The following is a 57671-nucleotide window of genomic DNA, read 5'->3' as shown; positions in this document are numbered from 1 at the left end:
GAAAAAAGTACCGCACGTCACAACGCAGGCAACGGGAGACAGCAGACTTAGTCAGCTGCTGTCTCGTCGCCTTGGCGGTCGGGTGCTGGGCGCCCTTGCCACTCCTCGTAGAACGTGTCGATGTCCGGGTCGAACGGTTTGATAACCGGGTAGCCGACCGGCACAGCGTCTACGTCGATGAGTTTGTAGCACTCCGGGCAGTACCACTCTCGGAGTTCGAACGCCCAGTCCGGGTCGACGTGCATGTACTCTTCGTAGAGTTCCTCGAACTCCTCGGCATCCTCGCGAACGTGGACCTCACAGGAGCGCTTCCAGTTATCGTCTACGTCGCAGAGATCTTCGCCGCATTCAGTCCTGACGACGCGGCCGTCGTCAGTCCCGACTACGTAGAGGTGATCGTTCAGAGGGACGAGGATTGGATCGTCCCAGTCGACGCGATCTTGAAGGACCTCCCGAGTTTTCTGGAATCGATCTGGGTCCTTTGGATCCGGAAGCACCTCGTTGCGCATCTCGTTCCAAGACAGTTCACCTTCGATCAGCGATTGAACGCGGTTTTTGTCTAAGTCAGTCATTGGTATCACCTAGGGGGAGTAGTCCTCGTCGAGGTTCCAGAACTCTCGGAACTCTTCGGCCCACTGTTCGCTTTGCTCAAACACGCCCTCGTACATGTACTGGACACCGTCGTTCCAGTCACTGTCTTCGACGCGCTCTCGCTCTTCGTCGAAGAACTCGTCGAAGGACTGGGTCCGCTGGGCGCGCTCTTCGATGATCTCCTCACGCCGCTGTTCAGTCGCCTCTTCATCGATGGTGAACTCGCGGTCGTCCTCGTCGTAATCACCCACGACGCCGTACACTTGCTCGACGATGTCCGGCGTGAAGATGTCTTCCTCAATGTCTTCTTTGAGTTTCTGCGGTGGCCGCTCCAATGGGTCGCCCCAGCCAGGCCCCCCGCTGGTCTGGTAGCGGAGGAGGTCGTTGTTCTCAAACTCCTCCGGGAAGAACATCCCGTCATGATCTCGGATGACCTCCTCGCCTTCGATCTGGTCTTCGAGTGAGCCGACTGGCTGGTCGTCGAGCGGGTACGGCTCGTCAGCAGCGGCCCGCTCAGCGAGGTCAGTGTCGTGTACACGCACGGAGTAACTGGTTCCGCCGGGGTATCCGCCGGACATTCCAGACGATGACCACGTCACTGTCGGAATGCTGAACGCGTACATCGAGACGTCCTCACTGCCCATGATGGTGTGGAGTCCTTCCCAGCCAGAGCCACCGCGGTACTTGCCGTGGCCGGCGGTATTGGGCTTGACCCGTCGGCTGAGCTGCAGCAGACCCCACTGGGTTTGCTCCCACTCTTCGACGTCGCCGAGGTCTGCCTCGGGGTTGAACATTGCGTACCCGTAGTCCAGTCCGTCGCGACATGCCGAGGCACCAAGCCCCTGGCACGAGAAGTCGAACGGACCAACGGGCCAGTAGTCACCCAGCGCGTCTGGGATGGCGTCAGCTACCGAGTCCTTCAGTTTCCCGCCACCTTGAAGCGCGTCACCAGGCTCTCCGTAGCCAGTAATCACTTCTTCACGGAATCCTCGTGAGAAGAACCCGTTGGAGAGACACTGCGACACCGCGAGGTATGTCGAGAAGATTGTCGCCCACGGAGTGTGGTAGGAGCGATCCGGATCTTGCGGGTTCACCACGCTCCCCTCTGGATATTTGGTGTTGACCGCGAGGTTAGCCCCGTCGTTTACTTTCCCGTCATGGAGAAGTGATTGAGTGAGGTACACCCACAGCGCACCTTCCATCGATCCCTTTGCGCAGTTGAACGGGTGGGGGCCCGGTGGCGTGGCACCCTCTAAGTCTAATTCCATCTCGCCGTCGCCGTCAATCGTCATCTCGACGGGGAGGTGGTTCATCATGTTCTGCTGGGCACCGGGCTGCCAGGCTTTATCCTCCCACTGAATCGGGTGGAAACCGGTCTCGCGGTACGTCCCGGGGAACATTCGTTCTTTGACCCGGGACTCCATGATTTGGCGACCTTCTTCGACGGCTTCGTAGAGGAACTGTTTGAACGTATCCACACCGACTTCGTCGATCATCTCGTGGATCGCCTCACGGATCATGTGGCACCCCGCAAGCCGGCACTTTTCGTCGAGGTCCCAGTACATCGGGGTCCGCACGCCGCGTTGACCGCGGTCCCGCCAGTCTTGATACAGTTTGTCGTCCTCTCCGATTTTCTCACATGTCGCGTACAACCCGTCTTCGTGCCGGTTGGTCGACGCGATCTGGTCGTGACCGCGGGTCATTCCGCCGATGTCGATTTCGTGCGTGACGCCGTCGGCCCATGCGACGAGTTCGTCCTCATAGAAGATGGGGACGAACGTGTGGACGTCCGTGGTGTGGACGTTACCGAGGTCGTTGTCGTTGTTACAGAACACGTCTCCCGGCTGAATGCCACGGTCGTGTTCGTAGTCCTCTTCGATCATGTACTTGATCGCGAGGGAACCGGTGTGGACGTGGACGATGATGCCCGTCGAGACTGCAACCGAATCACCCTCTGGGGTGTAGATCTGGAAGCAGAGCTCCCCGATCTCGCGGACGATCGGTGAGGCGCTCACGTGGAGTGCCGTCTCACGAGCAGAGACGAGCGCACCGCGGAGCCGCGAGTACATTTGTTCGTATTTGAACGGATCCTGTTCTTTGAATTCGAGTTCGTCCAGGCCGTGGTAGTTGCCGGACTCTTCCAGGAGTTGTTCACTCTCGTCGAGCATCTCCTGCAGCGTCTGACCGTCCCAGCCAATCGGCGGCTCTACGTCGTCGAACTCGCGTTCGCGAGTTGTGGTCTCTGGATCGTGGAGTTCGGATTCTGGTTTACTCATTGGTCTGTGTGAGGTGGTAAATGCGGTTGTTATCAAGCGATGCCTCGAAGCCCGGTGGGACCAGCATCGTCGTCGCCGGAGCCTCCGTGACTGCTGGTCCTTCAATGACGTTACCTGCTTGGATGTGGTCCATGTCCCAGATGTCGGCGTCGTGCCAGTCGCCCTCCCAGTAAATAGCACGTTCGCTTTTGTGGGCTTGTTCTGGGGGCGTATCGGTCGAAACAGGGTCCTCGTTGGGGAGCGTGGGCTTCGTCGAGGGCGCGACACCGGTGCCGATTGCGACGGTGAACTGATAGCCGTTCTCGGGTGAACGGGCCGCACGCTGGAACACACGGCCAAACTCTTCTTCGAACTTCTCGACGACCTTTTTGATGTCCTCACCGTTCAGCTCGCCGTCCCAGAACTCCTCGATCTCGACTTCCAGATCGTCGAGCATACCGGTGTACTGGGCGCGAACAGCCGGTTGGAATTCCATCTTGTCGGTGTCGATGCCGTCACGGGCGAAGGCATCGGCGGCCTTTTCACGCACTTTGTGGAACACACCGGTCAGGATGTCCGCAACCTCATCAGCGTTACTGAAGTCAGGCTGGAGAATAACGTCGACGGACTGATCGTACCGGTACGCCGAGTCCGCACAGGCCGTGCCGAATGCGGAGAACGCTGCTGCCCAGTCCGGCACGATGACGTCTTTGAAGTTCAGTGGCTTGGTGTACCCGGCTGCGTGGAGCGGTCCACCGCCACCGTAACTGATGAGATTGTAGTTCTCTGGGGCATAGCCCAACCCGTGGACCATCGACCGAAGTTCGTTCGCCATGTCGCGCTCGACGATGTCGAGCACACCGCGCGCCGTCTCAACAGGGTCTTCGCCGAGGTTGCTGGCAAGTTGGTCATCGATTGCTTCCCGTGCGGCATCCACATCGATTGGGATGTCGCCGCCGAGGAAGAAGTCAGGATTGATGTACCCCAGTAATGCCGTACAATCGGTTACTGTCGGGGTCTCGACATCGGCATTTTCGTTCGAGACGCCGACGAGGTAGCCCGCCGAGTCTGGACCAACCTCTATGCGATTCGAGGCACGGTCGACACGGAGGTACGACCCAGTCCCCGACCCGATTGAATCCAGCGCAGTCATCGGAATGTTAGTCGGGATTTGCGCCAACGTCTGATCCCAACGCGTCGGGTAGTGACCTTCTGTTATGAGCGCCACGTCGAAGCTAGTGCCACCGACGTCCGAGCAAACGAGGTTATCGATGCCGAGCTTATCCGTGAGGAACTCACCCCCGAACACGCCACCAATTGGTCCCGACAGCATCGTTTCAGCCAGCCAGTCGTGGTCCGGTGCGATAGTTCCGCCGGAGGACGTTAGCACTCGAAACGGCGAGTCCAAGCCCTCATCCTGTAGCTTGTCCTCGATGCTGTACAGTTGTTCCCGCGACGGCTCCACGGCGTATGCTTCGAGAATGAGTGTGTTCAACCGTGGCGTTTCCCCACGGACTGGGTTCTGTTCGCTTGAGAGCCACACCGGCGTATCATCGTCCCGCTCTGCTTTGACTTCCTCGGCGATTTCCTTGACCTTCTGTTCGTGCTCCGGGTTCGCATACGAGAAAATCATGCAGACAGCGATAACTCGGACATCCCTGTCGAGGAGGTCGTGTACTGCCTCCCGGATCTCGTCCTCGTAAATGCTGACGACCGGAGCACCGAGCATGTTAACGCGCTCGCGGACGCCCTTGATGTTCTCTCGGGGAACGATCGGATCAGGATGCTCGTGTTCTCGGGCATGGAGTCGGCCCGAATACGACAGGTCGGCCCAACTCGCGATTCCGCGTCCCATCCGGTGGTGATCTTCAAAACCGGCCGTCGTGATGACGCCGATGTTTCCTTCACCCTCGCGTTCGAGCAGCCGGTTGAGCATGGCCGTCCCGGCGTAGACGACGCTGTCGAGAGAGGCTGCACTCTCGCTGAACGAGGTCCCCCAGTATCCCAGTCCGTTGTCGAATGAATTCTTTACGCCAACGGATTCGTCGTCTGGCGTTGTCTGTGCTTTTCCAACCGTGTAGTTCGCCTCCTCGTCCACGATGAACGAGTCTGTCATGGTCCCACCCGTGTCGAGGGCAAGGAGACGAGGTTCGTGTTCTGATTGATCTTCCGTACTCATCGGTAACTTACCTCCACGGGAATCGTCGACACTCCCCCGTGACATTCACACACACAAAACCGACTGATAAAAATCTTACTGTGGTTTGATGATCAATTCTGCCAGCTATGATTCGAGAGTAAATCATGAATCCTCAACCGCAGCACTCATCAACAGAATCCTGGATTGACGCATTTTCGTGACGACCGAGGGTCCAGGCGTTGTACTTGAGAGGGAGACGAGTACGATGAAAGTGGAAGCGGCTACACCTCAACTACAGGCAGTGGTTGCTCTATATTTTGATTCAGATTCATCGAACGAAATGCAGTCACGCACAGCGTTTCAGCCCTCATCTTCAGATGTACCGTCTTTGATCCCCTCCGGCCATTCTCCTTGCTTGGCATCAAGCCAATCCTGTCGATGGCGTTCGCTGCAGAAGGCGACCTTCCGGATCCCAGGTTTCGCTAAAGGTGTCATCGCGGGCGTGAACGGGCCCGGGAGCGTGACACATTTTGGCTCATCTGGAAGATCAGTTCCACAGACAGCGCACGAATCCGGGTTTTCGATGCGCACCATAGGCAATTACACATGTCGGGTCAAAAAAAGGATTACGGCGGTTGCTTACCCTCTCGTTCCACGGTCTTTCTAAGGGAGTTACAAAAGCCTCGGGCCACCGCGTCCGGGTTGTTTACATTGGATATTTCCGTATTAGCCATGCTGTTCAACGTACCTGTCCGCGAGATCGGCCGCAGCCGTCGTTATCACGTCTGGGAGGTCTTCCTCGAAGTATCGGTCGTCAATTTGATTCGATGTACCGGATACGCTGATAGCACCAAGCACTTTGCCATCGTGATGGACTGGTGCTGCTACGGATTGGGCGCCCAACGCAACCTCGTGTTTGCTGGTGGCATACCCTTGTCGTCGAATTGTCGATAGTTCTTCGCGGAGGTCTTCTTCATTAGAGATAGTGTATTCTGTGCGTGCAGGAAGTCCATAGTTATCGACGATAGCGTTGACCATTTCATCGGGGAGATGAGCCAGAATTGCTTTCCCGGCGGCAGGGCCGTGAAGGTCAGTTCGTTTGCTGATGCGTCCGTATGCTTGTGCAACCTCGTTACCGCCCGCTCGGTCAAGATAGACTGCTCGTCCGTGTTCCTCAACGACGAGCCAAGCTACTAAGGAGGTTTCGTCGGCCAAAGCAGAGAGTATCTCGGCGGCTTGGCCGGATATTGGTACGGAGTTGCGTGCGGCGGTCCCGTGATAGAGAAACTTAAGACTCAACTGGTACCTCCCTCCATCGTTCACGAGGTATTCGAGCGACTCAAGTGTCGAAATGTATCCGTGGAGGGTACTCTTCGCAAGGTCAAATTCATCGGTTAATTCATCTAGGTCTGCTCCACCATGGTCGTGGATGTACTCGATGATCTCAAACGCGGTTCGGGCCGATTTAACCATCCGACCGGGTTCAGATAGTGCCATGACAACACATTACGGGGAACCAAGCATTAGTATTTTTGTATGGTTACGTTTTAAACTCGCTTCGTCTTCCCGATTGAGTCCGAATATATCGAATCACCCCAAAATACGCGGGTCACTCAAATATGAAAAATATCGATCGATAAAGACCAGATCTCCTTTGCGGACGGATTCTATTCAACTAGCTAACTTATAGAATAGAGCGTGGGTTCCTTTCCAAAGAATAATTACTGAGGATATTCTCTCTTGAATTCTTTTTGTGGGTAAAAATTGGCGGATAATGATTAAAAGACAACAGTACGGCCTATTGAGATTCCATTAATAGAATATTCTGTAATTGTGAATATTATCGACATTATTTAAGTTTGAGGCTCGCTCTTGATTCGAGCAGTGTGAATAATAGTCGTGGCATAAATGTCTCCGAGGTTATATTTATTCGATAAAATTGAACAATACACTCTCAATTTACCGTGTCTACCTCGACACAGTTCAGATAACTTGACTCCGTATTTTAGTCCTTCATGAGAGGAGTACCGCGGCTTTCAGTAATTCTTAGTTGATTGTAAATAACAAAAACTAGTTTCAAAATCGGAGACGGTGGGATGTTCCTCTGAACATTCCAATCAAATAACCAGACGAGTTCGTTGCTGCCGACCTATGACTTGACCACGAGGGTGTTATAGAACGATCATTATGTGAAAAAGCAGGATGAGCCCTCAACCGAATGAATTCAGTGATCCTGCAAAACCATCATCGATAAACTGTCATCCGATTCTATTGCGGTTGTGGATGCTATTTTTGAGACCTGAAGAGAAATAGATCCCCACTCTGCGTAGGCTGTCGATTCTAGTCGCGCTCACTTCCAGTACGGGACTAAACAGATGATGTGAAAGAATTGGGGTTGCCAGACGTCACAAAAAAATCCGATTTGCAGTGAGGAAGCCGCCGGTGCGTCCACGATTTCGGGCCCAGCACATCGAATACAAACCATGTCTTCGCTGCCCATCACAAAAAACCGCTCTTCGTGTCCGACCGGAGTGAAGGTCGAAATAACAACGTAATGTCTGTTAGCGAATTCTGTTCAAATGTCGGTGATGCGGGTGTATTCTGCTGATAACGCCTGTGCATCCTCCGGTAGCAGCGCAACGATGAGATACTCTGTGTAGTCCTCAAGGTACGAAATGAGGGTCGCGATTCGCTCAGAGTCGATTGCCTCAAGCGAGTCTAATAGCATGAACGGGACGGTCCCGTGGACCTCGTGGGCGAGATAGCCCGCCAGTGCAAATATCAGCCCTGTTACTTCCCGCTCACTTTCCGAGAGGTTCTCGACCGTGTCCTCATAGGTCGCCCCCGACTCCGTCCGCCGGACAATGTGCAACTCGAAGACGCCCTTTGTTTGTTTGCGACGGTCATCCCGAGCCTCCGTTTCAGTCCGCTCCAACCAGATACGTGCTATGTTCTCGTATTCGAGGACATCGAGCATCGTGTCCATGTGTTCGTTGAACTCCTCGATCGCTTGCTTTTCGATGCGCTCGATTTTGGTCCGTAATCCTTCGATTTGACCTGAAATATCCTCCCGCTGAGTCTCTAACTCGGATTCCTCGTCGAGTCGGTTCTCAATCGTTGCAATATTTTCTTCGACTCGTTCGAGGTCGTTTTCGAGGGTCCCGAGGTCGTACTCCATTTGGTTGGCTTCTTTGTGGAGACGAAGAATCTCCTCGTAAGCATCGTTCTCAGAATTTTCGACCTCTGCTTCGATAGCCTCGATCTCTTCGCGGAGTTCCGCACGGCGCTCCGTTAGCGTCTCGATTTTGGCTTCCGTATTCTCGATTTCGCCGTCCAGTTCGCGCTGTCGGCGTTCAAGTTGTTCGCGTTGACGCTGCTCGGTTTGGAGTTCCCGCTGTTCGGACTTCGCCTCCTCAAGTTCGTTCTCAAGTTCGTTGATTTCACCAACTGTGTCCTGACTGAGCTCTTGGAGGTTTTCAATCGTCGCTTCGATCTGCTCGGCTTCAACCTCAGTCCCGCACGTCCAACATGTGATTGTCTTCTCCGCTAAGAGTTCGTCTGTAATGGCACCATCGTCGTCGTCCTGACCGTCCACCGCCGTCAGAAACTCCTCAGTGCCCTCTTCTAGCCGGTCTTGATTGAACCGAATCACGCTCTGAAGTTCATTCAGATCTGACTCTAACTCCTGTTTGTTATTTCGAAGCCGCCTGATACGCGATTCTAATTCTTCAATGTCCCCCGCAGGCGTGTCAGACAACTCCTCGTAGTCGCGTTCAACTTCGCGTTTTTCGGCACGGAGTGATTCGAGACTGTCCTGTTCTGTTTCCAGTTCGTACCGGACATCTTCGAGATCTGAGCGCTTCTTGCGGAGTTTTCCGAGTGTCTCTTCTAACTGTGCCTGTTCCTCGCGGCTCTGTTCGACATCGGCGTCAGTCGCTTCAATCTCCGCTTCAAGTTCTTCAAGTTCAGTTCTTTTGGCTGTGATTTGATTTTCAAGTCGTGTGCGCTCTTCTTCGAGAGACGGCAGCCGATTTTTGAGGTTGTCGAGTTCCTCAAGTTCCTCGTCGATTCGTTGGCGCTCTTCGACGAGACGGTCGATTTCCGCCTGAATTTCGTCAGTATCAACCGGACGCATGATTAGTTCTCTCAGATCGCCGTCAGTCACGACTGCCCGCCGGGCGTCGTTCGATTCGAGTAGAAACGAAAATAGATCGGCGACTGTTGGATCGTCGAGATACGGGTTGCCGCTGGTACTGATAGCCCCGTTATTGTGTTTGAGCGTGTTCGAGTAGGTGGTTCCGTCCAGCGTTAATTCGACGTGAGCCTCGTCGGCATCAGCCTTCACCGACACGTTATTGCTCCCAACAGCGGCCATCACCGCCTGCAACAGTGATGTCCTGTTCGTGGCGTTCCTGCCAACTAAGATCGTCACACCGGGCTCGAATGCAACTGCCGTTTCGTCAATCCCACCGACCTTCTGAACTCTTAGTTCTGCCGTTGAGTCCACTTTTTCTACACTCATGAACGAAGCCAACAGACGGATTATAATCAAAGCTTTGAAGACTCGGCAATTGAATAACGCTGTTATGGCTGTTATTCAATTTTTGTCCCCACAGTGGCAACCGCCTCGATCAAGTAGCTCCAACACGTCAAACTGGGCATTACAGTCTTCACAGACGATACGAATATCAGCAAGAGTCTGAAACTCACCAAGCGTCAACTCGTCGCTGTCGCGAAGTTGCTCGATGTTCCCCTGAATAACGGAGACCATTCGCCCGCGGAGCTTCTGGACGTTCGTTTCTTCGCGTTCGAGCGGATCTTGTTTTGACTGTGTGTATTCTGCGCCACGGTGATCTTTCAGGTAATTCCGGATCGCCTGATAGGTGACAAAATCACTTTTGAGTTCGCCTACATCGATCCCTTCCCGTTCGAGACGACGCTGTACCCGGGTGGTCTCCGCGGTGCTAACATCATCGTCTGTTAATAGCCGATACGTATTTTCTACTTCGCCGTCCAGCGACTGGACGTTCGCGTCTGTGAGCGCCTGGCTGAGAAGTTGTTGATTGAAGTATGTCGTCAACTCACGAAGACTCCGTCGGTCTTCCTCTGCTGTCCATAGCTGTTCGAGTTCCTCTCCCAGTCCCGGGAGGTTGTACTCCTCGATGAGGCGGGCTACTTTACTCCGACGCCCCCTGTTTGATGCTGGCGAATCGTCTGTTTGATCCATGATTACTGGTACAACCCTCTGTTGATTGTATCTTTTGCTCTCTCGAACAATAGGAAGAATTGTTGCTCAGAATAGAAGGCCAATTTCAGCGGTTTTCAATTGAGTATAAAACATACAGAATCCAACATATGAATATAAGTATAACTTATAATATAGTTCGTCAACGCTCCGTTTTCTTTCAGACATAGTTAACGTTAGAGGCTTACTCGATCGGGCGGAATCTGAATATCGGTTGGATTGTCGACAAAATATGTACTATCTTTGATCCTGACCCTGTTTGTGAACTATTATTGTAATTTAATCTTGTGATTTTTTTAAACTGTATGTAAAATAGATATAATATTAGCATACTTATTAGCAGCTGAGCAGGACAAGTACTAGCTATTTTGTGTGAATTGCTCTGTATCAAATATTATCTGATTTAGAACTTGGCTATTTATTTACTGTTGATCCTCCTTGTATACCGTTGCAGATAGCCATCTGAAAAACTGAATTCGGCGAAATAGGCCACAAAAAGCCACAAAGGCGACGAAGACGCGAGTCTACGAGGAAGTAAGATTAGGGACAAGTAAGATTATACCACAAAACATATTGTTTTGTTTCAACCGACTCTAGTTCTGTCAGGAGTTTGTTGACAGAGTAGTTATATAAAGGTTTCATTGAATATATTCACTCTCAATATTGCTGTATTTGAGGACTCTACTCCGCAATATCGCTAAATCCTGGTGTTTCTTGGCTTCTTTCCCTGACCACCCCTTCCCGTCATCTCCCCGATTTCATCTCGCACACGGGGTGTGGGGGTTCGATTTCGTAGGAATTTTATTAACCAACATAACCACTCAGTACAGCCCCAGTGTTGGTTAATTATTATCCGTGTTCGCGAACGCCGTCAACTCCGGCACCTGCATCTCCCCGTGTTCCCAACGAACCTTCGAGTGATCCAGCACATCGTCGACACGCCGCCATCTCTGAACATCCTCACCGACAACGTCCACGTCGCGACCGGCAACGTCGTCATCCCCGTCATTCCCAAGAAGCTCAACGTCAACAGCCTCCAGATCTCGCAAAGCAGCTGAACCCCCTTGAACAGGCGTATGGTGACATCAATTAGCTCGCGATTGTCTGAAACCGTGTCGAGCAGAACGCCAAACACCGCGACAGAATAACATTACTCACACCTTTTATAAACCCAATATCACTTCATAAAAATCGAATAATTTGAGACTGTGTCCCTACGTGTTCGACTGACCGCCGTCCACAATGAGCGATTCGCCGTTCACGTATCCAGCAAGTTCGTCGGAGGCAAGATAAAGCGCCGCACCTGCGACGTCGTCAGGTTGGCCGAGCCTGTTGAGCGGTGTCGCTTCTGCACTTTTTTGTGTTGCGAGAGGCACGTCGTCGGTCGTCATTGCCGTCTCAATAACGCCAGGGTGAATCGCGTTGACGCGGATTCCTTCTGGCCCCAACTCGTCTGCCAGCGAGTATGTCAGCAGACGCACTGCACCCTTTGAGGCGTGGTAGACCGAGAACGTGGCGGTCCCGATAATTCCCGCGACGCTCGACATATTAATGATGCTCTCGCTGTCTCCGCTCTCAAGCATCTTTTTTGCTGCGGCCTGTGCACCAAAGAATACTCCCTTCACATTGATGTCGATAAGCTGTTCGTATTCTTGTTCCGTGACCTCAAGGAATTCTTTCTGTCGGAAGATTCCAGCATTGTTCACCATGATATCGACACCGCCGAACTCGTCCGCTGCCTCTACTGCCTTAACGAGTGAGTCGGTGTCTGTCACGTCGCACTCGACGTAGGTCGCATCGACGCCGTACTCCTCTGTAACGAGTTCATGTGTCGGTATACCACCCTCTCGTGGTTCCTCCTGAACGTCTGCGACGACGACATCTGCACCTTCTTCGGCGTAAGTCTTGACAATTGCGCGTCCGTTTCCACTTGCCCCGCCTGTTACGACTGCCGTCTTTTTTTTGAGTAGTTTATCTAGCATATGTTAATTAAGTAATTAACAGGCAAGTCCCTCCTCAGGGTAGTTGGCTTGCCGTATGCCCAGTCGCCAACGACCAGGTTGATATTTTTTGCTCCTTTTCGGGGTTGTACAACGGTATCCTACCCTCATCGATCAACCAAACCGTGAGTAATTCAAGCACCTCATTCCCGATCTGTTGAAACTTGTGTTTGATGCACTCTAGTCAAAATATTGCTATAGACTCTGTCATTAACCTCTGTCTGTAAGAGTCGTGATATCAACTGTACGTCAAAATAAAATCCTACTAATTAGCATTAGCTTAGTCAGAACGTCGTTCATTGATAGATCTCATCAACAAACGCAACCAGCTCATCATTGAATCGCTCAGCCTCTTCAAGAAACGGGACGTGAGCGCTGTCCTCAAACGGCACATAACGACCGTTAGAACATACGTCTCGTGCGATCGTCTTGGCGTCGGAAACTGACGATGATCGATCGTTCTCTCCGTAGAACACAGCCGCAGGAGCATCCAAATCGGTCAGTCCATCGTGTAGCCGCTCGTGGTCAGGATCGACATAGATCTGGAGCATCTTGATTGCAACACGCATCGGGGTCTGCATGGCGATATTCCACAGCCAATTACGTGTCCACTCGTCGGGACTCTCGTTGAACATTCTACTGACGAATCGTTCCATTCCACTCGGCCTGTTGTATCGTTGATTATCGAGCATGCGATCGATCGGGAGGTCAGTATCTGTGTCCTCATTTCGTGCTACTGCTCCAATCCGGGCGAATATCGCACTCGAAACGAGTACGAGTCCGTCCAGTGATTCACCGTACGCGTCGACAAATGCACTTGCAATCGTTGAGCCAAGCGACCACCCCAATAGCGTGAATTGGTTGATATCGAGTTGATCAACCATGACCGCGAGATCCTCTGCATACATGTCTGCGGAGTATGAGCTGACTGGCTTATCAGAGTCGCCGTGACCACGGAGATCCGGGGTCACGACCCGATACCCAGCCTCAAGAAGCGCATGTACTTGTGATTCCCAGACACGATGGCTCATACACCCACCATGTACCAGTACGACGGGCGGACCACTGCCTAAATCCTGACAGTACAGATTGGTGTCATCGCCCACCTGAACGTGTGTCATATCTTCAAATCACATCTTTTGAGTATAAATCATTGGCCACATCTAGAACTCCAACTTCAAACTGGTCGCCACGGAACTCGGAATGCTGTCAAACATATCTGTTAATATATGGGTAGTTAGAAGTATTTAGTTTCAATTGTTTTCGTCGTGTCGGATCAAGAACAGCTGAAAAGGTCTCAAAACGTCGAATTCTGACGCAAAGCCAAATTTAACACTACCTATCCAGAAAAGAGACTTAATTCTCTCTCTCACGTAGATACAGATAATTTTCTCAGTTAATATGAAATAATAATTAATAATGGGTCAATAGTGTTTATTCATGTAACTATATGGGTATAACCGAATACATCAAATAAATTGTTGAAGTGGCTGTTTTATTTGTATTACATTAACATATACGAAGTATATGCATATATTTATTTTGATAGGTTGGTGCAAATGTACTCGAAATCTCAATTTATGTCCGTGCGTAGAAGGCCAATATACACCAGGTACCGAAATTAACACTATTAACCTGAAGTTCGGTGGTCCAGAACCGCTGTCACTCTGACTGCTGGCGACGCTGTGGCCAAGACAATGACGTTTCGAGAGCTTGTGGAACGTGCCCACCGTACTGCTGTCCGCGCTCAACGTAGTTGCAAAGTTTGTCCCGGAAGGAGGGGTGTGCAACAGAGATGAGTTCGTCTGCCTTCTCGCGGGGTGACCTTCCCCGGAGGTCGGCGACGCCCTGTTCAGTTACGACCACATCGATATCATGCTCCGTATGATCGACGTGGGGAACCATCGGTACAACACGGGAAATGTCCCCGTCTCGGGCACTTGATGGCAGCGCTGCGACAGTTACTAGAGCATTTCGATTGAAATCTCCGCTCCCGCCGACACCGTTGATGACGTGCGTGCCATCGATGTGTGTCGAATTAATGTGGCCATAGATATCAACTTCGAGAGCGCTGTTAACCGCAATGACGCCGAATCGCTCGATCAACTCAGCACCGTTGGAAATCAAGGACGGTCGCAACACGACATCGTCACTGTACTCTTCAATGTTCGCAATGAATCTGTCCTGTCCCTCCTGTGTGAGTGCGAGTGAAGTCGCACTGGCGCCCGCGAGTCGACCCTCATCGAGCAGATCTAAGATGCCGTCTTGGATGACTTCGCCGTAATAAACAAGTTCGCTGTCTCCGATGTCGATGTCAGCCAACGTCCCCGAAAGCGCATTCCCCAGACTACCGACGCCGAACTGGATTCTGACTGACTCTGCCAGTGCTGGGTTCCGATCAGTCTCGTCGCTGAGAAACGCTCCCAAATTTGCTGCGATTGTCCTGTCTGTTTCGGTTGGGTCGCGAAAATTGTAGGTGGAGTCCCGTCGATCAGTTTCGACAACAGCCGTTAGCTTGTCAGGGTCAAAAGAGATGTGTTCTTTGCCGATCCGTCCGATCGGACTGTCGAGTGGGATCGGCTCTCGGTGTGGCGGCAGCGACGGACAGTAGATGTCATGGATCAATCGGAGATCGATGGGCTGTGATCGGTTGACTTCGACGATTAACTCATCCGCCGCTTCGACGTAACCCGGCGTTTGGCCAAGACAGGGGCCGGGGATGAGCCAGTCTTCGCCCACGGCGACTGCTTCTACGAGTGCCACGTCGATGGATCCAAATTGGCCGCTCCGTACCTCGTCGGCCAACTGCGAGATGTTCCGATCGTGGAATTCGATCTCGCCCGCATTCGCGGCGTCGCGGGCTGTCTGTGTCCCGAGGTACGGAAACCGCCGTGTCATATCTCCCGACTCGATAAGTTTGGTGTCGATTTCCTCCCCAACGCTCCCGCCCGTAATCACTGTTAATGAGCGCTGCTTGTCACTGTCTGCGATTGCGAGTGGGACTGCTTTCGGGTAGCCGACGCTCCCAAACCCGCTAGTCACGACGGTCGCGTCGTCCGGAATTTGTTCGGCGGCCGCTTCGGCGGACATCTCGGGTAGAGACCCCTCGAACCGGCTTCTCTCGTTCATTCGACATCTCCTGGCTGTGTGCCAATGTTCTCCGGCCAGCCCGTGGGCTGTTCAGCACTCGGCTCCGCGTACTCTCGTTTCAGGACCATCGGTGTTCGTTCGAGTGAGAGTACGAGTTCGTCATTCTGGTTGTACGCCCGAAGCTCTGTTGTGACGATCCCGACGTGCTCGCGGGAGTCACTTTCTCGTTTTTCGAGTACTTCACTCTCGGCGAAGATTGTATCGCCGTGGAAGACCGGACCGTGATGACGGACCTTATCGTACCCGAGGTTAGCCGTCGCGTTCGCCGAGATATCGATGACGCTCATCCCGACCGCTAGTGCGAATACGAAGGTACCGTCGACGAGGCGCTCCCCGAATTCGGTCTCCGCGGCGTAGGGCTCGTTGAAGTGCATCGGATTGAGATTCATCGTCAAATTCGTGAACCAGACGTTATCCGTCTCCGTTACGGTCCGGCCGTATGGGTGTTTGTAGATGTCTCCGACCTCGAAATCTTCGTAATAGCGTCCCTCCCACCCCGCTACCAGGTTTCGATCAGTCGCGGTCGAATCCGCTGGGTTCACGAGTCTTTTTGGGTCCTTGCTCATATGTCTCGTTTGTGCGGATTATGTAAAGAATTTATTTTAGAGACTCAACATAAAAGTGGAAATTGCAGATTAATCGTCAGCCGATGCGCCCGGAATATCGACACCGACCGTTTCGGGAGACATCTCCGTGGGAACTTCCACGTCCTCCCCTTTGATCTCTTCAAGCACTGGTTTCAGGTAGTTCAGGAAGAGATCTGGATTCTCACACATCGGGAAGTGCCCAATATTTTTCATCTCGATAGCCGTCGCTTGGTCGCCGATTCCGTCGGCGACTTCGCGAGCGTCGTCCGGATCGGTCGCAAAGTCGTACTCACCGTTCATCACGTAGACGGGACACTCGGGGTTGACCTGATCGAGTTTTTCCCTGTAATCGTGGTCGACGGAGTAGTAGAAGAGATCTCCACGGAACAACCCGGTCGATCCTTGTTCGTAGAGGTGCATTGTTTCCCGCCGAGTCTCTTCCGGCCCATGTGGAGCCATTAGCCCCCAGCACGAATACGCGCTGATCTCAGCGATGTTGACCGAGGGATGGTGGAACCAGTCGAGGTAATAACCCGGACTCCGGACACCGCATTCGAGGCCGATGAGCGCCCGGAACCGGTCTGGATGCCAGTCTCCGAGCTGCAAGATGACGTTGCCACCGATGCTCGACCCCATATAGACCGGATCTTCGAGATCGAGTGCATCTGCGATGCTCACGATGGTCTCTGCGAATTTCTCTTCGGTGAGGGTGTAATCTTCCGCCCACCAGTCCTGAGTTGTCGGTGGGAGCGACTTCCCGTGGTGGGGCAGGTCGTAGGAGATGACCCGGAAGTCCTCCGTAATTTCGTCGTCGGCCAAGATGTGACGCCACTCCTGACCGTGGTTGCCTGCCGTGTGCTGACAGATAAGAGGAATGCCGTCTTCCGGCCCACGTTCCTCGTAGTATACGCGGTGATCGACGCCGTCAATTTCGACGCCAATATAATGTCCAGTGACTGATTCTTCTTCGCCGTGTTGAGGTGGTTTGATACTCATTGTTTGTCAGGATTGCTGTGTTTCACGCATCAAATCAAGCGCGCGCTGGAACGGGCGGAAATTCTGCCAAATTTTCTTGTTGTTGCCTTTCAGTTCGAGATGGCCATCTTCTCCTTTTACCGCGGTTCTGTAGTCAGATGCGATAATCTCGTTGTTATGTGCCGGTGGATATTCCTGCACGAACTCCTCCCAAGCCTCTCGGCTTCCCTCGACACCGAACGACCAGACATCATTGACTCCCGGTTCTGGTACGACGTTTTCCACCTCACCACCATGCATCTCGATTAGGAACATGTCGTCGCCGATCTCGACATAAAAATTCTCATCGAAGGTATCGTGTCCCCGAACCTTCATTTCTTGATCATGGTTGACTGTATCGCGATACTCCTCCCACCATTCGTGGCTAGCAAATTCTACTGCTGACATACTCTAACCCGCCTTGTTACCAAGGCACGTGTAATTTTATGGTAAGGAATTATAAATCTAGGGGACATTCGGTTGTACTGTCTAAAGTCATCTGGTCAGTGCCAGGCCACCGGCAACAGCTATTAGTAAAAACAGAAAAATCGCCAATATATGGGCCAACAGTCTTCGCAGACACCAGAAACCAGGCTTGCCACGTTCGTCGCCGAAACGAACTACGGTGATATTCCAACTGAAGCAGTCCGTGCTGCAGAGTGTGCCTTTGTCGATACTGTCGGCGTGACCATGGCGGGCAGCGATGGCGACGCTGGCGCACGAGCGATGCGGATTGCAGCACACGAAAAGGGAGAGACGACGCTGCTCGGCGGGGCAAACACATCGAGTCTACTGGCCGCTGTTTTCGCGAACGCGACGGCGGGACACGCGCTCGATTTTGACGACACGGCGCTGTCTGCAACGGACGGCCACCCGAGTGTTCCGATGGTCGCGCCGCTGCTCGCGATCGGCGAGCGCAACGCAGCGGCCGGCCGAGAACTGCTGACCGCCTACGTGATCGGCTTCGAGACACAAGCGTATCTCGCCGCGCCGATCAGTCCGGAACATTACGAGCGAGGTTGGCATGCAACGGCAACCATCGGCGTCTTCGGCGCGACTGCTGCCACCGCGTCGCTTCTTGACCTCTCCCAGTCCGAGATTCGACACGCACTCAATATCGCTGCATCAATGCCAGCCGGCCTCAAACGGAATTTCGGTTCGATGACTAAGCCTGTTCACGCCGGGCAGGCCGCTAGGTCAGGTGTCAGTTCCGCGCGGTTAGCCGCCGAAGGAGTGGATGCCGACCCAACCGCGATCAGCGGTGAGCGAGGATTTTTCGACCTGTATCGCGGTCAAGAACCACCCGACCTCACCGCTGCTCACGACCTCGGCGAACAGTGGCAGCTACTTACTGACGGAATCGATGTCAAAAAGTACGCCTGCTGTTACTACACTCACGCAGCGATCTACGGCGCAGTCCAACTCCTTGCCGAGTACAGTATTGGTGCTGACGACATCGAATCGATACGCATCGAGGCCTCACAGGGAGCTATCGATGCTGTCGAATATGACGATCCCGAGACCCCAACGCAAGCCAAGTTTTCCATGCCGTATCTCATCGCGTACGCGGTTGTCAACGGAACAGTTGACATTGATGCGTTCAATCAGCAGTCAATTTCTGACCCAGAAGTTGAAGAGATTCGCAAGCGGGTCTCTTTCGCTCTTGATGAGAATCGACCGTACGACGATTACGGTGCATCAGTCACAGTCGAAATGACAGACGGATCCGTCCACGAGCGAACGCAAGAGCAACCCCCCGGAACGGCTGATAATCCGCTGACTGACGCCGAACTACGGGAAAAATTTGAGATGTGCTGCCAGGTCATCCGATCCGAAGACTCCGCCGAGACAGCCTACCGTCGCCTGGATTCGCTGCGGAATGTCGAGGATATCTCTACGGTCACCGGACTTCTGTAGCAGCCCCACTCAACCAAGTTTGAACGGATCGGACACTTCGCCGGAAAGGTCCTTGTAGACGCTTTTTGTCTGTAGATACTCCTCGAGTCCTTCGGTTCCGTTCTCGCGACCGAGGCCGCTGTCCTTGTAGCCGCCGAACGGGGAGTTGTAGGCGAGCGTTCGGTACTCGTTGATCCAGATTGTTCCGGCCTCGAGTTCGCTTGCCAGCCTGTGGGCACGCCGCATGTCTTCGGTCCAGATGCCGGCTGCAAGCCCAAATTGTGAGCCGTTTGCCTGAGAGATTACCTCGTCCTCGCTGGAAAAGGTCAGGACGCTCGCCACTGGGCCGAAAATTTCCTCCTGTGCGACGGTCATCCCGTTCTCGACGTCTGTTAGAATTGTCGGTTCGAGGAAACACTCGCCGGGCAAGTCTTCAGGCTGTCTCCCACCGAACTGCAGCGTCGCGCCCTCTTCCTGCGCGAGTTCGATGTACTCCATATCGGTCTCCCATTGATCTTTGAACGCGACCGGACCCATCTCCGTCTCTGGATCCATCGGATCACCGAGTTCGACAGCTGCAGCCCGTTCAGTGAATTTGTCCACGAACTCCTCGGAGATATCGTCGTGGACGAACACCCGCGAGCCAGCCAGACAGGTCTGTCCCGTCGCTGCGAAAATGCCCTTGATGACTCCATTGATTGCGTTGTTGAGGTTTGCGTCCGGGAACACAATGTTTGGACTCTTTCCGCCGAGTTCCAGGGAGGCCGGAATCAGACTCTCGCCCGCTTGCTTCCCAATTTCACGCCCAACCTGCGTGCTTCCTGTGAACGCAACTTTGTCGATATCCTCGTGGCTCACCAGACTACTGCCCGTGGGCCTCCCCTCTCCGGTCACGACGTTATAGACTCCGGCTGGGAGACCTGCCTCCTCGTGAAGCAACTCAGCGAACCTGAGAGCACTGACCGGCGTGTACATGCTCGGCTTGTGGACAAATGTACAGCCGGCCGCGAGAGCGGGAGCGAGTTTGAACGTTGTCAGAAGCAATGGGGAATTCCAGGGCGTAACAGCGCCGACCACCCCTCGAGGCTCTTGGACGACGTAGTTGAACATCTCTCCATTTTTGTTCTCGACCGGAACGACTTTGTCCTCCATCGTCCGGCACTGCGCGCCGTAATACCTGTACCAATCGCCAAGTGCCTGCATCTGCCCACGCATCTCCCTGATGAGTTTCCCGTTCTGTCGGGTCTCCATCTCCGCGAGTTCGCCGGCGTGCTTGTCGATAACATCACCGATGTTCTCTAGCAGATCAGCCCGCTCGCTCGGTAGAAGATCACCCCACTCCTCGCTCTCGAACGCGTTTCGGGATGCCTCGACCGCGCTGTCGACATCTCCCGTAGTTCCGAGCGGGACCGATGCCCAGACCTCGTCATTGTACGGATACGATACCTCACCGCGATCATCGCTTTCCGAGTCAACGTATTGGCCGTCGATAAAGTGCGAGTATGTCTCTAGTTCACCCATATACTGTGTGTGACTACGTATCACATTAATTCTTTTCGTGGGTTGGGCGGTACGCAAGATGGGTCAGTACGACTGCGGAAGATCAAGCGCTTTGGTTCCCAGATAGTTCAGCGCGAGTTCCTGCGTGATTGGTACCAGTCGCGTCAACCGAGCCTCTCTGAAATACCGTTCGATATCGTACTCTCTGGCGACGCCAAAACCACCGTGGGTCTGGACTGCGACATCGGCCGCCTCGAATGCAGCCTCAGCCGCGAGATACTTCGCCATGTTCGCTTGGATACCTGCGTCGGTCCGCGAGATATCATGGATTCGGTCAGCCGCGTTGTAAACAACTTGTTTTGCAGCCTGGAGATCAGCGAAGGCCTCTGCCAGTGGATGCTGGATAGCCTGATTCTTCCCGATTTTCCGGCCGAAGACCTCCCGTTCGCTGGCGTACTCGGCACCAGTGACCAGTGCGGACCGTCCCAGCCCGATGCACTCAGCGGCGATGACAAGACGCTCCTCGTTGAGGCCGTCAAGTAACTGGTAGAATCCCTTGCCCTCCTCGCCGATGAGATGATCTTCCGGGATCCGAAGATCCTGAAACCAGAGTTCGTATGAGTGGACACATCTCGCGGCAGTTTTTGGTATCGACTTCATGTCGAAACTGTCACTGTCACGCACTCGATTCACATCGAGAAGGAACATCGAGATTCCTTCCGTACTTTTCTCGACCTCAGACTTCGGGGTTGTCCGAGCCATCAAAATCAGATAATCGGTATGATCCACCCGGGAGATCCAGATTTTTTGCCCGTTAATGATGTACTCGTCGCCCTCCCGCTCAGCGACAGTTTCAATCGATGTAGAATCTGACCCTGCATTCGGTTCTGTGAGTCCGAGCGACTGGATGGCCGTCTCGCCGGCGGCTATTTTGGGCAACAGTTCTGATTTCATCTCTTCGCTGCCGTAGTTAACGATGGGCGGAATATTGTAGATGCCACCGTGGATCGACTGGGCTGCAGCGAAGCCTCCTGTCGCGCCGATTTCTTCCATAATAACGACAATTTCGCTCGTCGACATCCCCGGGCCATCGTACTCTTCGGGAACGAGCGCACCTATCCACCCTTCATTCGCCAGTGTTTCGACAAACTCAGTCGGGTATTCCGCGTTTTTATCCCTCTCACGCCAATACTCGTCGCCGAAATTATCACAGATCTCACGAATATTCCGCCGAATCAATCGCTGCTCTTCGGACAGTTCTACCATTTCCATGGCTGACTGTAACGAACTCATTCTGTACACGTTTTGGTGGCTACAAAATAAATCTATGGCTGAACTACGCTGAAAACCATACTGGTGTGCTGCTCGTAGACGATTAGGTGGAAAGCGCGCTGCTGTATAATCATCCTCAACCCTCTCTTTTCGGCATTAGTGAACAGACAAGGCTCAAACTTACTCATGAGAGACCTCTATCTGGTGCCTTGATCTTATTAAAAGACGAAACCGCCCACAGTCCCTCAATTTAAATCAATATTATCCCTTTTAGAGAAGAATTTGTTCCTATTCACGATACCCGAACAACTCAAATTCGGGTATAATGCCGTTGTATACGATTGAACGCTGCAAACTCTCTTTCGCTGGAAATTGTATTGTACGGCGATACCGAATCAAACTACAGAACCCACTGTGTTCGACAGCGACCCCAGAGTAGATGTGTGAGGTATAGTAACACATAATGCGTATTGTTCGATAATCCCGAATCTTTAATACTGTCTGTGAGTAGTCTCCACATATGGAATCTAACAGTAGTGATAACCGATCTGTGAAATCAGTCCACCGAGCAATGGAGATCGTGGAACAGATCAGGGAAACTGGCGGTGCAACAGTCACTGAACTTGCCGAAGAGAGTGAGTTAGCAAAGAGTACAGTCCATGGATATCTTTCTACGATGTACGATGAGGGATATCTAACCAAAGACGGAAGCGTCTATCACGTGGGCACGAAATTTCTCCGACTCGGAGAACATTCTCGCACGCGCCGGCAAGAATATTCGATGATCGCCGAGAAAGTATCAGACTTAGCAGAACGGACTGATGAACGCGCACAGTTCGTCATTGAGGAACATGGGCAAGGTGTGTTTCTCTACCGTAAAACCGGCGAACATGCCGTCGAGACAAACTCCGGGACAGGGAAACGAATGTATCTCCACTCTACATCGGCTGGCAAATCCATTCTCGCTCATTTCCCCCAGGAGAAAGTAGAGACAATCATCGAGGAATGGGGGCTGCCGGTTCTTACAAAAAATACCATCTCTGATCGGGAGGCCTTGTTGAGCGAACTGGAGGATATCCGAGACCGTGGATACGCGTTCAATCACGGAGAGAATATTGAAGGGCTTCACGCTGTCGGCGCACCGCTCGTTCTCGAAGAACAGGGAGTCATCGGTGCACTCTCAATTTCGGGCCCGACACATCGAATGAAAGGGGAATGGTTCAACCAAGAGCTTCCTGATCTCCTCCTGGGAATAATAAACGAACTTGAACTCAATATTGCATATCAATAATATGCACCTTCTCGCTACTAAGCAGTGCAAATATCTCATAACGTGCACTCAGAACATTTAGAATAACACCATTATGTTTGTTAGTGAAACCTGTTCAGATTTCAGTGAGTCGTGCGTACTCTTCAGGAAGCGCACTTGCGTCCTCTGGTAGCAGCGCGACGATGAGATACTCTGTGTAGTCTTCGAGGTAAGAAATGAGGATTGCAATCCGTTCAGAGTCAATTGCCTCAAGCGAGTCCAACAACATGAATGGGACTTTTTCGTGGACATCGTGGGCGAGATATCCCGCTAAAGCAAATACCAGTCCGGTTACCTCGCGTTCACTTTCTGAGAGGTTATGGACCGTGTCTTCGTAGGTTACCCCTGACTCCGTCTGGCGGATGATGTGCAAATCAAAAACACTCTTGTCTCGCTTGTGGCGGCCATCGGACACCTCCGTCTCAGTTCGTTCTAGCCAGATCCGCGAGATATTCTTGTATTCGAGGACATCGAGCATCGTGTCCATGTGATCGTTGAACTCCTCGATTGCCTGCGTTTCGATTCGTTCGATCTTCGTCCGTAGCCCTTCAATTTCATCCGCGACATCTTGCCGCCGAGCCTCCAGTTCGGATTCCTCATCGAGTTGATTCTCAATCGTCACAATATTCTCTTCGACTCGTTCAAGATCGTTTTCGAGTGTCCCAAGATCGTACTCCAATTGGTTCGCCTCCTTATGAAGAGAGAGTATCTCTTCGTACGCGTTGTTCTCAGAATCCTCGACCTCTGCCTCGATTGTCTCAATCTCTTCGCGTAGCTCCTCACGGCGTTCCGATAAGGTCTCGATTCTGCGTTCCGTATTCTCGAGTTCATCTTTCAGTTCGCGCTGGCGGCGTTTGAGCTGCTCCCGTTGGCGTTGTTGGTCTTGTAGTTCGCGTTTTTCCGCCTTCACTTCCTCCAGTTCCGTATCGATATCATTGATTTCACTGACAGTCTTTTGACTATGATCTTGCAGGGTTTCGATCGTGGCTTCAATCTGATTAGACTCAACTTCGGTGCCGCACGTCCAGCAGGTGACTGTCTTCTCTGGCAGGAGTTCATCAGTAATCGCTGCACTGTCGTTGTTTTGATTGTCTACCGCTGGCATGAACTCGTCAGTATCCTCTTTGAGTCGCTCTTGATTAAACCTGATGACGCTCTGGAGTTCGTTCAACTCTGACTCTAATTCCTGTTTATTATTACGAAGCCGCTTGATCCGCGAGTCTAATTCCTTTAGCTCGCCCGCCGGAGTTTCAGAGAGTTCCTCGTAGTCGGTCTCGACCTCACGTTTCTCAGCCCGGAGAGATTCGATACTGTTTTGTTCGGTCTCTAGCTCATACCGTACGTCTTCGAGGTCTGAGCGCTTTTGTCGGAGGTTTTCGAGTTTTTCTTCTAGTTCCGCCTTTTCCTCGCGACTCTGTTCAACGTCGGCATCTGTCACATCGATTTCCGCTTCGAGTTCCTCGAGTTCGGTTTTTTTATCTTCAATCTGACTCTCAAGTCGTTTCCGCTCTTCCTCAAGAGAGGGCAGCCGACTTTTGAGGTCATCGAGTTCATCAAGTTCATCGTCGATCTGTTGTCGCTCCTCGACCAGACGGTTGATTTCTGCTTGAATTTCGTCGGTATCGACCGGCCGCATAATAATCTCTCTTAGATCACCGTCGGTAACTACTGCCCGTCTGGCGTCGTTAGATTCCAATAGAAACGCAAAGAGATCAGCGACAGTCGGATCCGCTAGATATGGGTCACCACTAGTGGAGATGGTTCCACTGCGACTTTCAAGCGTGTGCGTATAGGTGTTCCCGTCAAGCACCAATGTAACGTGACCCTCGTCAGCATCAGCCTTCACTGAAACATCATCGCTCCCGATAGCAGCCATCACCGCTTTCAAAAACGAAGTCCTGTTAGTAGCATTCCGACCCGCCAACACCGTCACACCTGGTTCGATTGCGACAGATGTTTCGTCGATCCCACCGAGTTTCTCCACGGTGAATTTTGCCTTTGAGCCGACTTGTTCCATACTCATATAAAGACACTACTGATCCACTACTATCAAAGCTTTGGAAAATACGCAATTGAATAACAATCTTATGTCTGTTATTCATTCTACTGTCTCACAGTTGCAACCCCCCTTGATCAAGTAACTCCAGAATATCGAACTGAGAATTACAGTCCTCACAGACGATGCGACTATCAGCTAAAGTCTGAAACTCTCCGAGTGTTAGCTGGTTGTTGTCCCGAAGCTGCTCAATACCTCGTTGCCATGTGAGTCGGCCGTTTCCACTCGATTTGATAGGGAAATTAATCCAGTCCAATTCGCTTAGTCCGTCGGTTCGAATACCAATCCGAAATTCATCACTCTACTCGTACTCGGATATAGCATCTGGTAATACCGGTTGGGATATATTCCACTTCAGAGTAATCCTTGGACTCTCTCAAAATACAGTAAAAGTCGCCTTAGACGTTTTTGTAGCCTAAATCGATATAATATCGAAATAATGTAACACTCCAGACTCTTTCACATATTCCCCAGAGCGGTGCAGAAAAGAACTATTTCATAGCTATTCGCCGGCGGATTTCTCAATTGGTAATACCGGACGATTTGTTGGTCTTTGGTACATGTACACATACACCACACACAGCAGTTTCGAATCAGACCAACAGAAATTGGTGGTAAAGTTGAGAATTATTATGCTATATACTCCCAAAACAGGAAGATTGTCGGTAACTCAGTCTGTTTGGTAATGCCGGAAACTTTTCAAGGTGCGGCATACATGTTCATGTATGTCGCAAGATCTACCGATCAATTCCCTGTGGACATCGTTTGAAATAATCGAGATAATCGCAGAGCGAGGCGGAGCGGGGATTTCCGAGTTAACTGCGGAGTTGGATCGACCGAAGAGTACCGTGTATGACCACGTGGTCACTCTGTACGAACTTGGGTATCTGGTACAGCGAGGTCAGACGTATCACATCAGTTCAGATTTCCTCCGGATCGGAGATATCAACCGTCGTAACATGGAGATCTATCAGGCTGCTAGCGACGAGCTTGAACAGTTGGCGGCGGAAACCGGAGAACACGCGAGTCTCACAGTTCAGGAACACGGAAAGGCAGTAATCATCGCCACTGAAGAGGGAACTGAAGCTATCCCGGTCAATATATACAATGGTATTGTCATGCATATGCATACCGCGGCACCAGGAAAAGCAATTCTCGCGTATCTCGATGAAGACCGGGTGTCCGACATTATCGATCAGCACGGGTTGGTTGAACGAACGAAGAACACAATCACCGACCGAGATGAGTTGGACGACGAATTAGCTTGGATTCGTGAAAATAATTATGCGCTCGACGACGAGGAGCGATTGACTGGCATGCGCTCGATAGCGACGCCTGTTATCGACCGAGACGATCGAATCCGGGGGTCGCTGACAATCTACGGACCGACGAATCGCATTGACGACGAGCGATTCCACGAAGAGTTCCCGGAGTTGCTTATGCGGTCGGGCAACATCGTCGAAGTACTGATGAACTACGATTGATCACTCCCGACGATTTCGGCCCAACCCTCGTCATACTCTGCAAAGTAGTTGAAGTCAGCAATAACCTCTGCGAATCGCCACTCCCCATCGACTAGTTTGTACTCGTCGTCATAGACGCCCTGAATCCATCCCGCAGAGCCCTCCGCAAAGGTACAAGGGACCTCGAAGTACCACTTCCCAGTTGCCGCCGTCCCATCAATATTGATTATCGGGTTGTGGACCATATGGGCAAGAAACGGATGTTCCTCCCCAACGATATTCTCGGCGAAGTCCCGAACTGCATCCCGTCCATCGAAGGATCCGATTGGGCCGAAATCAAGATGTGCGTCTTCGGTGAATAGGGCTGCATATCTGTCCCAGTTTCGCGAGTCGATCTGGTAACAGTACTCTGCTCGCAGTTCGGTGATCGCCTCTCGGTGCTCCAGTCGTGTGATTCGGTCTTCTAAGCTCATAGTCGTGGCATTCCTCGGATCGCAGTTTCAATGTCCGATGCGTCAGGGACGACGGCCTCGGTTAGCGGCGGTGAGAACGGAATCGGCGTATCGTCGACGCCGATAACCTCAACCGGTGCTTCGAGGTGGTAAAATGCCTCCTCTTCGATGCGTTGGGCGATATAAGACGCTGGTCCATTCTGGATGACGGACTCGTCAGCGACGACGACGCGACCAGTCTTTTTGGCGCTCTCGACGAGCGTCTCGACGTCCAGCGGTTTCAGCGTCCGAGGGTTGATGACCTCGACGCTGATTTCGTCGGAGATCGACGACGCCACGTCAAGCGCATGGTGAAACATCTTTTGTGTGGCGACGACTGTCACATCCGCACCCTCACGTTCGACCACTGCTTCACCGAGCGGTAGTGTGTAGGACTTCTCGGGAACTTCTCCTTCGCGGTTATACAGTTCCATATGTTCAAAGAAGATGACTGGATCATCACACCGAATCGCGCTTTTGAGCAGCCCTTTAGCGTCGTACGCTGTGTTCGCGAGAACAACCCTGACCCCCGGCATGTGCATGAACAGCCCGTGCAAGCTCTTCGAATGCTGAGCGGCAGCATTCGATCCAGGCCCACCGTTGACGGTTCGAATTGTTATTGGGACGGTCACGTCGCCGCCGAACATGTACTTAAATAGACCAGCTTGATTCATCACCTGATCAACTGCCAGACCCATGAAATCAGCATACATGATCTCCGCAATTGGGCGAGAGCCGGTCAACCCTGCGCCCGCGCTACTCCCGACGATTGCCGCTTCGCTAATTGGGGTGTCGATGACCCGATCACCGCCGAACTCGTCGTAGAGCCCTCTAGTGACGGCGAAACTACCCCCTGGCTTCCCGATGTCCTCGCCAATGAGATATGCCGAGTCGTCGCGGGAAAGTTCCTCTGACAGTGCATCGTTGATCGTGTTTCGCATTGATTTCTCTGGCATCGTCAGATCTCCTCTGTGTAGACACCCTCAAAAGCCGCTTGCTCGTCGGGATAGTCGCTGTCTCGGGCGAACTCGACTGCTTCGTCGATTCGCTCGCTCGCAACTGCGCGTATCTCCTCTACATCGCTTTCATCGAGATTATTGCTCTCGACAAGGGATTTCTCGAGGGTTGTAATTGGGTCACGTTCGCGCCACTGCTCTACCTCCTCCTCGGTGCGATAGGTCATTGGATCACCCTCGTAGTGGCCGTGATATCGGTACGTCTCACAGATGATCAGAGAAGGGCCGCCTCCATTCCGGGCGCGTTCAACCGCCTCAGCAGTCGCCTCGTAGACCTCATGGACAGACATACCGTCGATTGTCTCGGCAGGCATGCCATAAGCTTCACCTCGGGCCTCAAACCCATCGACGTTATGCTGATCTTCTGCAGGTGTCATCTCCCCGTACTGGTTGTTCTCGCAGATGAATACAACCGGGAGGTCTCGGACGCCCGCAAGGTTCATCGACTCGTGGACGACGCCCTCCGCCATCGCGCCTTCGCCGAAAAACGACAAGCAAACACGATCGTCGTCTGATTGATCAATGGACAGCCCCGCCCCAGCAGCCAGCGAGGGACCCGCACCGACGATGCCGTTGGCGCCGAGCATTCCCTGGTCGACATCAGCAATATGCATACTTCCGCTCTTCCCGCCGCAGTATCCGGTTTCTTTGCCGAAAAGCTCTGCCATCATCCGGTCTGGTTCCAGACCCTTGGCAATCGAGTGACCGTGACCGCGATGCGTACTCGTGATGAAATCATCGTCGTCAATCGCCCAGCAGGCTCCGGTTGCGACCGCCTCTTGCCCGAGACAGAGATGGACGAACCCGGGAAGTTCGTTGTCCTCAAACAGCGAACTTACCCGCGTCTCGAACTCCCGTATTAGTATCATTTCCCGAAGTTGGTCGATTAACTGTTCCGTATACTCAGCTACCACATCTGGCATGAACTGATATCGTGAACCGGGACACAAAAAACTATGTGCCGGCGTCAGCGGATTGTCATGCTATTTGCCGAACGAAGGGTCGCGTTTCTCGACAAACGCGCTCAGTCCTTCTTCTTTGTCCTCGGTCTCGAATAGCAGCCCAGCCAATGCCGCCTCTAGCTCCAATCCAGACTCCAGCTGAGCTCTGGTCTCATTAATGGACTTCTTGGCGAACCACTGAGCAACCGGTGGCCCGTCAGCAAGTTCAGTCGCTAACTCGTCGATATGTGTGTCGAACTCATCGTCATCGACAACCTCGTTGGCGAGTCCGATTTCAACGGCTTCGCTCGCCGAAATGTGCTTCCCGGTCAGTATCAACTCCTTGGCCTTCAAATAGCCCACAAGGTGCGCGAGACGCTGCGTCCCACCTGCACCTGGAATAATTCCGAGACCAATCTCCGGCAGGCCGAATATAGCGCTTTCAGTTGCGACAATGAGATCACACATGAGCGCGATCTCGGTGCCGCCGCCAAGAGCCGCCCCGTTGACGGCGGCTATCACCGGGACACGGCTTCCCTCAATCGCCTCTTCTAGGTCGCTCATCGCCTCACGGAACTCGCTACGAAACCAGATGCCCGACTGGTCTTGGAACTCTTTGATATCTCCACCACCGATAAAGGCATCGTCACCTTCGCCCGTCAGGACCACTGTTTGAACTTCAGGTGACAGTGTCTCAATTGCGTCAGCGAGTTCGACCAACACTTGGGCGTTGACCGCATTCATCGCCTCTGGCCGCGCTACGCGAACTGTTCCAATCGATTCGTCTCGTTCAACCTCGACTGTCTGGTACTCTCCTGCCATCTTTCGAGTCTTCGAGGGGTGTTCTCATAATAGTTGTCCACACTGCGTTTATTTGTTCTTGTATGATGTGTGACAAAGGCATCCCGCTGCCAACACGCCGGTCGATATTCCATCAGTCCGGACGGGTCAAGGTGTAATGACGAGATTCCCGATGACGTCTCGGTTTCGCATGTCGGCGAACGCTTGCCCGGCCCGATCCAGCCCGTATGTTTCGTGAACCGGCGGCTCGATGGTCCCGTCTTCGTATAACCCGACGACTCGTTCGAGGTCGGCCTGAGTACCCATCGTACTCCCGATCACTCGCTTGTGTTCGAGAAACAGTTCTTGGGTATCAATCTCGGAGAACTGTCCAGCCGTCCGACCACAAATCACCATTCGACCGCCCCGATCAAGTGCGGACATACACACTCCCGTAAACTCCCCACTCAAGTGATTAATCACTGCGTCAACGGGTACTATATCGTCCAATTTCTCACCTAGCTCTGTCGTATCTGCCGCTTGGATTAGTCGGTCGGCACCAAACGCTGGGAGTTGTTCCAGTTTTGTGGCCGACGACGAAGTACAAATTGATCGGACGCCCATTGCGTCTGCGAGTTGTGTAGCCGCGACGCCGACACCGCCCGTTGCGCCAGGAATCAGTACGGTGTCGCCTGCGTCGACCTCCGCGCGACGGAACATGTGCCAGGCGGTCATGTACGCCACCGGTAAGGCAGCTGCAGCTATCAGATCTACCGCATCAGACACGGGGATCAATCGATCAGCGTCGACGACTGCCTGTTCGGCGAAGCCACCGTGAAAGAGACTGTACTCCTGACAGAGGTTCTCAGGCCCATCACGACAGAACCGACACGACCCGCAGGTCAACATGGGGTTCAACACTACTGGGTCACCCGGCTGGAAACCATTGACATCGTCTGCAGTTTCCCGGACTGTGCCCGCGACGTCGACGCCGGAGACGAACGGTAGGTGGTCTTCCTGCAACCTGAAGTCGCCTTCGAGGTATAGAAGGTCGTGTCTGTTTACCGATGCACCTTCGACATCGATAACCACCTGCCCAGCGTCCGCAGTCGGCGATTCTAGATTGATTACTTCGACACCCGACGGGCCACCAAGGGCCGTAAATGCTGCTGCGCGCATATTTCCACCTTTCGACCCACCACCATTATGTTTTCCCCAGTCTCCGACTGAATGTCCGTTGTTTCGGAGAATAGGCCGGCGAGGAAACCGAAAGCTAGCGTGACTAACCGATGAGGGGCAATCCTTGACAACTCTGCTTGACCAACAACCCTCAGTACGATCGTGGAAGGTTGAGGACTTCCGTACCGACGAATGATTTGACTAATTCGTCACTCACTGGTGCGACACGTGCTAGGCGAACGTCCCGATAGAGTCGCTCAACGTGGTACTCATCGGCGAATCCCATGCCGCCGTGGGTTTGGATCGCTTGGTCACACGCATTGAATCCGGCCCGGGCACCCATGAACTTCGCAGCGTTGGCCTCCATCGAGCAGTCCTCTCCTTTGTCGTACAACGAAGCGGCCTTATAAATCATGAGCTTTGCCGTTTCCAGTTCCATCTTTGATTCTGCAAGCGGGAACTGGACACCCTGATTCTTTCCAATCGGGCGCTCAAATGCCTCTCGTTCCTTCGCATAATCGACTGCAAGGTCCAGCGCGAGTTCCCCAGCCGAAAGCGGGATTGCTGCCCAAATAATCCGCTCAGTATTGAGCGTGCCCAGCAGGTGGTAAAATCCTTTATCCTCCTCGCCGAGCAGGTTCTCTTCGGACACCCGGACACCATCGAAGACCACCTCACAGGAACCGAGACATCGCATACTGAGTTTGTCGATTTTGTTGACAGTGATGCCGTCGGCATCAGACGGGACGACGAACAGCGAGATGCCGCTGTGGCGCGAGCCGTCTTCCATCGGCGATGTCCGTGCGAGGGTAACGATGTAGTCCGAGACGTGTGCGCCCGTTGTCCAAATCTTCGTCCCATTCAGGACATACTCGTCCCCATCCTCCTCGGCAGTCGTTTTGATACCAGCTGTGTCAAGTCCGGCGTCCGGTTCGGTCAGGCCGAGCGAGACGATTGCACCATCGGCAATCTCGGGAAGCCATCGCTGCTTCTGTTCTTCGTTGGCGTGTTCGTTAAGCGAAATGCCGCCGAACACTGGGCCGAGCGTGAGTAGGTTTGGTCCGCTGACGCCCCCGCCGTTTCGTCCAAGGGCCAACCCGGTCGCGACGATCTCGGTCATACCGAGTCCCTCACCGCCATACTCTTCTGGTACGGTCAGACCCGTGAACCCGGCATCTGCGAGTTCGTCCCAGAACTCGTGAGGGAACTCCTCCGCATCGTCTTTCTGACGCCAATAGTCGAGCGGGTAGTCCGAACTAATGTCTTCGGCCAAGCTTTGCATCATCTGTTGCTCTTGGGAGAGAGCGAAATCCATCACATATTACTTCTACTCGTGTGTATTAGTATTTTTGCCAGGAAACAGTCATAAAATACGGGGTGCTTCTCACAGACCGGTGATTTCCGGATCGTTGAGGCCGGCGATCGTATCCGCGTATTCCGATTCTCGGCATGCGGCATATACGAGTCGCTTCGTCGTTGCCAGTGTTGCCCCGTTCGGTGACCCGATCACAACCGAGGGCCCGCCGTCATTAAGCGTCACCTCGAATTCTGGAACGGGCCAGTCATGGCTCGAAGCTATCTCGTTCGCGTGCGCTTGGACATCACGGGAGATGATTTCAGCAACGTCGTCTTCTCCCAGCTCGCTCGCGGGTTCCGTAATGTCGTCCCCGCTGGCGTCGTGTTCGGCTTTCGCTGCGTCGATCTTCGTCCGAGCGTCTGCTCGGTCTGCGACGACGAGTGACGGCGACTCGATCCCCTCAGTAATCGTATCCAGGAACTGAGCAGCAGCGGCACCATCTACCACGCGGTGGTCGAACGACAACGAGAGCGTACAGGTACGCTCGTCGCCATCCTCACGGACTCGACCGACGCCAAGGATGGCAATTTGGGGCGGGTTGATGATCGGATCAAACGAGTCCACGCCGAACATCCCGAGGTTGGTAATCGTGAATGTTCCTCCTTGCAAGTCGTCCATGGTATGCTTTCCGTCCAAGACATCGTCGGTTAGACGGCGTCGCTCGACAGCGATTTCTGTCAGAGATCGCTCCCCGGCGGACCGAATCACCGGCGTCAGCAAGCCTCGGTCTGTGTCTACGGCCACCGCGACATTTCGCTCGGCAATGTTCCTGACCGTCTCGTCCTCGAACCAAGCGTTGAAATCGGGGTGCGCTGCGAGGGCACGGACCGAAGCTCCGACTAGAAGATCTGTGAATCCAATATTCACATCCCACTGAGTCGTTAGGTCCTCAGCCGCTTCGAATGCCCGTTCGACGCCAATTTCGCGGTTGAGCGTGACGTGGGGCGCTTGCCGTGCGGACTGTGACATCCGGTCGGCGATAGTCTTGCGCATTCCCGAAAGGGGCTGTTCCTCGGTGATTGTGACATCCGATGGATGAGTATCCACGGTGGTACTCGATGAGGGGGGTTCCGCGGCCGACTGCTGGTCCGCCCGTCCTGCTGCGGCGCGAACGTCGGATTCAGTGATTCGCCCACCGATTCCCTGTCCCTCGACGTCGTCGAGGGAGACACCGAGTTCTCTCGCCAGTCGCCGCGTGCTTGGACTCGTAAAGTCCGGCCCCGTAGTAGCCGTTTCGGTCGCCTCTGGCTCTGATTCTCCCTGATCGAGGACTGCTTCTACATCACTCCGAAGAACAGCTCCCTCAGGACCGTTGCCGTCGATCGCTGCGAGGTCGAGGTCGTGTTCCGCAGCCAACTTGCGTGCGCCTGGGGCCGCGCGCTCACGCTCATCGCGATCTCCCGACGACTCCTCGGCTGCTGGCTCTTCAGGTTCCGCTTCTGAATTAGGTACATCACTCCCGTCACCGTCGTCCGCGTCGTCTGAAATACGACTGCGTGGCTCGGGTGCATCCGCTATGCTCTCGTCGGGCCCAAGCACGACCCCGAGGACCGTCCCCGGCGGCACTGACTCCCCAGCCTCAACGTCAACCCTCGCGAGCGTTCCGTCCTGATTGGCGGTGATTTCCGCAGACGCTTTCTCGGATTCAACCTCTGCGAGAACCGTCCCATCCGTTACTTCGTCCTCTTTGTCGACGTGCCACTCGACGAGGAGGCCTGTTTCCATCGTATTACCCATCATTGGCATCCGAACTGCCTGTACCATTGCTTGCCACATTATTCAGACCGGGGGATTAAAACAGTAGCGTCGGCGTCAGTGTCACGGTGACATGTACTGACGACGATAGACACCGCGTCATAGTTGGGTTTCATGACGTGTTACTGGGTGCCCTATTGTAAACAGACCTTCATTATGTAAATTTATAATGCATTATAATTATGTACTCTCAAAAGAAAGTTGGTATCGGTATGCACATACCATCAAAAGACTGGATCGACAAATTACAGGAGAAATGCAACGACGACGCCCAGTTCAATCGAGCCGCCGAGTGGTCAGATGTCAACGTAGTGCTTGAGGTTGACGACGAACGATACTGGCTCAAACTGTACGGCGGAGAGATCATCGATACGATGAAGTATGAACCAATGTCGAACCCACTAGGATACGATGTCATCCTGTCGGGTTCCGTGGAGGCTTGGCAAGCGGTCAACGACGCAGAAATGCCGTTCTGGAAAGCCTACAGCCAGGGTAAGATAACTATTGATGGGAATCTGCTTGAAGCGAACAGAATGCACGAAGCCATCGTTCGGATGGCAGAACTGATGGGTGAGAATCTGAAAGTCGAGGGGGACGCATGACAGATCCTACTGGACACTACACGGATGTCGACGGGACGCGGATATACTACGAGGAGATGGGTGAGGGCCTACCGTTCTTCTGTATCCACACTGCCGGTGCCTGTTCTATCGAGTACTACGAGTTCCTGCCGCTAATCGCCGACGCGGGCTACCGGGCCATCGCCGTCGACCTCCCGGGGCATGGGAAATCTTATCCGGTTGACTGGGAACCGTTCCGACAGATGCGCGAGTATTCGGCGTATACATGGGAGATTATCCAGGATATCTGTGACGAAGCTCCCATCGTCATGGGTTGTTCCATCGGCGGTAATATGGTCACCGATATGGCCTGTCACTATTCTGAGGACATGCGAGCAGCTCTCGCACTCGAAGGGGCGGCACACACCCCGACGTTCCCCGACGTGAACGTGTACGAACACCCACACGCTTGCCCGGGTTGGCGAGACATAATGGAACGGGCAGCCGAACAATCTATGCACCGCCCAGTATCCGAGGCGAAAGTCGAAGAGACGCGGTGGATGCACCGGTACGCGCCCCAGGAGATTGCTACCGGTGATCTTCAGTCCTGGGTTAACCACGACGTCCGGGACGAACTGGGTAATATCTCCTGCCCGTTCATGCTATTCAAAGGCGAGTCGGACTTCTACGTCCCCGACGAGATAATGGAGGCCACGATAGCCAGTGTTCCCGACGAATACGGAGAGTTCATCGTCGGTGAAGAGATGGGGCACTACCCGATGTTCGAGGACCCACAAGGACTTGCGGAGACCAGTCTGGATTTCCTCGACCGCAACGGAGTCGCGTAAAACGCCGCCACGACACCCCTCTTTTCTCGTTGCCGTCACGGACACAGTTTCAAGTAGCCTCCCTCCGACACCACTGGTACGATGCACGTAGTTGACATCGACAGAATCGTGATCGCCACTGACGACCTCGACCGTACCTCTGGAACGCTCTCGGAGCGTCTCGACATCGGTTTTGGTGAGTTACTCTCTCTGACGACCGAGACTTCGGCCGGCAGCCACGACCTCCAGAGCGTCATCGACGACAGCGGGATCGGTATCGATATTGTCTCGTCGGACTCGGCCGACGGTGCCGACGCAGTGGGACAGTTCGTCGCCGACCATGGCACTGGACTGTACGCGCTGGCGCTTCAGGTGGCCGATATCGATGCAGCACGAGCGGACTTGGCGGCCGACGGCGTCGAACCCGTCGGGGAGATCACGGCCGGCGAGTTCACCGAGTACCTCTATCACCCACGCGATTTCGACGGCCTGTTCGTATTCCTTGCCGAGTACCCCCACGCTTACGAGACGAACTATCGGCTGGAGGCGTTACGCGACCAGGAATGACAAAAATCGTACAAAAACAATAAGCGTTGGACACACACAGAATTCTGATATGCGACAATCAAACTTCGGCTACATTGTCCGCAAGAAATCGTACTACCAACCCGACGACGTTGCCATCGTCGAACAGACCACGCGCGAGGAACACACGTACGGCGAACTCGAACGACGGTCGAACAGCATCGCGGCAGAGCTTGAAGCCCGAGGTATTAGCAAAGGCGACCGAATCAGTGGACTGTTTCGAAACTCTGCGGAGTTCTTCGAGCTATTCTTTGCGACGTGCAAACTCGGTGCGATCCTCGCGCCATTCAACTACCGGTTGTCGCCCGACGAACTCGCGTATCTGAACGACGACGCCGATCCTGAACTGTTCGTCTATGAGGGCGTCTTCGAGGATACTGCCGCAGGTCTGCAACTCGACGATGTCCCAGCTGTTCGTATCGGCGAGCCCAACGGTGACGAACGAGTGGCGGCCGACGACTGGAGCTCGTTCTACGAGCGCGACCCCGATACAATCGAGGTAGTCGATGGGTTCGAAGACCCGGCCGTACTGTTGTACACGAGCGGCTCGACTGGACGACCGAAAGGTGTGCCCCTCTCCCACAAGAACCTGTTTTTCTCGTCGGTGAGCTACATCGTCGACACCGAACTCGACAGTGACGATGTGACTGTGACCTCCGCTCCTCTCTTCCACGTCGGCGGGCTTAACATCTTCACGCTCCCTCTGATCCACGCGGGCGGAACGGTGATCCTCCAGCAGGAGTTCGAGCCCGCCGAGACCTGGGAAATCATGGCTGACTACGACGTGACCAAAACCTTCGCTGTCCCGACAATGCTCAACTCGATGATAAGCGTCGAAGACTGGCAGGAGTACGACCTTGATTCGCTGGAGTTGGTCGTCGGCGGCGGCGAACCAGTCCCAACCGAACTCAAGGAGGCCTTTGCAGAAATTGACGTCCCCTGTATCGCGGCATACGGCCTGACCGAGACGACCGACGGCTCCCTGTTCCTTCGGCCCGAGGATGCCATGGATAAGCCACCAAAGTGCAACGGTAAGACGTTCACCCACGTGGACGCGAAGGTCGTCGATGAAGATGGCGAGGAATGCCCGCCGGGTGAGACGGGCGAGCTTCTTCACCGCGGACCAACTGTCGCCGACGGCTATCTAGAACTTCCCGAGAAGACCGCTGAAGACTTCGAGGAGGATGGGTGGTTCCACACTGGCGATATTGCGGAGGTCGACGAGGACGGGTTCTACCACATCCACGGCCGCAAGGACAACATGATCATCACTGGCGGAGAGAACGTCTATCCCTCCGAGGTCGAAGAAGCGCTGTATTCCCACGACAAAGTCGACGAGGTTGTGGTCATCGGCGTCGACGACGAGAAGTGGGGTGAGATTGTCAAGGCTGTGATCGCAACGACAGATGGTAATCCTATCTCAGACGCTGAATTTGACGAGTTCCTCGCCGACCGCCTCGCACGATTTAAGCATCCAAAAGAAGTCGCGTTCGTAGACTCGCTTCCGAAAAGCGGCACCGGGAAAATCGAGCGCCAAACCGTCTTCGAACGCCACGGTGAATAGTACGCTGCGGGGTTACCACCGGGCGGGTTCGACCGGCTCGTACGGCTCTTCGAGGTAATCAATATCGCTGTCAGATAACGAGATGTCGAGCGCCTCAACGGCCTCCCGGAGGTGTTCGACACTCGTCGTTCCAATGATCGGCGTCGTGACGACATCCTTGTGCAACAGCCAAGCAAGCGCAATCTGTGCCATGTTGGCCCCCTCGTCAGCCGCGAGTTGCTGGACTCGCTCGTTGATCTTCTGCCCACCGCCGACATGATAGGGGTTATCGAGGACCCAGGGATCGGCTTCGGGACGGCTGCTATTCTTGAACTCCTCGTGGGGACGAGCCAAGTATCCGCGGGCCAGCGGCGACCACGGCATCACAGCTATGTTCTCCCGGTCGCAGAGTGGTAGTAACTCCCGCTCCTGTTCGCGGTAACAGAGGTTGTAGTGCGGTTGCATTGAGACAAAGCGGCTGTACCCCTGCACGTCGCTCGTACGTAAACTGGTCCCGAACTGGTGGCCCCACATAGAACTCGCACCGATGTAACGAGTCTTCCCTCGCCGGACTGCATCGTCGAGTGTCCGGAGTGTCTCTTCGATGGGCGTGTTCTCGTCCCAGCGGTGGATCTGGTAAAGATCCACAGTGTCCATCCCAAGTCTGTCGAGGCTAGCGTCAAGTTCTTGTTCGATTGTCTTCCGCGAGAGTCCACCTGAGTTCGGATCACCGTCGCGCATCTGGAAGTACACCTTCGTCGCGACGACGCTCTCCTCACGACGCCCTTCCAAAGCATTCCCGAGGATCCGTTCAGATTCGCCCGTCGAGTACATATTTGCGGTGTCGAAGAAGTTGATTCCTAAATCGATTGCTTCCTCGATGATCTCGGTAGCTGTCTCCTCTTCAAGAACCCACTCTCGCCAGTCCGTCGATCCGAAACTCATACAGCCTAAGCACAGGCGGCTAACTGTCGTTCCTGTCGGCCCAAATGTCGTGTACTCCATAGAGAGAAGGCGTAACGTAGTAACAAATATCTTAGGAGGAAGTGACATGAGAAAGTGTACTGATCGACGTAGTTTGTCTTTGATGCGGATAATGTAATAATTCCGAATAAAAATATATAAACAACCGGTCTGTCCATACGATTAGGCATGCGAAATAATACCAATTCCGGTGGGGAGTCTAGACGCCAGTACCTCAAATATGCCTCAGCAGGGTCAGCACTCGCACTTGCCGGGTGTCTGACCGGCGGTGGCAGCAGTGATTCCGACAGTATTATGATCGGCGCAACGATTCCGACGAGCGGTCCGTACGGGAACATTGGGGGGAACCAGGTCAAAGGCGTCGAACTAGCGGTCCAGCACGCAAACGAAGATGGGGATGTCAGCGACACTGAAGTTGAAGTTGAGTTCCGCGACACCCAGACCGATACTCAGGAGGCAACCCAGGTTGCACGCGAACTACTCCAGAGGCAGAACGCAGACTTCCTGGCGGGGAACTTCTCCAGTAGTGTCGCTCTGGCAATCGGTGAGCTGGCACAGCGTGAGGACGTAATCTACACGTGTGTCGGGGGGAGTAACGCTATCACAGGAGGCGACTGCCGATCGAACGTGTTCAACGCCGGAAACAGCGCGGTCCAGCAGACCAGCGGTGGCCTCAAGTACGTCCTCGACGAGGGACTCGGGGAGAGCGTCTACGAGATCTCAGCTGACTACTCTTGGGGACAATCCATTCAAAATTGGAACGAAAACCAGATTGTCGCAAGCTACGACGACGTGGAGTACCTTGGCAACAGCTTCGTCGAGTTTGGGGCGACAGATTACTCGCAGGCAATCACCGATGCACGTAACTCTGGGGCAGACATCATTAGTTTCAATCTGTTTGCGTCGAACCACGTCCAGAGTGCCCGACAAGCCAACGAATTCGATCTCTTCGATGACTTCGTCTGCGTCTGGCCGGCGACGGGTATCATCGAGGCCGAGCAGATCGGACCGGATGTCCTGAGCAATGACAACTTCTACGCGAGCGCGCCGTGGTACTGGCAACACGATGCAGAGGGCGCACAGGAGTTCGCCGATGCTTTCCAAAGCGAGTACGGCGAACGGCCACTCGGTTTCTCCGCAAGCATGTACGCGGGCGTCCGCACGACACTCAAAGCAATCGACGCCGCCGGTGGCACAGAAACCGCGGACATCAGAAACCAGATGGAGGACCGCGAGCTGTTCCCACAACTGTGGGGCGTCGGCGAGCGGTTCCGGGCTTGTGACCACCGTGCGAGCATCTCAACGATGACCGTACAGGGTCGTGACCCTTCCGAGGTCGACGGGCAGAACTTCTACGAGATCATTAACGTTCCTCAGAACCCCGAAGAGACGCAGATGCGGACCTGCGACCAGACGGGCTGCTCGTTCTAACCTTCACTCATGACTTCATCTATACTCGTAAATGCACTCCCCGGAGTAGCTGATATGCTGCTTATGCCGCTCCAGATCGACTACTACTCAACCCAGTTGTTCAACGGGCTCGTACTGGGGATGATCCTCGTACTCATCTCGTTAGGACTGACTATCATCTTCGGGCTTCTCGGTGTGATCAACTTCGCTCACGGGGACCTGTTACTTGTTGGAACGTATATCTCTTGGACAGTAATGGATGCGACCGGGAGCTTCCTGATCAGCATCGGGGCGGCGCTAGTCGCGACCCTCGTGATTGGAATGATTTTAGAGCGGACGCTGCTCAGATACACCTACGGTCGGCATGGTGCACTACTGCAGTTATTGCTAACATTCGGTATCGCCGAGCTTATGCGTGGGTTAGTGATCCTCGTGTGGGGTCGGACTGGCAAGAACTTTGCCACGCCGTCTTGGGGAAGCGAGTCTATCGACCTCGTGTTGTTCACGTACCCGGTATACCGGGTATTCGTTATCGTCGCGGCTGCCGTGCTCATTGTCGCTGTGTATCTGTTCCTCACTCGGACGGACCTAGGGTTACTTATCCGAGCAGGAACGCAGGATCGTGAGATGGTAGACATGCTTGGTATCGATGTATCACGCCTTTATATGCTGGTGTTCGGTATTGGTATCGCGCTCGCCGGGACAGCTGGTGCGCTCATCGGGCCGGTGCGAGGCGCGTACCCAACGCTCGGAATCGAGTTACTGATACCCGCGTTTGTCGTCGTCGTCGTCGGCGGACTTGGGAGTTTTCGCGGCAGCGTCATCGCGGGAATTCTCATCGGCGAACTCCAAGTTATGACCGGTGTATTCTATGCGGAGGCATCGCAGGCAATCGTCTTCGTGTTCATGGCGCTGATATTGCTGGTACGTCCGCGTGGACTATTTGGAGAGGAGGGGGTTGTCGAATGATTTCAGCTATCGCCACCCGGGCCCGGTCCGTGTACACGCGAGTCGGGGAACGAAACCTCGTCTATCTCGGTGTTTTAGTGGTGATAGCAGCCTTACCAAGTCTCATGGGATGGTTTATTGCATCCCATATGATCATCATGGCGATATTCGTAATGGGTTATAATATCATCCTTGGATTCGGCGGTGAGTTGTCTTTTGGTCATGCGGCCTTCTTCGGATTGGGTGCCTACGGTGTCATCCTGAGCCTAGAACACCTTGTTTCTAGTCTTTACCTCGCGATTCCTATTACAGTCATCGGGGTGACGATCATTAGTGTCGTCTTCGGCTATTTAAGCCTTCGACGCCGGGGGATCTACTTCGCGATGATCACGCTAGCGCTGGCTCAACTTGTTTATACCATAATCTTCCAGATGAACGAACTGACTGGCGGGACAAATGGAATCGCGATCCCAATTACCGAGGCACCCCTCGGTCCATTGGCTCCAATGAGCAACGACCTCCACTTCTACGTGCTGAGCTGTGCGTTGTTTATGTTGTCGTTCCTAGCGATCGTTCGGATCGTAAACTCTCCGTTCGGACGTATTCTGAAGGGGATCCGTGAGAGCGAGGAGAGGGCACTCCACCTCGGGTACGACGTGAATTCGTACCTATGGCTTGCGTTCGCCATGTCTGGGGCGTTCTCGGCACTGGCCGGCGCACTTTATGCCGTGTTGTTCGTGTTCATTTCCCCATCGATCCTGTTCTGGCAGCTCTCTGGGGAAGTCGTATTGATGACTATCATCGGTGGTGTCGGAACGCTCACCGGGCCACTCATCGGAGCCATCATATTCATCTTCTTCTCGGACACCTTGACCAGAGTCACCGAGCATTGGGAGATATTCTTCGGAGCCGTAATCATCGGAATTGTGTTATTGGCACCTGAAGGCCTGATCGGCTTGGTTCGCAAAGCCATATTTGACGAAGAGAAGGCATTCGACCTTGAGCGCCTGCTTGAGCGCCTTCGTCGTTAAGAGGATCATTTGTTTTTACATCGGTTGAGTCATCGTGAATCTTCTGCTAAGTGACGATAAGACTCGAAGTAAAGACAAAACCAGCGAAAATCAGCTTCAACTTCCTGATCAGACGATCATCCAAGCGCAAGGTAGCGGTCCTTGATCTCCTCGTCTTCTTTGAGCGTCTCGCTCGGTCCGTCCACCCTATTCTCCCCCTCGTCTATAACATAGGCGTGGTCGCTAATATCGAAGGCGAGTTCCACGTTCTGTTCAACGAGAAGAATTGTGATCCCCTCATCGCTGATACGTGTGAGTATGTCTCGAAGTTTCTCAACCAGCGTCGGCATCAGCCCTTCCGTCGGTTCGTCAATGAGCAATAAGTCAGGATCCGACAACAGGCCACGGGCGATGGCAAGCATCTGCTGCTCTCCCCCGCTCATCTGTCCAGCCTGTTGGTCCAACCGCTCTTCCAACCGCGGGAAATATTCAAACACTTGATTAGTTAGTTCTGATACACGGTCTTCTGTTATCTCCTGTCCCATGTGACCTAACCGGAGGTTCTCTTCGACCGTTAATTCCGGGAACATGCGGCGGTGTTCTGGGATGATTGAGATGCCGAGTTGTGAAGTCTCGTGTGGCTCGTTGTTCGTGATGTCAGTTCCTTTGAATTTGACCGTCCCGGACTTGGGATTTTGACTGCCAATAATTGAGCGCAACGTCGTCGTCTTGCCCGCACCGTTTCGACCAATGAGCGCACAGAGCGATCCCTCCTCAACCGACAACGAGAGGTCGTGGAGGATGTGACTCTGCCCATAATATGTATTAATATTCTCAACTTCGAGAATGCTCATGTTGACCCCTCCAAGTATACGCGCCGCACTTCTTCATTATCTTGTACCACTGACGGGACATCGTCTGCGATCTTTTCTCCATTGTACAGTACCATTATTTTGTCAGCCACCTCGTTGACTACATCCATTTTGTGTTCGATAAGTACCACTGGAAATTCACCCTGCAGTTGGTGAATTAAATCGATTACTTCTGTTGTCTCCTCGGGACTCATACCGCTCGTCGGTTCGTCAAGTAAGAGCATCTTCGGCTCCGTGCCGAGTGCAACTGCGATTTCGAGGGTTCGTTGCTCACCGTGGCTCAAGTCCGACGCGAGGTTGTCTGCCTTGTCGGTGAGGCCAACGCGTTCGAGAATCTCGTACGCGCGGTCACCGATTTCCGGATCAGTCGGCTGCCAGAAGTTGAAGGACATCGAGTCTGATTGAACTGCGATAGACACGTTCTCGAGGACGGTCAACTCCTCGAACAGTTTTGTCACTTGATATGACCGAATGATGCCACGACGTGCAATTTCGCTGGGCTCCAACTCAGTGATGTCCTCGCCTTCGAAGCGGATGGTTCCATCTGTCGGAGCCAGTGCACCGGTGAGGAGATTAAAAAATGTTGTTTTACCCGCACCGTTTGGTCCAATAATTGCATGGAGTTCTTCATCTTTGAACTCAACACTCACGTCGTCAACGGCGGTAAGCCCATCAAACTTTTTCGTGAGATTCTCTACTTGTAAGATTGTATCTTCTTGAGCCATCCGTGTCTTGACATTGCTACCCCCGGTATATTAGTAGTTCCGCTGAAATCGACAGATGAGTGGTAGTCATCTCAAAGCAGTGACTCGAATGCGAATCGCAAAATCAAAACCTTATCTAGACTCCTACGTTCACCAATACGACTGTAGAGAGAAGATTACTGCAATAAGGAAACTACCCTGGTTGTTGGCTCCCTCGCGGACCACAAGTGCCTGGTTCATGTACGATTTCAGTCATCATATCCAGTACAATCATTATGGAGGGTGTTCTTGGAACGGATATGGACATAGATCTGAGTCAGTACGACACATACGACGAGGCTTACGAAGGATTCGAGTGGGATATTCCAGAGACATTTAACATGGCCGAGGCGCTCTGTGGTCGCTGGGCGGATAGAGATGATGGCAAACGCCGAGTGGCACTCTTTTACGAGGATGAAAACGGCAACCGGGACACCTACACCTTCTGGCAGGTTCAGCGGATCGCGAATCGGGTGTCGAACTTGTTGGGCGATGCCGGTGTCGAGCGAGGGTCGCGCGTCGGTATCGTTCTCCCCCAGCGACCGGAGACACTGTTCGCCAACATCGGTATACTTCAACGAGGAGCAGTTTCGGTACCGCTCTCAGTGCTGTATGGCCGAGAAGGGCTTAGGTACCGCCTCGACCACTCTGAGACGGAAGTTGCGATCGTCGATGAGGAACGTGCGGAACTGCTAAACTCGCTTCGTGACGACCTCGACCACTTGGAGACGGTCATCACTATCGATGATCCCGATGCGATAGAGGGCCAGTCTTGGGAGGAAGGAATCGCCAACGCATCACCGAACTTTGAGACAGTCACAACTGATCCGGAGGACTCAGCCTACATCATCTACACTAGCGGAACGACAGGAAAACCAAAGGGCGCACACCACGCTCACCGGAAGCTCTTTGGGTACATTCCCGGTTGGCAGATGATCAACGAATTCCCCAGCGATGAGGCAGTGCACTATACGCCTTCGGGCTGGTCATGGGTCGGCGGCCTGTTCGCCGTCGTCTGGGGCGCGTGGTATCACGGCCAACCCGTCGTCGGCTACGGCGGGCAGTTCGACGCCGAGTCAGTCTATAATATACTCGAACGGTACGGCGTAACCAACGCCTTGCTGACCGCGACGATGATCCGCATGCTCAAAGAGGAAGACCACAGCCAGTACGATCTTGACGTCAATGTCGTGCCCAGTGGCGGTGAGAAGGTGACCACCGACATCTACGACTACGTCGAAGATGAGTGGGACGCAGTCGTCAACGAAATCTACGGCCAGACGGAGTGTAATTTCCTGGTCGGAACCAACACCAATCTGATGGACGAGAACCGGGAGGCCTCCGGGAAGCCGTGTCCCGGTCACACGGTTGCGATCATCGACGAGGAAACCGGTGAACGGAAAGAGCCCGGAGAAATCGGGCACATCGCCGTCAAGCGGCCGGACCAATCGATGTTGCTCGATTACTGGAACCAGCCGGATCTGACGGCCGACCTGTTCGTTGACGACTGGATGAAGACCGGTGACGCCGGCTCCTACGATTCGGACGGGTACATCTACTATGAGGGGCGTGCCGATGACGTCATCATCACCAGCGGCTATCGAGTAAGTCCCCTAGAGGTTGAGGAGTGTCTCCGGGAACACGACGCCGTCAACGATGCAGTGGTGATGGGCATCGACGACGCCGAACGCGGGACGGTCGTCAAGGCGTTCATCAAACTAGAACCCGATGTCGATCCGTCGGACGCACTCGTCGGCGACCTCCAGACATTCGTCAAAGAGCGCGAAGCCGCCTACAAATACCCTCGTGAAGTGGAATTCGTCGACGAGTTTCCGACGACTGTCTCCGGGAAGATCCAGCGTCACAAACTGACCGACGAGTAATTCACGATACGGCCGGTCAACTCGTCGAGCAGACTCCTCGCGAAACGACTCGACGACCTTGGGGCAGTCTGATGAAAATCCAACTCACGCGTCGGGCCGACGGCCGAGAATACTGACGTACGTGGCCGACAATACCGCCGATCCGTCCGACGTCGTCATCGTCAACTCGAAGATAACGTCGCCGCGCTCCGGATGGGTTGCGGTCTTCTCAGTGACGTCGAGACGGCCTGTGAGCGTCTCCTCGGGCTCAACCGGTCGGTGGAAGCTGATGTCGGTAATTCCCTTTCCGCCCATGTTGGCACTCTCGTTCATTACCTCCGTGATCATCATCCGCGATCCGAGACAGAGAGTGTGGAGCCCGCTCGCGACTAGTCCGTCGAACACGGCGTCTTTCCCATGATCCTCGCCGAGGTGGAACGGTTGGGGGTCCCACTGCTCTGCGAACTCGATGATTTCCGCGCGCGTCAGTGTCTGTGACGACAGCTCGAAGGTCTCACCTTCGCTGAAGTCCTCGAAATACAGCATGTCACCGCGTACCCGGCGCGACTATATATAATTCAGCAGTCCCCGGCGTCGGCGCGTCTGACCTCAGCGGTTATAGATGTGGACTGCTTCCCCGCGCGCGTCGGCGGTCGCTTCCATGACCGCTTCTGAGAGCGTGGGGTGTGTGTGGATAGTAGAGACGACATCCTCGATTCGCGCGCCGACCTCGACGGCAAGCGCGAGTTCGCCGATCAATTCCGAGGCCTCCGGCCCGACGATCTGTCCGCCGAGAATTCTCTCTGTCGCCGCGTCGGCGATGACGCGGACGAACCCGTTGGACTCGTCGAGGGTGAGCGCCCGCCCGCTTGCGTCGAGTGGGAACGTGCCGACGAGCGGCTCGAACCCCTCGTCCTCGGCTTCGGCCGCCGTGAGCCCGACCGTCCCGATTTCCGGGTCGGTGAACACGGCCGCGGGCACGGCGCGGTAGTCGAACGCCGCCGGTTCGCCCGCAAGTACGTCCGCGACGACTTCGCCCTGTCTCGATGCCTTGTGGGCGAGCATCGGCTCGCCTGCGACGTCGCCGATTGCGTGGATGTGTTCCTGGCTCGTCCGTCCCTGTCGGTCGGTCGCGATGAACCCGTCATCGGTCAGTTCGACGCCTGCTGCGTCCAGGTCGAGCGTGTCGGTCACCGGCTCCCGCCCGACCGCGACCAGCACGTGATCGGCCTCAAACTCCGATTTCTCATCGTCTGCGGTTGTCGTCACGGCGACGCCGTTGTCAGTCCGGGTGCAGTCGCTGGCTGCCTCGTTTGTGCGGATATCGATGCCGAGCGCTTCTGCCTCCTCGTGGACGATGTCGGCGATGTCGGCCTCGTAGGGCGCGAGAATCCGATCCAGCATCTCGACGACCGTCACGTCGGTCCCGAGTTTCGCAAACACTGTCGACAGTTCCATGCCGATGTAGCCGCCGCCGACGACCACCAGACTGTCCGGGAGTTCCGGCAGCGAGAACACGTCGGCTGACGTGAGTACCGACTCGCCGTCGGGCTCGAAGCCAGGGACTTGTATCGGCCGGCTCCCCGTCGCGATCACTGCCGACTCAAAATCAATCCGATCCGGGCTGTCAGGCGATCCATCATGAATCGCGACCTCACCGGGGGATTCGAACGTCGCCCTTCCTTCGACAAGCGTGACGCCGTTGGCTGTACAAAGTTGTTCGACACCACCAGTCAACTGATCGACTACATTGGCCTGCCAAGAACGGAGTTGTGAGAAGTTAACCTCAACTGTGGCGTTGACGCCCATGTGCTCGGCAGTCCGGCTTCGATGGACGAGGTCTGCGACGGTTACGAATGCCTTTGATGGGATGCAGCCGCGGTTGAGACAGACGCCACCGTACGCATCGCGCTCGACGAGCGTCACGTCTTTCCCTTGCTGTCCGGCCCGGATCGCGCTGACATAGCCGCCGGGTCCGCCTCCAATCACCAGTATCTCGGTCGACACAGTCTGGTCTGCGCACATCACTGCGTTCGTTCTCAGGCGCCCCTCAAAATAGTGCGGGTCTGTAGAGTATTGATGTCATTCAAGAATGAGCCCTCCGTCGGGAGTGATTTCGCCCGTGTACTCACTCGTCATATAGATGCCTATTTTAGTGCCCCTGTGAGCTAGCAGCATAACGTTCATAATCGCGCCTTGTGATTCGTTGGATATGGTCTTAGAGATGTTTTCCCTGTCAGATTGTGTCGCAGTCGTTACCGGCGGTAGCCGTGGTATCGGCGAAGAGATCTCTGTCGCGATGGCGGAGGCGGGGGCCGATGTGGCCCCAGTCGCTCGTTCGGAAGATGCGCTTGAAGCCACAGCTGAACGCATCGAAGAAGCCGGCGGGACCGCCCATCCCCGCCCGCTCGACGTGACTGACGAAGCGGCGGTGACGGCGATGTTTGAGGAGGTTGAGGAATCGCTCGGCGACGTGGACGTACTCGTTAACAACGCTGGGGTCAACCCCTTCTTCGGGAACGCGCGGGATCTCGATGGGGAAACGTGGCGTCATATTCTCGATGTCAACGTCACGGGGGCGTTCTACTGCGCCAGGGAATTCGGACAGCGCGTCCACGAGCGCGACGGGACGGGATCGCTGATCAACCTCGCTAGCGTCGGCGGGGTCGTTGCACTTCCGTACCAAGCACCGTACACCGCTTCGAAGCACGCGATGGTCGGCCTGACGAAATCGCTCGCCGTTGAGTGGGCACCGGCGATCCGCGTCAATGCGCTCGCACCCGGTTACGTCAAGACCGATTTCACGAAGGGCGTCCGCGAGAACGAAGAGATTCGCTCGGACCTTCTCGAGACGATTCCGCTCGATCGATTTGCCGAACCCGACGAGGTCGCGGCCAGCGCGGTGTACCTCGCCAGCGACGCCGCCAACTACGTTACTGGTGAAATCCACGTCACCGACGGTGGCATCGCTGCCAGGTAATCAACCACTATTTGCTCCGCCGTCAGGGCACCCAGATCGGATCGCTGATAACCGATTCCCGGTGAGTATTAGTGAGTGGGCTGCTAGCACTCGACTAACAGTGATCCTAGGTGCTCCAGACGACGACCAGATTAACCGAGTCGTTGGCACAGTCGGATCGGCGCCAGACGAGAACCATACGGCCGTGGACCAACGCGTATTCGGTTCCCTATCGGCAACGGAGCCGCTCAATCTGAGCCAGAAATGATCGTGTTGGCCATGGGGAGCGGTGGCCGGCTGGGCAACTCGCGCTCGGGCGTGTTAGTCGCATGTTTCATCATTTCGGTGGCCGCCAACGGCTACTTCATCGCCCCCGCAAGCGTTCTTCCGCTGCTCGTCGAGGAGTTCTCGGTAACGAAGACGGTGGCAGGTCTGGCTATCAGCGCGGCGATCTTCGGGACGGTACTCTCCCAGATTCCCTGCGGGTTCCTCATGGACCGGTATGATAACCGTCGCTTGATGGCTGCGGGGACAGCCGTATTCCTCCCAGCGAGCATCGTCGGTGTTGCCTCAGCGTCGTACCCGCTGTTTCTAGCCAGTCGATTCGTTGCAGGCATTGCGGGCGGTGTGTTATTCGTGCTTGGAACAAATGTGGTGAGTCAGTTGTTCGCCGGACAGAAGCAGGGGTTCGTGATGACAGTCTTCATTGCGAGCGCTCCCGTTGGCTTCGCGCTCAGCCAGTTCAGCGGTCCTCCCGTCGCGAGGGCCTTCGAGTGGGAGGTAGCGTTTCTGACGTATCCGTTGCTGTCGGCTGTGGGGTTCGTACTCTTCAGCCTCTCGTGGTCGACTCCGATCAAGTCGGGTGATCCCATCTCACTCGCGCAGTTTGGGAATGCACTCCGGAACCGATCTGTACTCATCGTGTCGGTCTCGGCGTTTTGTTCGTACATGCTATACATTTTCTTCAATTCCTGGATGCCGACCTACGCAACAGAAGTCCTCCCTCTGACGCTCACGCAAGCAGGCACCGTGACCTCTCTCCTCCCGGCAGTCGGCGTCATTGCCCGGCCGTTCGGCGGGTGGGTATCAGATGCCCTCGGCTACCGACGGCGGGTCGTCGTCGCGGCGTCGCTGCTGTTCGCACTCCCGGGTCTCTACGTCATTGCGAACGGCGTTTCGTCGATGGGATTTGCCGTGACGATGATCTGTGTCGGCTTCTCACTCCAGTTCGGTTCCGGCGTATACTACGTATACGCTCGCGAGCTCGCCACGGAGAACTCCGGAGGAACGACTCTCGCCCTGTTTACCACCATTGCCTTCACCGGGACGCTCGTGTCTCCGACCGTGGGTGGCTGGCTCATCAGTGCGCTCTCATGGCCGGCGACCTTCACTGTCTACGTCGGTATTGGCCTGTTCGGAATCGGAATCCTCTTGCTGACGACCGACTCCCGGCCAGATGCCGTCGCGTAGAAGATCTCAGGCGGCATCGTTGTCGCTCGTCGCGACGAGCAACCTGTGAACGTCGAGGACGGCCGTTTCACCGTCGGCTGTTACCAGTTCTACCCGTGCCGTCACGAGTCCCCAATCCTCGTTTCGACGCTCCGTGTCGACGATCTCAATCTCGGCGTGAACCGTCTCGCCCGGCGACACCGATTCAAGATAGCGGACCTCCTCGTGGCCGTAGTTCATCGCCAGCGCGGCGTCGCTCGCGACTGCGTCGACGAGGAATCCGTCGGCAATTCCGAGCAGGAGCGTCCCTTGGGCCACGACATCGTCGACCAGCGGATGCGCGTCAGCGTACTCACGGTCGACGTGGATGGGGTCTGTCGACCCCGATGCGCCGACGAACTGCCTAATGTCCGAATCAGTCACTGTTCGACCATCGGTCTCGTACTGTTCCCCAGTCTCGAACTCCTCGAACCGTCGGCGTTCGACCATCGGCTACACCAACATCGGGAAACCCTTAGAAGGTTACGCCGGGACTCACCAAGCGTCACGGAGCGTTCGTTCGATTTCGTCTACGGACGGATCGAACTCCTGCGGACCAACATCAAGAAATGCGTCTTCGGCAGTATGCTCGGCGACAGCGCGGAGTTCGGACTCGTCCGTACCCTCGATGTCTCGGAGTCGCGACGGCAGCCCCAGTCCGTCTCGAATCGTTCTGACAGCCTCGACGACGGCCGCCTCGGTCCCATCCGCATCTTCAGCCCCGGTGACGAGTCCGTCGGCGAGTACGTCCGGTCGGCCTCCTCCTTCGGCGAAGATGAGTTCGAGGGCGTGGGGGACGATCACCGCGTGGGCGGCACCCTGCTGAATGCCATACTGGTTGCGGAGCGCGTGCCCGAACGCGTGGACGACATTGATTTTGTACTGATCGGGCATCGAAACGCCGTATTGGACCAGTAGCGTGCCTGCCACAGCGCGTTCCATGACCGCCGGGTCCGAGGACTCACGGAGGTGCGGCAGCGACGAGCGCAAGTATCGGAGGCCGCGGACGGCCGTCGCGTCGGTCACGGGAGTTGCGAACCGCGAGTAGATCGCTTCGACGCCTTTGTCGAATCCGTTGATGGCTGAGGCCGCTAAGATGTCCATCGGTGTAGTCTCGAACAAGTCCGGGTCGTGTACCAACGCTGTCGGCATCAGCCGAGTATCGACTGGGATCGCCTCAACAGGACCCTCCTCTGTCTCGGCGACGAGACCGGCCGCGACAGAGAAATCTGCGCCCGCCATCGTCGTTGGAACGGTCAGTACCGGCACAAACGCATCATCGTCCGCCGGCAACGTCACCTCTCCCGAGTCGAGAACCTCGGAGCGGACATCAGATAGTGTTCGGTCCGCTCGCGCGAGTCCACTGATTCCACGGGCAACGTCGAGACTGCTTCCGCCGCCGACCGCTACGATTGCATCCGCTTTTGTCGCTCGAAGACGCTCTATTCCGTCGAATACAGTCGACAGCGTCTTCGCAGGTGTCGTCTCATCAAACACGCCGGCGAACCGATCTCCGAGCCCCGATCTCACCGGATCCATGACTGCGTCGGTCGAACCAACGGTTTGACCACAGACTACCAGTGCGCTTTCGAGTTCTTTCTCGGCAAGGGTCTCGTCTAACCCATCGATGGCCCCCCGCCCGAACTGAATGGTACCTGGTTTGAAATCGAACGTGAAATTTGGAGTATCGAGTGCCATGATATAGAGGCTTGATACCGTCTGTCATAAATATTCTGTTCAGTCCTTCGGGCAACATTCGTTCTACGAGTCCAACATTGGTCAACGGGCGTCGTGACCAGTTATCCACCGTCCTGCCCAAATATTGATGCCGGTGTGGACAGAATCTGCAACACAGGCGTCCGTTTCCAGTATCAGAAACGGACGACTGGACGGTCCAGCAATATGACAGAGGATACTGACACGGACTACATCGATCGCATCGTAGACAGTGACTCGCTCGCCGCATATCTGGAAACTCATTTCGGCCCGGTCGACACGTATGATATCGAGCATCATCCGGAGGGTCACTCCAACGAGACGCTGTTTGTCACTTGGGGAGACAACGAACTGGTAATCCGACGACCACCGCCCGGTGAGACGGCCGAGACGGCACACAACGTCCTCCGGGAGTACCGAATCATCGATTCACTGCAGGATACCGCCGTCTGTGTCCCTACGACAGTGCTCGCCTGCGATGACCATTCGGTCCTAGGCAGCGATTTCTACGTGATGGAAAAGCAGGACGGTGACGTGATACGTGCCGACGAACCGGACCGGTTTGAGGAAACCGAGCATCGTCAACGGATCGGCACCGAATTGATTGACCGACTGGCTGAGATACACAAAGTCGACTACGAGAAAGCCGGACTCGGTGATCTCGGGCACCCCAATGGATTCACGCAACGACAGGTCGATCGATGGAGCGACCAGCTAGACTGGGCTTTCGAGGTCACGTCCACAGAACGCGAAGTCCCGCAAATTCACGAGGTGACAGAGTGGCTCCACAAAAACGTCCCTAGCGAATACCCTCACACGCTCGTTCATGGCGACTACAAACTCGACAACGTGATGTTCGGTCCTGGAACACCGCCGGAAATCGCTAGCATCTTCGACTGGGAACTCAGTACACTTGGTGATCCGCTTACCGATCTCGGCTGGATGCTGTCGTTCTGGTGGGACAAAAAGGATCCCGATCCGCCATCATCTGTAGGGCAACTCTACGAACCTGTCACCATGCGCGATGGGTATCATACCCGAACAGAACTCGTCGAGCGATACGAAAACCAGACAGGATTTACCTTCGAAAACGAGAAATTCTATCGGACGCTCGCGGTATACAAACTCGCTGGCCTCGGTGAGATGTTCTTCCGGCGCTATCTGGAGGGCAATTCGGATGACCCCCTTTATCCAGAGATGCGCGAGGGAGTTCCACAGCTCGCAGATCGGGCGATACGCATAATCGAGGGTGTAGAACCACTCTGAATACCGGTACGTGGCCAATTTATCTCTCCCCCAGTACGGGCCGAATGATTAGATATCTGCTCAAGGTTCTTCGCTATCGTAGGTCCGCTGAATAGTATCAAATCCTCTGTTGGGGGCACTGCGTGGAGTTGCGGATCGCACCCATACGAGAAGCAGACACAGACAAGGAACCGCCGCTATGTAAAATCGTAAGTTGAGCCCGACCGCAACGTTGAATCTCTTGTAACGGTATCTACGGATATGCGCGTGCTACGGGGCCAAGTTTCGGAATCTATCCCAGACCAGAATGTTGGAAGGGCAATGCTTGCCACCGTGTCACAGACTAAGGAGCCAACTGTTCGTGTCTGGTGTCCTCCGAAATTGGTTGTCTTCGGCCCACGGGATGTCCATGAGGACGGCTACGACCAGGCGCGAGCAATCGTCCGAAATCACGGGTACCGTATCCGTGAACGTTCCGTGGGCGGCCGTGCAGTTGCGTACACCGGCACCACCGTTGCGTTCGCTCGGGCTGAACCGGTCCAGAACGGACGCCGCAGTATCTCGGATCGGTATGACCGGACCGTAGCACAGTTACAAGAGGCGCTCAGTTCGTTGGGCGTCACCGTCGAGCGTGGAGAACCCTCGGGTGCCTTCTGTCCCGGTTCACAGTCGCTTTCGGCCGGCGGCAAGATCGTCGGTATGGCACAGCGCGTACGTGAAGAAGCGGCACTGACCGCCGGACTCGTTGTCACACGTGACCACGAGAAACTCGCCCGTGTGCTTAAACCGACGTATGACACACTCGGTGTTGAATTTGACCCCTCCGCCGTGGGAAGCATCCGTCGAGCTGGTGGCCGGGCTACTACCGAGGACGTAACACGAACAGTCGAGCGCGCGCTTGTTGGCGGTGCTGAGCCGACACCTATGGATGTCGGGCGGTTACTAAATGACTGAGTCTGGCTCCGCTCGGAAAGCCCCTGTGTGGGTCAGTCTGCACAATTAGTACCTACTACAAGAGTCGTGGTTTCTAGGTGTGGATAGATGATGCGACTGCCCCGTGATTGTAGACCGTCTGTATGCCTCGCCCTCTCCTCACACTGCGATTCACCCAAACTCTGCTATCGCAATCGATTGGCATCGTCAGCGGAGACGGGGCTGGCAGACCCAGCAGAGAACCAGACTAGCGGCGGGCAAAACGGGGAAGACCGGGGATTTGAGGGAACTACTCTGTGACATCAACGAGGGATGTGCAACCCAATCAATCTGCTCTGATTAGGGTGATTTGTAGTCCATTTTATTCTCGTGCCTATCATGGCTCTCACACTGAGAGCCATTCGGTTTTTTATCATCGAGTGTAATATATTTATTGGTGAGTAACCAGTCTGCTGAATTTCAGACAGGCAGTCACGCCATGCTGTAACCTCCGTCAACAACAAGATTCTGTCCAGTCACAAACGATGCTTGCTCACTAGCAAGGAATACCACTGCGTCCGCGATCTCATCCGGTTGCCCAACCCTTCGCATTGGTGTTTCGCTTTTTGCGAACTCTACAGTACCGTCGTGGGTATCTTCTTGTAACATCGGTGTATCGACGAAACCGGGAGAAACGGCATTCACACGAATGTCATCGGTTGCGTAATCACGAGCTATTTGACGTGTTAGTGAGATCACCCCTCCTTTAGCCGCGCTGTATGACGCGGAGTTCGGTGCTCCGACAACGCCAAACACACTCCCAATATTGACAATTGCTCCACCGCCATTATCCAACATCCGCTCAACACCTGCTAGACAGCCGTGATAGACACCTGTGAGATTGAGATTTAGTATCCCTTGCCAATTTTCCGCATCGGTATCAGTAACCGCATACGACTCCGCTCGCCCTGCATTATTGATTACGGCATCAATATCTCCAAACTCTGCGATAGCGGTATCTATAGCATTTTTGACTTCGTCAAGATCAGTCACATCAGTTGATACAAAGGTCGCTTCTCCACCCTCGTCGTCGATTAGCTGGTCAGTGGAAGCTTCGTCGGTCCGAGGTTCACGTCGGATATCGGCATTCACAATTGCGGCGCCTTCGCGTGAAGCCCGCAGTGCTGTTGCTCGACCGAGTCCCGAACTCGCACCCGTTACGAGTACTGTCTTATCTTCAAGTCGCATACCGGTATCACACAATCTGGAATCAAAATGGTTTCGCCAATATAAATAGGAGAAGAACTAACTAGTTGATGATTTTCTAAGAAGCTATTATAATTCTCTCAGAACCCAAGACATCCTACTATCAGCTGCCAAAGCTAACGGCCATCGACACACGTTTAATCAGTTCAGTTTGAATCCAATAACTGCGATAGTAGCCAGTACCATCCGAGTAACAGACCTCAGTAATTATAATTGATATACTCAGTAGAAAACATAATGTACGCATCATCAACGGTTTGGAAATACGGGTCACCTCCCCCACGCTAAATATCATTCTGAGATAAGAGAGCTGACTTTGTCTTGATCGTCATCCATTCGCTTGCTTACGAGGACATCTCTCTGATAGTTAGTGAAGTTCAGTTGAGCTGAACGGCATTTTTATTTCAATGGAAGCCAACTGTGGATTGTTGATTTATGGCTGACCAGACTGTATTAATAACAGGCGCTAGCGGAGGTATTGGGGCCGCTGTAGCAGAGACGTTCGGTTCCGCCGGGTGGCGGGTTGTACTCTGCTCTCGATCTCACTCCGGACTTGAAAACGTAGCTGCTGCTGTGTCCGACGCTGGAGGAACTCCTGTAATAAAACCGCTTGACGTCACAGATGCGGACGAACTCTATGTGTCAATCGTCGATGCGATAGACACATCGATTGATATTGTGATACCTGCTGCAGCAACCACGACTGGTCCACCGGGACAGCAACCACTCAACAAAGAAATGCACGAGGAATTTAAGACTGTCATGGACACTAACGTCTACGGAGTGTTCGCAGTAGTACGTGAATCGTTGCAATTCATGCCCAGAGACGGTCGAGTGCTGATACCGTCAGGTTCTGTAGCCCGGGAGTCTGTTGAGGGAATGGGGGCGTACGGAGTTTCTAAAGCTGCAGTAGAAGGGCTTGCGCGCAGTTTTGCGGCCGATGTTGAACAGACTGTCGGGATAGTTGATCCCGGCTTGGTCGCAACGGAACTCACGAATCAGCAAGGTCATAACCCACAAGAGATTGCTGAACTCTTTCGATGGGCTGGGATGGAGTGCGCTGCACCCGATCTTGATGGCGAGGTAATCGGTCTTCAACAGTGGAAGCAAGCGACGCGATGACAAATCAAAAATGTCGTCATTGTTCTGTCTGTGTGGATATCGATGTACGGAATCATCCCACGAACGTACCTAATTTTCATATAGTGGCGCAGGACAGTACTTAATCCTCTTTAGAGTTATACTTAGTCCGTTGTTTCAACAGGTAGTACGCGCCGCTGAGTCCAACCACAGCTCCACTGATCCAGAAACCTGGACCAGCATCATCGCTACTAATATCGTCGGTTCCATCCTGACCAGTTTGATTGTCAAGATCGCTACCGCTGTTAGTATTATTTGTCGAGTCAGCAGTATCGTCTATGTCCCTCATCAATTCACCTGCATGCAGCGCGTAAACGTTATTGTCGGATCCCCCGATATAGACGGTATTGTCGACAATTGTTGGCGATGAACGAACCGGAACTAGATCCCCCATTTGGTACGTCCACTGTTCAGTGCCACTGGCCGCATCCAACGCGTACACGTTGCTATCGCCACTGCCAACGGTGACGGTACCGTCAACGACTGCTGGCGAGGAGAACACGAATCCCCCAGTCTCAAACCGCCACTTCTCGTCCCCATTGAACACGTCTAGTGCGTAGACATGACTATCATCGCTCCCGATATAGACGGTGTCATCAATGACTGCTGGCGACGACCGCACAGCACGGTCCGTTTCGAACCGCCACTTCTCGCCCCCACTAAATATGTCGATCGCGTAGACATTGTTATCATTACTTCCGATATAAACGGTACCGCCAACGACTGCTGGCGAGGAGAACACGAATCCCCCAGTCTCAAATCGCCACTTCTCGGCCCCACTGAACATGTCTATTGCGTAGACGTTGCGATCGCCACTTCCAATATAGACAGTACCATCAACGACTGCTGGCGATGACCGCACAAAGCGACCTGTCTCAAAACGCCATTGCTCAGTGCCATCCATTACGTCCAACGCGTAGACGTTGTTATCATTGCTCCCAGCGTAAACGGTGTTATTAGCGACTACGATTGATGAAGAGACAGGAGCATTTGTTTGATAGGACCATTTTTCAGTACCATTGGTAGCATCCAGTGCGTAGACGTTGCGATCGCCACTCCCAATATAGACAGTACCATCAACGACTGCTGGCGATGACCGCACAAAGCGCCCTGTCTCAAAACGCCATTGCTCAGTACCATTTATTACATCCAACGCATAGACGTTGCCATCGTCACTCCCCACATAAACTGTGTCGTTGACAACTACTGGCGACGAGAATACAGGACCGTCTGTCTGGTAAGTCCACTGTTCAGTTCCTCCTTGCTGTGCACTCACTGTCCGCGTAGTACTGAGGGAAGTTACCCCCAGTACTGTTGTTGCTCCTGTCCTGAGGACTGTCCGGCGAGACAACCTGGTCATTGATACTTATATTGCCTCTAAAACCTCAAAAGTGCAAGTGTGTAGGCTATAATGCCAGGGCAAAATTCAGGAGGTATATAAATTCGCTGGAAACACTGACTGTAGGGTTTAGTTTAGAGCATTGTGCCAGCCGCGGTGTTCAGATAAGGATTGAAGAGTGAGGCGGGGTGTTTTCAAAGTGATTCATGCCCGAAAACACCTGCCTCAGCGGTAGTATCGCCCAGTTCGACTTAGATTTTGTGGA

The 57671-nt window shown here is 54.2% G+C and carries 48 protein-coding genes and 2 pseudogenes; 18 read left to right on the top strand and 32 right to left on the bottom strand.

Annotation, left to right across the window (positions count from 1 at the left end; genetic code table 11):
- Window positions 1-47: 47 nt before the first annotated feature.
- From V8P86_RS17615 to rdfA (V8P86_RS17590), 6 genes are all read right to left on the bottom strand, one after another.
- Window positions 48-572, bottom strand: a complete 525-nt coding sequence (locus V8P86_RS17615) for an acetone carboxylase subunit gamma (RefSeq protein ID WP_336328605.1) — start codon at window positions 570-572, stop codon at window positions 48-50.
- A gap of 9 nt (window positions 573-581) precedes the next feature.
- The gene (locus V8P86_RS17610; protein WP_336328604.1) at window positions 582-2867 is read right to left on the bottom strand and encodes a hydantoinase B/oxoprolinase family protein; all 2286 of its coding nucleotides are present in this window, start codon (window positions 2865-2867) and stop codon (window positions 582-584) included.
- Window positions 2860-5025 (bottom strand): hydantoinase/oxoprolinase family protein, encoded by a 2166-nt coding sequence (locus V8P86_RS17605; protein ID WP_336328603.1) that lies wholly within the window; start codon window positions 5023-5025, stop codon window positions 2860-2862. Before V8P86_RS17605 ends, V8P86_RS17610 begins: the two co-directional genes overlap by 8 nt.
- 687 nt (window positions 5026-5712) lie before the next feature.
- On the bottom strand, window positions 5713-6483 hold the full coding sequence (locus V8P86_RS17600) for an IclR family transcriptional regulator (RefSeq protein ID WP_336328602.1): 771 nt from the start codon (window positions 6481-6483) through the stop codon (window positions 5713-5715).
- A 1078-nt stretch (window positions 6484-7561) separates the two neighbouring features.
- Window positions 7562-9508, bottom strand: a complete 1947-nt coding sequence (locus V8P86_RS17595) for an archaea-specific SMC-related protein (RefSeq protein ID WP_336328601.1) — start codon at window positions 9506-9508, stop codon at window positions 7562-7564.
- 75 nt (window positions 9509-9583) lie between these two features.
- Window positions 9584-10213 (bottom strand): rod-determining factor RdfA, encoded by a 630-nt coding sequence (rdfA, locus tag V8P86_RS17590; RefSeq protein ID WP_336328600.1) that lies wholly within the window; start codon window positions 10211-10213, stop codon window positions 9584-9586.
- 947 nt (window positions 10214-11160) lie between these two features.
- Between rdfA (V8P86_RS17590) and V8P86_RS17585 the strand changes: the two are divergent.
- Window positions 11161-11321 (top strand): annotated as a pseudogene (locus V8P86_RS17585) (ParA family protein); the annotation flags it as partial.
- Between the two features lie 124 nt (window positions 11322-11445).
- Here the strand turns inward: V8P86_RS17585 and V8P86_RS17580 are convergent.
- The 6 genes from V8P86_RS17580 to V8P86_RS17555 form a co-directional block, all read right to left on the bottom strand.
- Window positions 11446-12213 carry an SDR family oxidoreductase gene (locus tag V8P86_RS17580; protein WP_336328599.1) on the bottom strand — a complete coding sequence of 256 codons (768 nt, stop codon included), beginning with the start codon at window positions 12211-12213 and terminating at the stop codon, window positions 11446-11448.
- Between the two features lie 314 nt (window positions 12214-12527).
- The gene (locus V8P86_RS17575) at window positions 12528-13352 is read right to left on the bottom strand and encodes an alpha/beta fold hydrolase (RefSeq protein ID WP_336328598.1); all 825 of its coding nucleotides are present in this window, start codon (window positions 13350-13352) and stop codon (window positions 12528-12530) included.
- 541 nt (window positions 13353-13893) lie between these two features.
- Window positions 13894-15360 carry a succinyl-CoA:acetate CoA-transferase ScpC gene (gene scpC, locus V8P86_RS17570; protein ID WP_336328597.1) on the bottom strand — a complete coding sequence of 489 codons (1467 nt, stop codon included), beginning with the start codon at window positions 15358-15360 and terminating at the stop codon, window positions 13894-13896.
- On the bottom strand, window positions 15357-15947 hold the full coding sequence (locus V8P86_RS17565; RefSeq protein WP_336328596.1) for a MaoC family dehydratase: 591 nt from the start codon (window positions 15945-15947) through the stop codon (window positions 15357-15359). Before V8P86_RS17565 ends, scpC begins: the two co-directional genes overlap by 4 nt.
- A gap of 69 nt (window positions 15948-16016) precedes the next feature.
- Complete coding sequence (locus tag V8P86_RS17560) at window positions 16017-16964, bottom strand: alpha/beta fold hydrolase (protein WP_336328595.1); 948 nt, start codon at window positions 16962-16964, stop codon at window positions 16017-16019.
- Window positions 16965-16970: 6 nt separating this feature from the next.
- On the bottom strand, window positions 16971-17390 hold the full coding sequence (locus tag V8P86_RS17555; RefSeq protein WP_336328594.1) for a hypothetical protein: 420 nt from the start codon (window positions 17388-17390) through the stop codon (window positions 16971-16973).
- Window positions 17391-17540: 150 nt separating this feature from the next.
- Between V8P86_RS17555 and V8P86_RS17550 the strand changes: the two genes are divergently transcribed.
- Window positions 17541-18899, top strand: coding sequence for an MmgE/PrpD family protein (locus V8P86_RS17550; protein WP_336328593.1), 1359 nt, complete (start codon window positions 17541-17543; stop codon window positions 18897-18899).
- Window positions 18900-18908: 9 nt separating this feature from the next.
- Here V8P86_RS17550 and V8P86_RS17545 read toward each other — a convergent pair whose 3' ends face one another.
- Both V8P86_RS17545 and V8P86_RS17540 read right to left on the bottom strand, forming a co-directional pair.
- A complete protein-coding gene (locus tag V8P86_RS17545; protein ID WP_336328592.1) occupies window positions 18909-20399 on the bottom strand; it encodes an aldehyde dehydrogenase in 1491 nt (496 codons plus the stop codon).
- Window positions 20400-20462: 63 nt separating this feature from the next.
- Window positions 20463-21671 (bottom strand): acyl-CoA dehydrogenase family protein, encoded by a 1209-nt coding sequence (locus tag V8P86_RS17540; protein WP_336328591.1) that lies wholly within the window; start codon window positions 21669-21671, stop codon window positions 20463-20465.
- Between the two features lie 499 nt (window positions 21672-22170).
- On the opposite strand from V8P86_RS17540, the gene V8P86_RS17535 reads away from it, so the two are divergent.
- Window positions 22171-22941, top strand: a complete 771-nt coding sequence (locus tag V8P86_RS17535; protein ID WP_336328590.1) for an IclR family transcriptional regulator — start codon at window positions 22171-22173, stop codon at window positions 22939-22941.
- Window positions 22942-23035: 94 nt separating this feature from the next.
- Here V8P86_RS17535 and V8P86_RS17530 read toward each other — a convergent pair whose 3' ends face one another.
- Together V8P86_RS17530 and rdfA (V8P86_RS18990) are read right to left on the bottom strand one after the other, a co-directional pair.
- Complete coding sequence (locus V8P86_RS17530) at window positions 23036-24982, bottom strand: archaea-specific SMC-related protein (protein WP_336328589.1); 1947 nt, start codon at window positions 24980-24982, stop codon at window positions 23036-23038.
- A gap of 88 nt (window positions 24983-25070) precedes the next feature.
- Window positions 25071-25271, bottom strand: coding sequence for a rod-determining factor RdfA (gene rdfA / locus V8P86_RS18990; protein WP_442909424.1), 201 nt, complete (start codon window positions 25269-25271; stop codon window positions 25071-25073).
- 469 nt (window positions 25272-25740) lie between these two features.
- Here rdfA (V8P86_RS18990) and V8P86_RS18985 point away from each other — a divergent pair.
- Window positions 25741-25902, top strand: a pseudogene (locus tag V8P86_RS18985) (helix-turn-helix domain-containing protein); the annotation flags it as partial.
- A gap of 72 nt (window positions 25903-25974) precedes the next feature.
- Window positions 25975-26499: an IclR family transcriptional regulator gene (locus V8P86_RS17525; protein WP_336328588.1), complete on the top strand. Its 525-nt coding sequence runs from the start codon at window positions 25975-25977 to the stop codon at window positions 26497-26499.
- On the opposite strand, the gene V8P86_RS17520 is transcribed toward V8P86_RS17525, so the two are convergent.
- The 7 genes from V8P86_RS17520 to V8P86_RS17490 form a co-directional block, all read right to left on the bottom strand.
- On the bottom strand, window positions 26490-26951 hold the full coding sequence (locus V8P86_RS17520; RefSeq protein WP_336328587.1) for a nuclear transport factor 2 family protein: 462 nt from the start codon (window positions 26949-26951) through the stop codon (window positions 26490-26492). The genes V8P86_RS17525 and V8P86_RS17520 overlap by 10 nt on opposite strands.
- A complete protein-coding gene (locus V8P86_RS17515) occupies window positions 26948-27925 on the bottom strand; it encodes an alpha-ketoacid dehydrogenase subunit beta (RefSeq protein ID WP_336328586.1) in 978 nt (325 codons plus the stop codon). Before V8P86_RS17515 ends, V8P86_RS17520 begins: the two co-directional genes overlap by 4 nt.
- Before the next feature lie 2 nt (window positions 27926-27927).
- Window positions 27928-28908: a thiamine pyrophosphate-dependent dehydrogenase E1 component subunit alpha gene (locus tag V8P86_RS17510; RefSeq protein WP_336328585.1), complete on the bottom strand. Its 981-nt coding sequence runs from the start codon at window positions 28906-28908 to the stop codon at window positions 27928-27930.
- Window positions 28909-28968: 60 nt separating this feature from the next.
- Entirely contained in the window at window positions 28969-29748 is a 780-nt protein-coding gene (locus tag V8P86_RS17505; protein WP_336328584.1) for an enoyl-CoA hydratase/isomerase family protein, read from the bottom strand.
- Window positions 29749-29874: 126 nt separating this feature from the next.
- Window positions 29875-30885: a quinone oxidoreductase family protein gene (locus V8P86_RS17500; protein WP_336328583.1), complete on the bottom strand. Its 1011-nt coding sequence runs from the start codon at window positions 30883-30885 to the stop codon at window positions 29875-29877.
- 151 nt (window positions 30886-31036) lie between these two features.
- On the bottom strand, window positions 31037-32200 hold the full coding sequence (locus V8P86_RS17495) for an acyl-CoA dehydrogenase family protein (protein WP_336328582.1): 1164 nt from the start codon (window positions 32198-32200) through the stop codon (window positions 31037-31039).
- A 69-nt stretch (window positions 32201-32269) separates the two neighbouring features.
- Complete coding sequence (locus V8P86_RS17490) at window positions 32270-34006, bottom strand: dihydrolipoamide acetyltransferase family protein (protein WP_336328581.1); 1737 nt, start codon at window positions 34004-34006, stop codon at window positions 32270-32272.
- A gap of 203 nt (window positions 34007-34209) precedes the next feature.
- Here V8P86_RS17490 and V8P86_RS17485 point away from each other — a divergent pair, with 203 nt between their 5' ends.
- The 4 genes from V8P86_RS17485 to V8P86_RS17470 all read left to right on the top strand — a co-directional run bounded on the left by V8P86_RS17485 (window position 34210) and on the right by V8P86_RS17470 (window position 37533).
- Window positions 34210-34599 (top strand): SCP2 sterol-binding domain-containing protein, encoded by a 390-nt coding sequence (locus V8P86_RS17485; RefSeq protein ID WP_336328580.1) that lies wholly within the window; start codon window positions 34210-34212, stop codon window positions 34597-34599.
- Window positions 34596-35405, top strand: a complete 810-nt coding sequence (locus V8P86_RS17480) for an alpha/beta fold hydrolase (RefSeq protein ID WP_336328579.1) — start codon at window positions 34596-34598, stop codon at window positions 35403-35405. Before V8P86_RS17485 ends, V8P86_RS17480 begins: the two co-directional genes overlap by 4 nt.
- Before the next feature lie 81 nt (window positions 35406-35486).
- Window positions 35487-35951: a VOC family protein gene (locus V8P86_RS17475; RefSeq protein ID WP_336328578.1), complete on the top strand. Its 465-nt coding sequence runs from the start codon at window positions 35487-35489 to the stop codon at window positions 35949-35951.
- A 49-nt stretch (window positions 35952-36000) separates the two neighbouring features.
- The gene (locus V8P86_RS17470; protein WP_336328577.1) at window positions 36001-37533 is read left to right on the top strand and encodes an acyl-CoA synthetase; all 1533 of its coding nucleotides are present in this window, start codon (window positions 36001-36003) and stop codon (window positions 37531-37533) included.
- Window positions 37534-37545: 12 nt separating this feature from the next.
- Here V8P86_RS17470 and V8P86_RS17465 read toward each other — a convergent pair whose 3' ends face one another.
- Entirely contained in the window at window positions 37546-38517 is a 972-nt protein-coding gene (locus tag V8P86_RS17465) for an aldo/keto reductase (RefSeq protein ID WP_336328576.1), read from the bottom strand.
- A 273-nt stretch (window positions 38518-38790) separates the two neighbouring features.
- On the opposite strand from V8P86_RS17465, the gene V8P86_RS17460 reads away from it, so the two are divergent.
- The 3 genes from V8P86_RS17460 to V8P86_RS17450 are packed head-to-tail and all read left to right on the top strand — an operon-like array spanning window position 38791 to window position 41885.
- On the top strand, window positions 38791-39927 hold the full coding sequence (locus tag V8P86_RS17460; protein ID WP_336328575.1) for an ABC transporter substrate-binding protein: 1137 nt from the start codon (window positions 38791-38793) through the stop codon (window positions 39925-39927).
- A gap of 54 nt (window positions 39928-39981) precedes the next feature.
- Window positions 39982-40875, top strand: a complete 894-nt coding sequence (locus V8P86_RS17455; RefSeq protein WP_336328574.1) for a branched-chain amino acid ABC transporter permease — start codon at window positions 39982-39984, stop codon at window positions 40873-40875.
- Window positions 40872-41885, top strand: a complete 1014-nt coding sequence (locus tag V8P86_RS17450; RefSeq protein WP_336328573.1) for a branched-chain amino acid ABC transporter permease — start codon at window positions 40872-40874, stop codon at window positions 41883-41885. Before V8P86_RS17455 ends, V8P86_RS17450 begins: the two co-directional genes overlap by 4 nt.
- A 116-nt stretch (window positions 41886-42001) precedes the next feature.
- On the opposite strand, the gene V8P86_RS17445 is transcribed toward V8P86_RS17450, so the two are convergent.
- Window positions 42002-42718 (bottom strand): ABC transporter ATP-binding protein, encoded by a 717-nt coding sequence (locus V8P86_RS17445; RefSeq protein ID WP_336328572.1) that lies wholly within the window; start codon window positions 42716-42718, stop codon window positions 42002-42004.
- Entirely contained in the window at window positions 42715-43461 is a 747-nt protein-coding gene (locus V8P86_RS17440; protein ID WP_336328571.1) for an ABC transporter ATP-binding protein, read from the bottom strand. Before V8P86_RS17440 ends, V8P86_RS17445 begins: the two co-directional genes overlap by 4 nt.
- Before the next feature lie 278 nt (window positions 43462-43739).
- Here V8P86_RS17440 and V8P86_RS17435 point away from each other — a divergent pair, with 278 nt between their 5' ends.
- A complete protein-coding gene (locus V8P86_RS17435; RefSeq protein ID WP_336328570.1) occupies window positions 43740-45362 on the top strand; it encodes an acetate--CoA ligase in 1623 nt (540 codons plus the stop codon).
- Between the two features lie 84 nt (window positions 45363-45446).
- Here the strand turns inward: V8P86_RS17435 and V8P86_RS17430 are convergent, their stop codons facing one another.
- Together V8P86_RS17430 and lpdA are read right to left on the bottom strand one after the other, a co-directional pair.
- A complete protein-coding gene (locus V8P86_RS17430; RefSeq protein WP_336328569.1) occupies window positions 45447-45887 on the bottom strand; it encodes a MaoC/PaaZ C-terminal domain-containing protein in 441 nt (146 codons plus the stop codon).
- A gap of 63 nt (window positions 45888-45950) precedes the next feature.
- Window positions 45951-47369 (bottom strand): dihydrolipoyl dehydrogenase, encoded by a 1419-nt coding sequence (gene lpdA, locus V8P86_RS17425; RefSeq protein WP_442909423.1) that lies wholly within the window; start codon window positions 47367-47369, stop codon window positions 45951-45953.
- A gap of 184 nt (window positions 47370-47553) precedes the next feature.
- Here lpdA and V8P86_RS17420 point away from each other — a divergent pair, with 184 nt between their 5' ends.
- Together V8P86_RS17420 and V8P86_RS17415 are read left to right on the top strand one after the other, a co-directional pair.
- Complete coding sequence (locus V8P86_RS17420; RefSeq protein WP_336328567.1) at window positions 47554-48321, top strand: SDR family NAD(P)-dependent oxidoreductase; 768 nt, start codon at window positions 47554-47556, stop codon at window positions 48319-48321.
- A gap of 258 nt (window positions 48322-48579) precedes the next feature.
- On the top strand, window positions 48580-49770 hold the full coding sequence (locus tag V8P86_RS17415) for an MFS transporter (protein WP_336328566.1): 1191 nt from the start codon (window positions 48580-48582) through the stop codon (window positions 49768-49770).
- A 6-nt stretch (window positions 49771-49776) separates the two neighbouring features.
- On the opposite strand, the gene V8P86_RS17410 is transcribed toward V8P86_RS17415, so the two are convergent.
- Window positions 49777-50238, bottom strand: coding sequence for a MaoC family dehydratase (locus V8P86_RS17410; protein WP_336328565.1), 462 nt, complete (start codon window positions 50236-50238; stop codon window positions 49777-49779).
- Between the two features lie 45 nt (window positions 50239-50283).
- Window positions 50284-51486 (bottom strand): iron-containing alcohol dehydrogenase family protein, encoded by a 1203-nt coding sequence (locus V8P86_RS17405; RefSeq protein ID WP_336328564.1) that lies wholly within the window; start codon window positions 51484-51486, stop codon window positions 50284-50286.
- Between the two features lie 204 nt (window positions 51487-51690).
- Here V8P86_RS17405 and V8P86_RS17400 point away from each other — a divergent pair, with 204 nt between their 5' ends.
- Both V8P86_RS17400 and V8P86_RS17395 read left to right on the top strand, forming a co-directional pair.
- The gene (locus V8P86_RS17400; RefSeq protein ID WP_336328563.1) at window positions 51691-52770 is read left to right on the top strand and encodes a phosphotransferase family protein; all 1080 of its coding nucleotides are present in this window, start codon (window positions 51691-51693) and stop codon (window positions 52768-52770) included.
- A 240-nt stretch (window positions 52771-53010) separates the two neighbouring features.
- A complete protein-coding gene (locus V8P86_RS17395; RefSeq protein WP_442909422.1) occupies window positions 53011-53703 on the top strand; it encodes a lipoate--protein ligase family protein in 693 nt (230 codons plus the stop codon).
- Window positions 53704-54153: 450 nt separating this feature from the next.
- Here V8P86_RS17395 and V8P86_RS17390 read toward each other — a convergent pair whose 3' ends face one another.
- Window positions 54154-54909 carry an SDR family NAD(P)-dependent oxidoreductase gene (locus V8P86_RS17390; RefSeq protein ID WP_336328561.1) on the bottom strand — a complete coding sequence of 252 codons (756 nt, stop codon included), beginning with the start codon at window positions 54907-54909 and terminating at the stop codon, window positions 54154-54156.
- A gap of 453 nt (window positions 54910-55362) precedes the next feature.
- Between V8P86_RS17390 and V8P86_RS17385 the strand changes: the two genes are divergently transcribed.
- Window positions 55363-56049: an SDR family NAD(P)-dependent oxidoreductase gene (locus V8P86_RS17385; protein WP_336328560.1), complete on the top strand. Its 687-nt coding sequence runs from the start codon at window positions 55363-55365 to the stop codon at window positions 56047-56049.
- Window positions 56050-56149: 100 nt separating this feature from the next.
- Here V8P86_RS17385 and V8P86_RS17380 read toward each other — a convergent pair whose 3' ends face one another.
- Window positions 56150-57427, bottom strand: coding sequence for a beta-alanine-activating enzyme beta-propeller domain-containing protein (locus V8P86_RS17380; protein WP_336328559.1), 1278 nt, complete (start codon window positions 57425-57427; stop codon window positions 56150-56152).
- Window positions 57428-57671 lie beyond the last annotated feature (244 nt).

This window comes from Halovenus anhuiensis, from assembly GCF_037080055.1.
GTDB lineage: Archaea > Halobacteriota > Halobacteria > Halobacteriales > Haloarculaceae > Halovenus.
This window is presented reverse-complemented; position numbering and strand designations above follow the sequence as displayed.

Excerpts from the sequence above, each read along its gene's own strand:
- V8P86_RS17615 (WP_336328605.1), bottom strand. The coding sequence starts at position 572 with ATGACTGACTTAGACAAAAACCGCGTTCAATCGCTGATCGAAGGTGAA.
- V8P86_RS17610 (WP_336328604.1), bottom strand. The coding sequence starts at position 2,867 with ATGAGTAAACCAGAATCCGAACTCCACGATCCAGAGACCACAACTCGC.
- V8P86_RS17605 (WP_336328603.1), bottom strand. The coding sequence starts at position 5,025 with ATGAGTACGGAAGATCAATCAGAACACGAACCTCGTCTCCTTGCCCTC.
- V8P86_RS17600 (WP_336328602.1), bottom strand. The coding sequence starts at position 6,483 with ATGGCACTATCTGAACCCGGTCGGATGGTTAAATCGGCCCGAACCGCG.
- V8P86_RS17595 (WP_336328601.1), bottom strand. The coding sequence starts at position 9,508 with ATGAGTGTAGAAAAAGTGGACTCAACGGCAGAACTAAGAGTTCAGAAG.
- rdfA (WP_336328600.1), bottom strand. The coding sequence starts at position 10,213 with ATGGATCAAACAGACGATTCGCCAGCATCAAACAGGGGGCGTCGGAGT.
- V8P86_RS17580 (WP_336328599.1), bottom strand. The coding sequence starts at position 12,213 with ATGCTAGATAAACTACTCAAAAAAAAGACGGCAGTCGTAACAGGCGGG.
- V8P86_RS17575 (WP_336328598.1), bottom strand. The coding sequence starts at position 13,352 with ATGACACACGTTCAGGTGGGCGATGACACCAATCTGTACTGTCAGGAT.
- scpC (WP_336328597.1), bottom strand. The coding sequence starts at position 15,360 with ATGAACGAGAGAAGCCGGTTCGAGGGGTCTCTACCCGAGATGTCCGCC.
- V8P86_RS17565 (WP_336328596.1), bottom strand. The coding sequence starts at position 15,947 with ATGAGCAAGGACCCAAAAAGACTCGTGAACCCAGCGGATTCGACCGCG.
- V8P86_RS17560 (WP_336328595.1), bottom strand. The coding sequence starts at position 16,964 with ATGAGTATCAAACCACCTCAACACGGCGAAGAAGAATCAGTCACTGGA.
- V8P86_RS17555 (WP_336328594.1), bottom strand. The coding sequence starts at position 17,390 with ATGTCAGCAGTAGAATTTGCTAGCCACGAATGGTGGGAGGAGTATCGC.
- V8P86_RS17550 (WP_336328593.1), top strand. The coding sequence starts at position 17,541 with ATGGGCCAACAGTCTTCGCAGACACCAGAAACCAGGCTTGCCACGTTC.
- V8P86_RS17545 (WP_336328592.1), bottom strand. The coding sequence starts at position 20,399 with ATGGGTGAACTAGAGACATACTCGCACTTTATCGACGGCCAATACGTT.
- V8P86_RS17540 (WP_336328591.1), bottom strand. The coding sequence starts at position 21,671 with ATGAGTTCGTTACAGTCAGCCATGGAAATGGTAGAACTGTCCGAAGAG.
- V8P86_RS17535 (WP_336328590.1), top strand. The coding sequence starts at position 22,171 with ATGGAATCTAACAGTAGTGATAACCGATCTGTGAAATCAGTCCACCGA.
- V8P86_RS17530 (WP_336328589.1), bottom strand. The coding sequence starts at position 24,982 with ATGAGTATGGAACAAGTCGGCTCAAAGGCAAAATTCACCGTGGAGAAA.
- V8P86_RS17525 (WP_336328588.1), top strand. The coding sequence starts at position 25,975 with ATGGAGATCTATCAGGCTGCTAGCGACGAGCTTGAACAGTTGGCGGCG.
- V8P86_RS17520 (WP_336328587.1), bottom strand. The coding sequence starts at position 26,951 with ATGAGCTTAGAAGACCGAATCACACGACTGGAGCACCGAGAGGCGATC.
- V8P86_RS17515 (WP_336328586.1), bottom strand. The coding sequence starts at position 27,925 with ATGCCAGAGAAATCAATGCGAAACACGATCAACGATGCACTGTCAGAG.
- V8P86_RS17510 (WP_336328585.1), bottom strand. The coding sequence starts at position 28,908 with ATGCCAGATGTGGTAGCTGAGTATACGGAACAGTTAATCGACCAACTT.
- V8P86_RS17505 (WP_336328584.1), bottom strand. The coding sequence starts at position 29,748 with ATGGCAGGAGAGTACCAGACAGTCGAGGTTGAACGAGACGAATCGATT.
- V8P86_RS17500 (WP_336328583.1), bottom strand. The coding sequence starts at position 30,885 with ATGCGCGCAGCAGCATTTACGGCCCTTGGTGGCCCGTCGGGTGTCGAA.
- V8P86_RS17495 (WP_336328582.1), bottom strand. The coding sequence starts at position 32,200 with ATGGATTTCGCTCTCTCCCAAGAGCAACAGATGATGCAAAGCTTGGCC.
- V8P86_RS17490 (WP_336328581.1), bottom strand. The coding sequence starts at position 34,006 with ATGGTACAGGCAGTTCGGATGCCAATGATGGGTAATACGATGGAAACA.
- V8P86_RS17485 (WP_336328580.1), top strand. The coding sequence starts at position 34,210 with ATGCACATACCATCAAAAGACTGGATCGACAAATTACAGGAGAAATGC.
- V8P86_RS17480 (WP_336328579.1), top strand. The coding sequence starts at position 34,596 with ATGACAGATCCTACTGGACACTACACGGATGTCGACGGGACGCGGATA.
- V8P86_RS17475 (WP_336328578.1), top strand. The coding sequence starts at position 35,487 with ATGCACGTAGTTGACATCGACAGAATCGTGATCGCCACTGACGACCTC.
- V8P86_RS17470 (WP_336328577.1), top strand. The coding sequence starts at position 36,001 with ATGCGACAATCAAACTTCGGCTACATTGTCCGCAAGAAATCGTACTAC.
- V8P86_RS17465 (WP_336328576.1), bottom strand. The coding sequence starts at position 38,517 with ATGGAGTACACGACATTTGGGCCGACAGGAACGACAGTTAGCCGCCTG.
- V8P86_RS17460 (WP_336328575.1), top strand. The coding sequence starts at position 38,791 with ATGATCGGCGCAACGATTCCGACGAGCGGTCCGTACGGGAACATTGGG.
- V8P86_RS17455 (WP_336328574.1), top strand. The coding sequence starts at position 39,982 with ATGCTGCTTATGCCGCTCCAGATCGACTACTACTCAACCCAGTTGTTC.
- V8P86_RS17450 (WP_336328573.1), top strand. The coding sequence starts at position 40,872 with ATGATTTCAGCTATCGCCACCCGGGCCCGGTCCGTGTACACGCGAGTC.
- V8P86_RS17445 (WP_336328572.1), bottom strand. The coding sequence starts at position 42,718 with ATGAGCATTCTCGAAGTTGAGAATATTAATACATATTATGGGCAGAGT.
- V8P86_RS17440 (WP_336328571.1), bottom strand. The coding sequence starts at position 43,461 with ATGGCTCAAGAAGATACAATCTTACAAGTAGAGAATCTCACGAAAAAG.
- V8P86_RS17435 (WP_336328570.1), top strand. The coding sequence starts at position 43,740 with ATGGACATAGATCTGAGTCAGTACGACACATACGACGAGGCTTACGAA.
- V8P86_RS17430 (WP_336328569.1), bottom strand. The coding sequence starts at position 45,887 with ATGCTGTATTTCGAGGACTTCAGCGAAGGTGAGACCTTCGAGCTGTCG.
- V8P86_RS17420 (WP_336328567.1), top strand. The coding sequence starts at position 47,554 with ATGGTCTTAGAGATGTTTTCCCTGTCAGATTGTGTCGCAGTCGTTACC.
- V8P86_RS17415 (WP_336328566.1), top strand. The coding sequence starts at position 48,580 with ATGGGGAGCGGTGGCCGGCTGGGCAACTCGCGCTCGGGCGTGTTAGTC.
- V8P86_RS17410 (WP_336328565.1), bottom strand. The coding sequence starts at position 50,238 with ATGGTCGAACGCCGACGGTTCGAGGAGTTCGAGACTGGGGAACAGTAC.
- V8P86_RS17405 (WP_336328564.1), bottom strand. The coding sequence starts at position 51,486 with ATGGCACTCGATACTCCAAATTTCACGTTCGATTTCAAACCAGGTACC.
- V8P86_RS17400 (WP_336328563.1), top strand. The coding sequence starts at position 51,691 with ATGACAGAGGATACTGACACGGACTACATCGATCGCATCGTAGACAGT.
- V8P86_RS17395 (WP_442909422.1), top strand. The coding sequence starts at position 53,011 with ATGCGCGTGCTACGGGGCCAAGTTTCGGAATCTATCCCAGACCAGAAT.
- V8P86_RS17390 (WP_336328561.1), bottom strand. The coding sequence starts at position 54,909 with ATGCGACTTGAAGATAAGACAGTACTCGTAACGGGTGCGAGTTCGGGA.
- V8P86_RS17385 (WP_336328560.1), top strand. The coding sequence starts at position 55,363 with ATGGCTGACCAGACTGTATTAATAACAGGCGCTAGCGGAGGTATTGGG.
- V8P86_RS17380 (WP_336328559.1), bottom strand. The coding sequence starts at position 57,427 with ATGACCAGGTTGTCTCGCCGGACAGTCCTCAGGACAGGAGCAACAACA.